Genomic DNA, 57,671 nt, shown 5'->3' on the forward strand with positions numbered 1-57,671 from the left:
AAGTTCTAAGTTCTAAGTTCTAAGTTCTAAGTTCTAAGTTCTAAGTTCTAAGTTCTAAGTTCTAAGTTCTAAGTTCTAAGTTCTAAGTTCTAAGTTCTAAGTTCTAAGTTCTAAGTTCTAAAAGGATGTTGTTCACACTCTGCCATGTCTACTATATTTCTCATAAGTTTTTACTTATCACCTATCACTAAGCGCTTAGTGCTTAGTGCTTAGTGCTTAACATTTATGACTTATCATTTTTTTTCAACAAATCGAAAAACGCATCGGCCGGTAAAGGTTTCGACCAATAATACCCCTGCCCGCACATGCAGCCTAGTTCACGCAGTTTTTCCATCGTTTCCTTATCTTCCACCCCCTCGGCAATGTTTTCCAATTTCATCACCTGGCTCATTTTAATGATCGCGTTGACGATGTGCATACTTTGTTTCGACTGCAGCATGTTACTGACAAACGTTCGGTCAATTTTTAACGTGGACGCATTAAATTTATCCAGATAATTCAAATTTGAATAGCCAGTGCCAAAATCATCAATAGCTATGCTGACGCCATGATGAACAATCTGATAAATCTGCTCTTTAATATGTTCGCTATCGTCGATAAACATCGACTCAGTGATTTCCAACTCTAAAAAATACGGTTCCAATTGTGCATTATTCAATGCTCTAAAAATAATACTGGGTAAGTTACCTCGACGAAACTGAACCGGTGATAAGTTAACCGCAACACTCATGGCTTTATGACCGGCATCATGCCAGCGTTTACAATCTTGGCAAGCGGCCTCCAAAACCCACTTACCGATTTCATAAATGATACCCGATTGTTCAGCTGCAGGCACAAATTCCTGTGGAGAAATAATGCCAAAATCCGGTTTACGCCAACGGATCAGCGCTTCCGCTCCGACGATTTTTTGCTGAGTCAAATCAATCTTGGGCTGATAAAATACTTCGAATTCACTTTTCTCCAACGCAACTCTTAATTCTCTGACCAGCTGCACGCGTTTGTTAACATAATGTTCCATTTCGAGCTCAAAAAATTTGTAATTTTGCTCCTCCTCTTCTTTGGCATGGGACAAGGCGGTATGAGAACGTTTCCGTAATGAATGATAATCGCGTCCATCAAATGGCGCTAAGGCAATTCCGAGACAGCCTGCCACTTCAATGTCATAATTTTCAATTTGAATCGGCCGGTATATATTCACCAAAATTTGATGACAAAGTTCAGCGATTTCTTCATAGTCGAGCGCTTCCATTAATACCACAAACTCATTTCCAGACGTTCGATACAAGGTTTTACGTTTATCCATGAGCCTGGATAAACGATTTGCCAACCGACAAATCACCTGATCACCAACGTCATGCCCGAGCGATGAATTCACCCATTGAAATTTTTTAATATCCAGAGTAATAAACGCAAGCATTTCTTCCTGAGCGGTCATTCTTAATAACGCGCGCAAATCGGATTCGCACACCAACTCGTTTGGCAACCCAGTCAGGCGATCCACTTGCAACATTTGTTGCGATTTTAGCTGGGTTTCATGATGTCGTTTACTCTCAGCACTCAATTGCTTGATCAGACGCTTAATGTATACAGAAATATAGGCCATACCCGCGCTAAATATGGCGAGAATAATGGTCAAGTTATTTGCCTTTTCCCACATAGAGTCGCCGGTTTGAAAGCTTTTTTCCAGCAAGCCTTCATAGTAGGCATAAGCAAAAAAGTAATAAGCAACGAGCATAAAAATGACCAAAGGAAGTACTAGTGCTCGACCGCCTAACAGCAATGCAAATATTAAAATGCAAGGAAAAGCCAAAATTGAAGTATCGTATAATCCGTCATTTTTCCATGCGAGATAGCAAGCAAAAATTAAAACAGTCCAAATCAACATTCCGGCGACAATATTAGTAGTATCACTGCTAACAAATAAATACAAAAACAACAGTACCGTCATTGTCACCGAAAGCTCTAAAAGCCAACTGTGACCGCCAAAAAATAGGTTGTTGATCAATACCAGCGTTAAAACAGAAAGAAATGCCCCTAATACGGACTTCACCTGCTTTACCCTCTTTTCAGGGTCTTGGTAAACTAACAGCGAAAAGTCGTCGGGTGTGGACTTGTCGTTCATTCGTTTATCTCGTTAAAAAATCGGAGGTATTCCTTTGGATTTTCATCTTTTATTTTCTTAACGGCATACATCGCAAGGTCGGCTTTCTGAATTAACATTTGCAATTGCTGTGCATTTTCTGGATAAAAAGCAACGCCAATGCTAGCACCAATTTCGATATGCGAATTAAAATAGTTCAAAAAATAAGGCTTTTTGATTTTAGTCATTAATTTTTTCATTAACTTTTCGATATCTCGCTGCTCTATTTTTTTGAGTACTAGAACAAACTCATCACCTCCCCAACGGCAAGCAATATCGTCCTTACGCATGGTTCTATTGAGGATGCCCGATACATGAATTAGTATTTCATCTCCTACATCGTGGCCATACACATCATTCACCTGTTTGAAATCATTCAAGTCCATTAATAACAAGGCGAAAGGCATTTTTTGAGCAATAAGCTCATGCAATTGCTTTTCTGCCGCATGTCGATTCAACAGCTGCGTTAATTGGTCAAAATCAGCAAGCTGACTGAGCCGCTCCAGTTCTTTTTTACGCTTAGAAATATCATGTAATGTCACCTGATAATATTCTTTCAAATCATCCGATATAATTGACGTAACAACAACCTGTGTCCATACACTGTTGTCATGATCATGGTGAATCAGCTCGAACTCGCCCGTTGCTATTTCATCGTTAGCGAGTGATGTTTGCACCGACTTTAACAACAGCTCTGAGTCTTCAAATAATTCACAGAGTAGTGGCCCATAGTTCTTTTTAAATTGACAGTTTATTTTTTTTAGCATTTTCTGAAACGCACTATTGAACAACAGAATGCTTCCTCGTGGTTCCATCAATACAATGGGCGATACCGAATTTTCAAATAACATACGGAAGCGTTTTTCCAACACTTCAATGTCACTTCTTAATTTGCGTTCTTCACTGAGTTGAGACTCTGTTCTTGCCAGTAACCGATTCACATCGCGTACCAAAACACCAAGCTCACTGTTTTCATGAAAGTCTGGAGTTTCTATCCGATCGGAAGAGCCGGGCGATAAATGATGCAAGCGACTGGCAATACGTATCATCGGGCGAGTGATCAGTACGTAAGCGATATAGATAGCAATTACGGTGACCAGAAAGGCCTGCGCAATTAATGCCGTTGAGTTATTTTCACCAATACTTTTCGCTCTTTGTTTAATGTACTCCAAATCGGGCGCTATCAATAATGTCCCGACCTCCTTTTCTTTTTCAAATGGCGAGTAAAGTTTAAACACCTGCGGAGAAGGTAACTCTTCTTTCATATTTGGGACAACATGATGCTCGAAACGTATTTGCGCCCCTTGAACGATATCATTTGTGTTTAAACCGTTAATCACTTCTTTAGCCAGTTCGGCATCACCGAGGTAAGCAGCAATGGATGCTGTGGATGATACCGTTTGAAAAAGCTGGCGAATTTCCTGATTGGAAACGTCCACTTCATTCAGGTAGGTCAAACGATAAAATATTTGTGCAGAAATAAAGCCAACGGCTAAAGAAGAAAAGGCGATGACGACCGCCAGTCTGACTAAAAGCCCACTTTTATTCATGAAATTGGTACACCACTTTTACCTCTTCCGTGAGTTGACTGCGAGGAACATAACCAATGGCGTTATCATTTTGTATGACAAATGTTATCACAGAGGCGTGACTATCCTGTGCAAGGGGTGGTCGAGCTCGGCCGGTAAATTTAATGCGCGACCAATAGGCATTGATACGAGCGAGCGACATACCCACCAACTTTTTGTAAAAAACGCTTTTGACACCACTCTCATCGTTATTATCCGCAGGCTTAGCATCGATACCATTTGGAAAAGCGACGTATTTTCCCATAAAAAGATCGATTAACTGTGAGCGCGTCATCGAATTTGTTGCGTTGCTTTTATTGATGATTACCACAAGATCGTCTTCTACTTCAGCGCGAGCGGGCAGAAGAAAAAGCAACAATAATATGAAGACGATTTTCAGTTTTAACATTAGAAAATAAAGCTTACGTTCATAAACACCGCATTAACCGTTTCTTTGCTGGTATCCGCTTCGCTACGATTCAGCCATAGCGTTCCTCCTCGTTCGTCAATTCGGGTGCGCTCCCATTGCAATTTCAACGCCATATTGTCGTTAAAGTTCCAACGCCAACCCATAGAATAACTGTTTTGTTCGGAGGCAAAAAAGTTACCCGCGCCATTAATTGAGGCGATAAGCGCCTCAGGTAACAAAGGGGCGACAGGATCATTGAAGGTATAATGGTCCGCTTCAGAGTAAGCATAAGTTGAATACAGTGAATGCTCATCGAACAGATAACTGAAACTGACGTAGCCATTGTTTAATGTACGAATTAACAAGCTTTCACCGCTGATACGCGACAGCTCTGCCATAAAGTTCCATTGGTCACTGGAATAGCGAGCACTGACGGACGCATAACGCGCCTTTTGATTTCCCAACGAAATCGACTCAGCATAAGCTTGCCGGTTTGGCCAGACGAACTCGGGGACCTGCAATATTCCATCGATTAACTGTTGCGACGATTGGATCTCTTCATCAATTTCGACCGTGACATAATTGGCTTTTAAGTGCCAGGTGAGCGATTCCAATTCTAAAGAGAGTGCTCTCACTTCATCGACTTTGACTTCTTCACTGATCTGATAACGCGATACATCGGATTGACTTTTACCCGCAGAAAACTTTATTCGAAAAGTAAAAGGATCCCATTGGCGGGTATAACTCACATCACCACCATCGAGATGTCGGTAAGGAATGATGCCATACACTTCGTTAGGTACTTTGGCCCAAGTATAGGCAAACCCAATGTCACGATACTCTGTTAAATGAAACAAATCGATCGCCGTTCGTCCTAACCGAATAGACCATTCAGCCGAAAATGAGTAACGCACAAATGCAAGGCTGGTCGCGGTGTTCCAATTAAGGTTATTTTGGCCTCGATACACAGCCTGATAGACCAAATCAAATGCATCGGATGCACGATAATCCAATTGCACTCCCAGCACACTGGTCGTCGATAATTCATGGTCACCCTCAAACACACCGTCTTTGTACGAAATATCGGTGCGATAACCGTAACGTTCAGAATCAACGAAAACAGTCCCCAAAGTACCGAAGCCACTTAAATTCAAGGTGTCGGCGGCAAAAAGAGGGAAACACAGGATTCCAATGATAAGTCGTTGAATTTTCACAGAGTATTGATGACCGTCTTATATTCCATCTAACTATAGAACAAAATCCTTTATCTTCAAAGTGTTACGTGCCTTTATATCACTAACACGATGCGTAAAACGTTTCATTAAAGAATCAATAAGAACGCTTCAATTGAGTTTGCTCGTTTCGCTTTTAGCGATCATAATACTCCATATAAACATCGGCGCGCCGATAATGAGACTCACCATCGGGTTTAAGTTTTTGTTGAAACCCCGCTGATTCGTAAAGTTTCAATGCCGGTTTAAGCTTGCTGTTGGACTCCAAAAATAATCGTTTCCGACCACTTTGCTGAAAAAAATTAATTGCGTGATTCAGTAATCTACGACCAATTCCTTTTCCTTGAATCGATTCAGTCACTGACATTTTCGACAATTCAAAACTCGTACTGTCGGTTGCTATAAGAGCAGCAGTTCCAATAGGGTTTCCTTTTTGAAGGGCGATAAATATTTGCCCTCCAGAGTCGAGAATGTATTTTTGTGGATTGGATAATATTTCATGATCAATGGCTTCAACGTAAAAATATTTTTCCAACCATTCTATATTTAATTGCTTAAATGCATTGGCATAGCGTGGCGCATAATCGACAATTTGAATATCGGAATCCGGTTCGGATTGCAACGCATTTAAAACGCGGTAACGAAAAGGCTGTTGATTTTGATGTTGCTCTATTTGTGCTAAATGATTTAACAGCTCGCTTCCTCGACCGTCCAATACTGCGTCCAACTGTTTACCAATTTGCCAGAATACCTTTTCCAGTTTATCAAGACATTCGTATCCTCGAGGTGTCAAACTGAGTAAACGTTTTCGTTCGTCGAGCGCGTCGGGCGCATCAAATACAAAGTCTTCGGCCAACAGCTTGCGGCTCATTTGACTCACAGCGGAATGGGTTTGACCGAGACAATCCGCCAACTGGGTGATCGACAGCTGCCCGTTATCTTTGATCAAAAGTAAAATTGGTACGGTGCGCGAAGACAGAGATAATCCCATCGTTTGGTAGATATCATCGACTTCTCTAAAGAGTTGATCGGAAATTTTCTTGCAATAGGAACCAAGTGTTAACAATCCGTAATGCGATAAATCAAACGACATATTTCAAACTGAGTTTTACGTTAGTAATTACGTAAATATTAACTTAGACGACCCAATCCCTTTGGTCAACCAACTCTTCATAAAAAAGGCGACTTTACGTCGCCTTTGATTTGTCGTTTACTCGATGCAATAAGTCATGACCGAAATAGCACGGACTCTCGGTTAAACCAAAGATTACAGAAATAAAGAAGTCCTCCGGCCAACACAGTGGTTGAAAGGAAAATAATACCAATCATCCCGTAATCGACCGTGCCTTTGACAATTTCCTTAATCGCTAACGATACATTGGTGATGGGGACCCAGGCCCAGGTGGAGTCGAGTTGAACGCCCGGCAAAATGGAAAATATAATCGGAATGAACGAGAGCATCATTATGGGCGACATATAGTTCTGCGCTTCTTTAAAGTTTTTGGCATAAATGGAAGCGCAAAGCAGCAAAGAAGCGAAGATGGCAGCCACCGGTGTTAACATTAAAAAGACCATAAAGATATCGGATAAATGAATAATCTCCGTCAGTTTTTGCAACGCTTCAACTGCAAATACGTTTAACGCGAGTAAACTCCAAAGGACCAAGCTAAACAATAACAAAAAGACTGTAATAAACCCTGTCGTAAAGATCACCAGAAACTTTGCCATGACGATCGTCGTTCTGCTGACGGGTGTTAACAACAAAGTTTCCAGTGTACCGCGCTCTTTCTCACCAACCCCCAAGTCGAGTGCAGGGTACATAGCTCCGGTTAATATTAGAATGATCAACATATAAGGCAAAATCCAGCCAATTTTTTCACCTTTATCTTCGCGATTATCAGCGGTATTAACACGTTTAATATCGATCGGCTTGGATATACCTTTCAGCTGCTCTTCACTTAAATTAAACTTGGATAGTAGATTTCCTTGATGCTTTTCACTGATGGTTTCAACGGCTGATTTTACCCGCTGATAAATCTTATTGGTGACAGTAGCATCATTAAAATGAAGCTCTAATTGCACTTGTGAACCTTGCGCCAAGGTCGATAACGCATTTTCGGGAATGACGAGCGCAAATTTGAATGCCTTATCTTTTATCGATTGCTTAATTTGTTCAGCATCATAGTGATCGATACCATCGATGCTTTTCATTTCGAAGTTGGGCTGCTTTTTTAGTTCTTCGACGATGGAAGGCATTTCACTTTGATTAAGCACAACGAATGATAAAACCTCTTTCTCCGCTTTTTTGTTGATTTTATTCATCGCAAAGCCGATACCAGCAAATATCAAAGGTAATATAACGGTAGGAAGTAAAACGGCAAAAATCAGAGTTCGACGATCACGAGCCAGTTCCAAAAATTCTTTTTTATATATTTCCCACATAATTATCCCTCCACCACAACTGCAGTTTCATTTGATACGGCTTGCTCTTTACCTGGAAACTTTTCATCATCGGCGACAAGGTTTAAAAACGACGAGTAGAGATCTCGTCCGTTACCTTTAGCCCGAAATTCTTCTAATGAACCGGAAAACTGTGTAATCCCCTTATCAATTAACGTGACCTGATCACAAACAGACTCCACCTCATGCAAATGATGCGTGGAAAAAATTACCGAGACATTACTGCCTCGATAAGAGGCAATAAAATCGACAATGGTTTTGGCAGAAATCACATCCAAGCCAGTGGTTGGTTCATCGAGTATCAGAACTTTAGGACTGTGGATCACGGTGCGGGCAATATTGGCTCGTTGTTCCATACCGGTAGAAAGGTCTTCCGCTTTTTTATCTTGGAACGAGTGAATATTAAGCATATCGAACACGTCATCAATTTTTTGCTCAAGCGCTTCACCGGACATGCCGTGCAGCTTACCGAAATAGCGAACATTTTCCCGAACCGTTAACCGACGGTATAAACTGGTTTTACCCGACAAAAAGCCAATTTGCTTACGCATCAGCAGCGGATGGTCGACCACATTTTCACCATCGATGAATATCTTACCCTGGGTTGGACTTAAAGCGGTTGAGAGCATTCGCAAAGTAGTGGTCTTACCAGCTCCATTTGGCCCTAATAAGCCGAGTACCTTACCGGGTTCACAGCGAAAGCTGACTTCTCTAACAGCATGAAAGTGGTGTGCATCTTCACGTGGATCTTTAACAAAAGCTTTCTTTTTCTTGCGTTCCTTTAATGCTACTTTATCGTAGCGAAACGACTTGGCTAAGTTTTGAACTTCAATCATTGCTTTCTCCCCAATTGTGGAATATTTGCCTCAGTCGTGCGTTTTAGATTTAACTTACATAAATAGACTCTAAATTTGTGTAATAAATTACTGTCGGTCATTACTAAACGAGCAAATTAATAACATTTTTGGGGATTAATATGAGTGAAGAAGCAACAATCGACACAAACAAAGACGATAACTTAACCATTGCAACAAACATCGTAATGACACCGGTAAAAGCTTTTGAGTCTTTAAAGTCCAACACTAAATTTTGGTTTCCGTTACTCGCCATTGTGATTACAACGGCTTTGGCATGGGTTCTTTATTACCAGGTAGTGGATTTTTCCTGGATGGTAGAGCAAATGGTTGAAACACAATCTAAAGATGTCTCTCCTGCCCAAAAGGAGCAAGCCATCAATATGTATCAGTCTATGGGCGCTAATGTCATGATGGCGTTTTCAATAGGCGGCGCAATTATTGGGGTACCCATCATCTTTTGTATATACGCGGTTTATTACCTTATCGTGTCGAACATTCGAAATAATGATTTAACGTTTGGTCAATGCTTTAGTCTTACCTGTTGGAGTAATTTGGTTGGGTTGGCATCGGCTTTGGTTGGGCTATTGATCATCGCATTTTCCAGTTCGAATCAGATTCCTCAGTCTGCACTCAGAGGACTGAACTTGAACGACTTAATGTTCAACTTGCAACCTTCAAGTGATTGGTTTGGATTCGCGAGTAACTTCGACTTAACGATAATCTGGACTTCCGCGCTCGCTGCAATTGGCTATAAAGTGTGGACCCATTCTTCAACTTTTGCCTCAGTAATTATTGGGTTTCTACCGATGGCATTAATTTATGGAATATGGGCAATAATGATATTGCTTTAAATTTCATTTAAAAAGGTCATTATTCGTAGTTAAGTGTGCTAAAAAACGATTGAATGTACAAACCCTCAAACACACCGTCATTCAGACGATTGAAAGGTTTTCTGAATGACGTTTATGCTTTGTTCACATGCTTGTTCAAAATATAAAATGTGATAATCGCCGTCATTCTTTACTTAAATTCAGTAACCGCTCTTTCACCTGGCCAATTATCTCTCCGCGTAACGATGATATTTTTAGCTTTTTATCATCTTGAAGCAATAAAGGTCGACAATGTTCAATGGCTTTAATGCCAATTCTCAAGGAAATTAAACCGGCTCCGATACCTTGCGCAGCCCTCGCAGAAAGTTTAGTACCTAAACTGACGCCTAAAGACTCAAAGCTAGCATCCATGACCAATTCTTGCGCGCCCACTAACATCATATTCTTAAGCACTGCTTTTAAAATACGCAGCTTAGCAAATGGTGCTTGCGGAACACCGTATAATTCACTTATTTCTTGAAGCATCTTTAAATTACGCCAAAGAACAAGCAACATATCTATCGCCGCAAACGGGCTCAATGCAACCATTAATGAACAGTCTGTTGAATGTTTAATTATGATGGACTTCGCCTTCTCATCCAGCGGATGCAGTACATCTCGGTTGTAGAGATAAATGACTTCCGAGTCGTCTTGACAAATATGACTCTGACTCATAAACGCCTGGTAATTCGGTTGATTCAGTCCAAAACGATGTTGTTGAACCAGCTCAAGCAATGGCAATGCATTACCATGACTTTGTGTCAACTCTGTACTCTGCACTTTCGACCGCAATTCCATTTGCTTTTCAAAATTAGCATTTTGTTTAAAGAGTTTTGCTATTTGATAGGCGATATATCCAGATACTCCAGCTACAGCAGCGGTTAAACCGGTGCCCAAAATTTGATTGACTTCGAAAGCTGAAATTATCGCGCTAATAATTTGCAATATCGCCAGAACACTTATGATAATTACGACTATTCGAGTCACTTTGGAAGGTTTAAAGTCAACGTTTAAAGGCTCATTGTTAGCTATGTTTGCTTCAACCGCTTGAAGCTGTTTCTCGCTGTTGTCTGTCGTCTCAACTTTAAGCTTCACTTCGGAAGGCTTTAGGCGTACGGGTTTCATAAAAATAAATCTCCCAACAAAAACTCCATTAATTTACCCATTCGGATATGCGGTATTTCATCACCTTTCATTGGCGGTGGTAAATAGTCGGGTAAATCAAACTCAGCATCGACCAAATCATCCAATTTTTCGGGTAACAATCCAGGATAAACCACCATAGATTCCCCGTTTTCTTTCAGCTGCCCCTTAATACAATGAGTAAGCTTGCCATCAATTTCTGCGACAACAGGCTGCGTACATCGAATAGAAGAAAGCGTTAAATAGTCGACCTGAGAATTTAAAAATTTAAGCCGACTGTCGGTCCGATAGAAAAGGCTCTCAATACAAGACTGCAATCGGTACTGCTGATCGGATGGTATTTGGTCTGCTTTGGTTGCAGCAAAAAGAATCTTATCTATTTTGGGTTTCCACAAGCGAGTTACCCAAGAGGCGTTTCCATAACTGAACACTTTCACAAGCGCTTCAATCGCCTGTTGCATAATTCGGGTATTTGACGTTGTGCGATTTACCAAGTCGATGCAGTCTACGAGAATTAACTGACGATCCATCTTTTTGAAATACTCATCAAAAAATGGCTGCACTACTTGTTGCTTATATTGTTCAAATCGATCACTTAACACTTTATAGAGGTGAGAATTTTTTTGCTTTTCTCCCTCCAGCAAAAATGGGGGTAATGGAAAAAACTCTAGAATAGGCGTATCTCTCAATTCTCCTGGCATAATAAATCGCCCAGGTGTCAATAACGCATTTTCTCGTTTCAAAAGAAGTAAAGATTGAGTATAAAACTGCGCAAACTCGGCCAGGTCGACTTTCTCCAACGCTAAGCTTTCGAAATGTTCTAACCATCGCTCTGAAACTTCATTATTTTCTTCGAGCAGTTGATGGGCATAATGACACCACTGTTCAAAGTTTTGATTCAGCATGATGAGATCCAGTAACCATTCACCTGGGTAATCATAAATATTAACTTTTAGTGTATAACTGTCCTTTATCGCAGCAGCTAATCGATTCCGAGGCAAATATTTCAAAAGAACAGAAATACCCGATATAGAGTTTGTGGAGTTTGGCCATTGTTGCTGTTTGACTTTTTGGATATTGCCTGGGTAATCAAAACGCTTCACTTTTAAATCGGGTAGTTCACTGACTTCTGCAGCAATCAAACGGCCTTGTTCCTTAAGCTGAAAGAAGGGCAAATTGTTTAACTTATTCACAAACAAGCATTGATGAACTAACGACGTGATAAAGCTGGACTTACCCGCCTCACTGAATCCGGTGACACAAAGGTTAATATTTTGATGAAGTATTCGATCAGTAACTTCTTGTGAGCGCTGACTGAATCGATGTAACTTGGAAGAAATGTCCATAGTACCGATAAAATTAATTTTGCAATAATCAATGTAATTTGAAAATGCAGCGAAATGCAATTGGTATAAAGTAAGAAAATATATAAATGTTAAGCGGTATATTAAACAAGCCTTACCTGTTGCAAAGTGCAATTCAACGTTTAATTTGCACTAAAAAGGCCGCTAATGCGGCCTTAATCTTATTACTTCGAAGTAAACACAGGCTAGTTTGCAGCTAACTCTTCTAAGGTTTGTTTACGACGTTCAATATGGCCGCTCCATTGAGTCGCGCGTTTACGAACACTATCAAACTTTTTGGCTTTTTCTAGCGTTGCAATAGCCTCATCGAACTGGTTCGCATAGTACTGAGCAATACCTTTGTCGTACATGACTTTGCCTGTATCGTCTAACTTACCGCGACTGAGAGCTTTATCGTAAGCACGAACAGCATTTTGCCACTCATCTAAGAATGCGTACAATTGCCCCTGCTTGGCCTCGTACTCGCCAGAGTCAACGTGCTTAGCAGCTTCACCATAGGCATCAATGGCTTTTTTCAGCTCATTGGAGGCATGGTAATTCTGCCCGATGATTTGCCAAACTCTTTCGTTCGACTCATTTAAACCTTTCGTTACGCCTTCTTTTAACACTTCAGCTGCAAGAAATGGAACACCAGTCGTTGCATATAAAGACGAGAGTTGCTCATAATCATCTTTCTTGTCGAACAACTTTTGACGGTGCATTAGAGCCATAACAGCCAAAGACTTGGTGTAATTTTCAGATCCAGCGTAAAGAGCCCCTAACATACGCCAATTTGCGGGTTCTTTTGGCCAAACCTCAACCATTGCCGTTGCAACTTTAATCGTTCCTGGTTTGTCTTTCAGTTCATTATGGGCATTCAGTAAAAGGGAGTACAAATTCTTTTTGTGTTCATCGGACTTTTGTATCGCGATGTAAGCCGGACAAATCGACTCTCGTAGTTGTCCTTTTTGAGAGTAAATGCCCGCTAAAAACGTATAACCAATTTCTTGAGGATCGGTTTCCAAAGAAAACCACTCATTGATCAATTTAAGCGCCTTATCTAAATTCCCTTCGGAATACTGGTAACTTGCCAAATTCAATCGAATGGATTGCTCTTGCTCTAACTGTAAACTTTTTTCATTCAATGCAATTTCAAAGTAACGCATAGCCTGCGCGCTTTGGTTTAGATTGATATATACCAGGCCTAAATTATACGCAAGCGTAGCCTTTAAATAGGCGTTGGACTTATTTCGCTCGTACAATCCTTTTAAGATTTCAAGAGCGCCATTCATGTCTTCTTTGGCCATAAGCTCCTGAGCTTTCGACATTCTTTTATAAACGCCTTCAGGAGTCGACTTAAAGGGTCGCTTTTCGGGTTCTTTTGTAGCTCCCAACGTCTTACAATTTCGAGTGTATTTCGTAGAAAGATCCACCTGCTTTTTTGGTGGTTTTGCAGGTGCTTCTTTCTTCTCTGCAGCTTCAACACTGATAGAAAGAAAACAGGCCGTTAAAGAAGCAGTAACAATTAATTTCAATGATCTATTCATTCACCTGACCCAATTATGCATTCTTTTATTGCGTAAGTTTAAATTCCATCGTGTAGTACAAGTTCGGTTGCTCTACAGGTTTACCATCGACCACTTTCGGTTTAAAGCGCCATTTGTAAATGGCACGTCGGGCATCTCTGTCAAAAACACGTCTTGGATTCGCATCAACGATTTCGATATCTTTGGCATAGCCATCCGCTTTCACAGTAAACCGGAATTTTACATACCCTTCTATACCTTCCATTGCCGCTTTTCGAGGGTATTGAGGCTGAATGATAACCAGTGGAATCGCTTCTCCATCCTGACTCATCATTTGTTCCATACTGCCAATAAACATTCCAGAGTTACCAACATTCACATCCAACTTGGAAAGCTTAATATTCATTTGTTGAATATTTGGGTTAGTTACCTTAGACACCTTTTGAGTTTCCGGTGGTGGGGGTTCTTTAGGTGGTGGTGGCTTTTTGGGAACACGACGTTCTTTACGCTTTACCTGCTCTTCTACTTTCACTGAACCATAGTCAATAGCAGGGTATTCTTTCTTTTTATATTCACCTTCGCCACCTTTAACCAGGTACGACATCAGCACAAAGAGACCAAACGTAATGCCAGCACCCAATAACAATCCAATAAGTACTCGTTGCATAGTTAGTTCCTCGTTGCGGCGACCGAAACAGCCCTAACACCAGCACCTTTTGCGGCGTCCAACACCTTCATAACCACCCCTGCTTTGGAGTCTTTATCGGCCTGGATAACAATTGTACCTTCTGGTGTTTCTGCTTTGATTCGCATAATTTCAACTTTCAAACGATCCACATCGATGTTTTTATTATCGATGTAAACTTCACCTTCTTTAGTCACAGCAATAAAAACGTTAGCATCCGGGCGAGCGGTAGCAGTAATGGCGCCCGGGTTCGTAACTTTAACGCCAGCTTCTTTGACGAAAGACGCAGTGACAATAAAGAAGATAAGCATGATAAACACGATGTCGAGCATCGGTGTCATATCAATTTCGGCTTCTTCTTCTCTTCTCTTAGCAACTTGTCTTGGCATAAATCAAACTACCTTAATGTTGTGGCATTTTGTCTGCGAGCTGTTCGGCTTTCACTTTCGCGGTAAACTCTAATCGAGAAGCGATAAATAACCCGGACAATGCCGCCACCATTCCAGACATTGTAGGAATGGTTGCCTGGGTGATGCCCGAAGCCATGTCACGTGGATCGCCCGTACCAAACAAAGCCATCAATTCGAATACCGTGATCATACCCGTCACCGTTCCAAGTAGACCAATCATCGGGCAAATCGCGACCAATGTTTTAATAAACATCACCCCAGTATTCAATTTTTCCGACATTTGCGATATCCATGCATCACGAATTTTTCTCGCTTGCCATGACGTTGTATCACTTCGGTTATCCCACTCAGCAATCATTAATCGTGCTTCTTTGGGAAATACCAATGAAAAGTACCAAATGCGCTCGAAGATCATGGCCCACATTACGAACAAGACCGCTGCGACCGCGTAAAGTACGGGGCCGCCTGCGTCTATAAATTCCTGAACCAGGTCAAACATGTCTATTTGCCTTCTACGTGTTGCGCAATTAAACCTGCAGATTGCTCTTCAAGCATGTGTACCAGAGACTTTGATTTTCCAGCAACAAACGCATGAGCCAGAATCAATGGGATTGCCGCGACGATACCTAATACGGTTGTAATCAATGCCGAAGATATACCACCAGCCATGACGCTGGTATCACCTGCACCATAAAGAGTAATGCCTTGGAAGGTATCGATCATACCCGTTACCGTACCTAAAAGACCCATAAGTGGTGAAACGGCGGCAAAAATCTTGATGATTCCGATACGCGTTTCCAAACGAGGAAGCTCTTTCAGTACCGCTTCATCCAGTTTTAACTCTAGATTTTCAAAACTGTCGTCTTTATTGGCCATGTAAACCGACATCACTCGACCTAACGGATTATTGCCAGGTGTTGAGTCATTTGCTTGTTTTCGCATTTTAGAGCCAGTCGCACTTAAAACACCCAGTCGTTCAAGCGAAATAATTAAACCAACAATCAATACGCCGATAATGGAGAAACCAACAATGCCCGCATAATTTTGTACACGCTCAGGCCATGTTTCACGATCTTTCTCTGTATTCACAATTGCCCCAGAAGATGGGTCTAGAGGAAAGAGGGCAACCGCTCCAGAAGCCGTTTCATAATTCGACAACATGCCACTGAAACCACTTGGCTGCTTAGAAATTTCTTCCACATTCAAGGTTTGTCGGTTGTAGTTGATGTATTCACCATTCGCAACCAAGTTGAAGGTTCCCACTCGAATAATGGGCTTCGTTACCGCTTGACCACTTTTGTCTAACAGGTTGGCGTCAAAACGAACGATTTTGCCTTGTTCCGTCATTTCTGTTTGAAGCTCAACCCACAAACGACGTAACTCAGGAATTCTAGGAATTTCTTTTCGACCAGCCAGTTCCGTCAATATTTCATGACGTCCTGGGAATTGTGCACTGACAATCGAGTTGGCAATGGTTGCGGCTGCATCAGCAGATACTTGACGTACCACTCCAACCGCTTCTCCAAGGTTACCCAGTTTAATTCGTAACTGCTCGGTCATTTCTGCTAAAGACACTTCATTTTGATCGAACTGACTTTTTAATTCATCACTTCGCTTTTCTTCACGTGCCAGCTCGTCTTTAGCTTCATTTAATAAACGTTGTTGTTGATTACGTTCTGAACGAAAACGCTGTAACCGTTGCTGATTTTCACGCGACTCAACTTTTTCTGCATTTTTGACCAATTTCAATAATTGATCGAGCGAGTCTGCTTGCTGAACTTCTGCAGCTTGAGAGAATGAAAATGCCGCAGTTAACAATGTTGTTAAGATGACTTTATTCATTTTCATTACGCCTTCTCCGGAGTCGCTACAGGTAGTTCAATTAACTTCTTAGATTTCATACGAACATCTTTGATGGCTTTAATAACCGCTTCAACTTTTGAACCGTCAAGCCATTCGTAATTTTTCTTTGAAGGTACCCAGATTGCGGCCTGACGATTCGCACCACGTGTTGCGAAAACCAAAGCCGTGCGGCCAAACATCAAAAAGTCGACTTGTTTTTTCACACCATCAATGTCCATTTCATCTTCATAGACTTCAACTGAATTGCCGTAAGCAATTTCGGTGGTGTATGCAGTTAGAATACGGCGATACTTCTCAGATGTAGAAACATCGGCTCTTAGCATGGTATCTCGCAAACTGTCGATGCGATTCATGCGTTCTTCTTTTTTGAAAGGAACGTCAAGCTCAACAAATTTAGCCAATGCTTCAATCATTTCTTCCATTAATGGCATTAGACCACGTTCGGTTTCATCGACGGTATTCATTTGCTCTTGCAAAGAAGCCATCTCTTTTTCCTGTTCCTTTATAGAAAGTTCCAGGCGGCGATTATAGGCCTTGAATTGTTCGATTCGAGACAGAGTTGACTTGTACTCTGCATTCATATCGAGTGTTTGTTCAGCAAGACGGTCAATCTGCTTTTGAGTTGTTGCAGCATTTTTGTCGATTCGAGTTTCAACTTGAATCGATGGTTCCAGTTTACCGGCTGCGAAAGATGTCCCCGAGACAAAACTCAATAGAGTTGCTAGGCAGACTGTGAAAAGACGAGAAAATTGTTTATATAGCATGTGACTTCCTGAGTTTGCTTTGAAAGTTATGCTGGATATTACAGTTTGCTATGCACTCAAACTGCCCCATGGTCGCCTAACTACCAATCAAACTTTTGCTAAATGACTAATAATTAGACTGTTTTATTTGTTGTAAAAACAAAATAGCGCTACTCGACGAAAAACCGAGTTACGCGAATCGAACCGAATATAAACACTATTCCGCGTAGAGTCAATGCACCTAATGTTGATTAACTTGCTGATACTACGAAAAAAACGGCTTTTTTTTAACCAACGTTGAAGGGATGATTTTGGGGTTTTGGATCGAGGTCTGACCAGAGAAAGATTATCGCTTAATCAAATGCGGTTAATCTTTCATCTGTTGAAATTGCTTTTCCAATTGATATTTTCCTGAAGTAACATAAGCCTCCATACTCTCAACTCGTTGTCTTGCCTGACTTAACTTAGATTCAAGCTCTTTTAACGATACCGAAGTTGTGTCTTGTTTTTTTCGAAAGGTTTGCTTGACTTCATCCACTCGATCATAGAAGCGAGAGCATTTAACACTCGATTTTTCACTGGTTTTACCAGCAGGTGCAGGATCAAGAATAAAAAAAGCGACCAGGTAAGCTAAAATGACCAGGCCAAACCCGGTAAGAAAACCCACGACCAGCGTAATCGCTCGTACTTGCCATGCATCCCATCCAAATGCACGTGCAATTCCCGCACAAACCCCAAAAATTTTGCCCTGTTGAGGTAACCGGTACAAAGGTTGCTTAAACAACGAGCTATTCATATTTTTTTCTCCAATCCGGAGTTTCCGTATCCAGAATAGCTTCAAGATTTTTTATTCTCTGTTGTAAATCTTCCGCTACGTGATTTAAATGGTTTAACTGTTCGCTATCAACACTCTTACTCGCCGACGATTTATTCTGCTTCGATGATTTTTTTTCTGGCTCTCCGTAGTGGAGTTTTAACCATTTAGGAATTACCACCACAATAAACATGGCGCCCAATAAAAAAATGACCCAATCTTCCATCGATTTCACCCTTTACAATTCATTTTGACCATTGAATGTTTACTCAGACTTGAGCTTTGCCTTGAGTTCAGCCAATTCTTCATCCACTTTTTCCGACGATTCCAGTTTTTCAAATTCGGCACGTAAATCACTTTTACGACCGACTTGTAAACTATCGGCTTCGGCTTCTAGCTCATCGAGCTTACGCTCAAACTGTTCAAATTTTTCAACCACGTTAGTTGACTCGGAATCGTAAAGTTTACGGTTGACTTTTACGCGTGAAGATTGCGTTGAAAAACGCATACTAATGACTTGTTGGCGAGAGCGAGCGTCAACCAGTTTGTCTTGAAGCTGAGAAATCTCTGCGGTTAATTTAGCAATCGATTCATCTAAAACGGCTATCTGTCGATTCAACTCGCGGATATCCGTATCCAGTTTATGCTTTTCATTTAACGCTGCTTTCGCGAGATCTTCCCGTCCTTTAGTGACCGCTAACTCAGCTTTTTGCTGCCAATCTTGAGCTTCTGAATATAACCAATCGGCTTTGCGTTGCAACTCTTTGCGGTCGGCCAACGATTTAGCAGATACCGTGCGGACTTCGACCAAAGTATCTTCCATCTCCTGAATGATCATCCGAATCAGTTTTTGCGGATCTTCGGCTTTATCCAGCAATGCATTGATATTGGAGTTTATAATATCGGCAAAGCGCGAAAAAATACTCATGAACCTACTCTCCAGTTTTGCTCCTGTTGACTAACAGGCTGCGGTTCGATCACCACGTTTAACGGGTTAAATATATATTTGACTGCGTTTGAATGTTGTTGATTCTCGAACAACAAGCTCATCATGAAAAATAAGATGCCCAACAACGCCAATAATAACTGAGCCCAAATGCGAATTTTACGGATTGTTGTCGTTGATGTCTTCATTTCAATGCCAGGCTTCATGTGTTTTCTCCCTATTCAACCCGGTTAGATGCTGTTAATACTGAACCTAAAATCAAGATGTGTGCCAACCTTCAAGAACTACTAACATCATGTAATTAAAAGATTTTTTTAACTTTTTCTGGCAATCTGTTCATAACTCAGGTTAAATTAACTAAATTTTCGTCTTTTTAACCATAAACCGCCCATGCTGAATCGTCGCGAGCCGGACAATTTAATCGGTGAATCATCCAGCTTCCTTGAATGTTTGGAAAAAGTGTCACGCGTTGCCAGTCTTAACCGTCCGGTACTGATCGTTGGGGAACGAGGCACGGGCAAAGAGTTAATAGCGGCGCGACTGCATTACTTGTCCAGTCGCTGGGAACAACCTTTGATAAAACTCAATTGCGCAGCTATTAATGAAAACCTGCTGGAGTCTGAACTCTTCGGCCATGAAGCGGGATCATTTACAGGCGCCAAAGGCCGACACGCTGGTCGTTTTGAGTTAGCCGATCGAGGCACCTTGTTTCTGGACGAGCTTGCGACTTCTTCGCCATTAATCCAAGAAAAACTTCTCCGTGTGATCGAATATGGCGAGTTTGAACGGGTTGGTGGCAGCAAAACCCTTTCTGTCGATGTTCGATTAATTGCAGCGACCAACGAAGATCTACCTACTTTAGCTGAGCAGGGTCATTTCCGACACGATTTGCTCGACCGACTGGCGTTTGATGTCATAACCCTGCCGCCGCTTCGTCACCGAAAAGAAGATTTATTATTATTGGCGCATCATTTTGCAATGAAGATGACCATTGAAATGGGCCTTCCCATGTTTAAAGGATTTTCAGAAGCCGCAGAACAGCAGCTTTGTGACTATCACTGGCCGGGAAATATTCGTGAGCTAAAAAATGTTATCGAGCGCAGCGTTTACCTTTCCAATCATGAAGAACCCATTGAACAATTGACTCTCGACCCTTTTGAGTCGCCCTATCGTCCACAGATTAACCGCAAGGACAATAACAACAGAGAGGGTGGCTCACAGACATTAAACGCTGACTTTCCACTCGATTTAAAACAATTAATGCAAGATACCGAAGTCAAACTGATCCAGGACGCACTCGCGTATTCACAGTTTAATCAGAAAAAAACGGCGGAAGTGTTAGGCTTAACCTACCACCAATTACGCGGCTACTTGAAAAAATACAAACTGCTAGATGGCGCATGAAGATAGCTCAGCAACTTCCCTTATCGATAAACAAAAGCAAAAATTGGTTGCTGTGCGGGCTGATGTTGCTCGGTGGTTGTGAACCCGGTAGCATCGACTTAAAAGCGTACAACTCAACGTTGGTATATTGCTCCGAAGGCAGTCCGGACAGTTTTGATCCTCATACAGTAACCTTTGGCACTGCTTTTGATGCTTCTGCACGTCAACTTTACAACCGCTTGGTTGAGTTTAAGCCGGGCACGGTTGAGATCACGCCTTCGCTCGCCCGACGCTGGCGAATCAGTGAGCAAGGCACCCGTTATACGTTTTATCTGCGCGACGACGTAGAGTTTCATAAAACGGCCTACTTTACGCCAACACGTACTATGAACGCTGATGATGTCATTTTTAGTTTTAACCGTCAGCGACTGCGCGATCATCCTTTTCATCGTGTTGGTAATCGAGACTACTCCTATTTTGAGTTTCAAGGGTTAAATGCGTTGATCCGTGATATACATAAGCTCGATGACCATACCGTTCAGTTTGAACTTAACCGCCCTTCTGCACCGTTTCTCTCGGTATTGGCCATGGAGTTTACGTCGATCATGTCAGCGGAATACGCTGAGCAATTAAAAGCGGATTCGAAACTGGATCAAATTATTCATTATCCGGTGGGTACCGGTCCGTTTAAGTTTATTCGCTATCAGGCCGATGCTTATATTCGCTATCAGGCACACGAACGCTACTTTAAAGGCAAAGAAGCGATTGAGCATATTGTATTTGCCATTACGCCAGACCCCTCATTAAGATTTGCTCGAGTGACCGCAGGCGAGTGCGATGTAATGAGCAACCCACTGCCCATTCACTTGCAAAATCTCGATGAAAGTCGGCAAGTAAAATTGGTTAGCCAACGTGGACTCAATATCGCTTACTGGAGTTTTAATACGCGCAAAAAGCCACTCAACGATCCATTGGTGCGCAAAGCGTTAAATCATGCTGTTAATCGAGCCGCCATTATGAATGCCGTCTTTTATAATTCTGCCGAAATAGCGAAAAATCCAATTCCACCCGATATGTGGTCGTATAACGAAGAAATTGAAGACTTCGAATACAATCCTCAATTGGCTCGTAATCTTTTGTACAAAGCGGGTTATGCAGATGGTTTTGAAATTGATATCTGGGCGTTTCCAGAACAACGCAGTTATAACCCAAACTCGGTGAAAACGGCGGAACTGATCCAGCAGGATCTAAAACAGATCGGCGTTAAAGCGAAAATCATCACCTACGAAGTGGGGGCATTTTTACAAAAAGTAAAGTTTGGAGAGCATCAAACTGCGCTACAAGGCTGGATCGCAGACAATGGCGATCCCGATAACTTTTTGAGTTCACTGTTAAGTTGTGAAGCTGCACAAGTCGGGCAAAATTCAGCATTTTGGTGCAACGAAGAGTTCGACGCCATTATTCGAGATGCCAAAACCATTTCGAATAAAAAACAAAGAACACAGCTTTACCGACGTGCTCAACAAATTTTTAAACAAGAAGCGCCTTGGTTAACGCTGGCTCACACTCGGCAAAATATGCTCATCAATCAACGCGTTAAAAACTTAAAATTATCCTTGACCGGAGGCGTCTTTTTTAGCGGTGTTTCATTGGAGCCAAAATCGTTGCACAAGGTGGATCCGTGATCACTGTATTGTTGAGGCAAATATTTATTTTGATACTGAGTTTTTTTGGTATCACGCTGATTTTCTTTACTTTGACACAACTGGTTCCTGGCGATCCTGTGGTGATTCAATTTGGTAACCTACCCGTTGACAGCCAGGAATATCAACAAGCCGCACAGCAACTCGGGCTAGACCAACCTCTGGCAAAGCGCTACTTCATCTATATCAACCAGATATTTGCAGGTGACCTAGGGCGCTCGACCGTAACTAATCATCAGGTTTTGGATGAGTTTTTAACTTTTTTTCCTGCGACTTTAGAGCTGGGCATTTTCGCTTCATTTATCGCATTAGTGGTCGGAATACCCGCGGGTGTATTAGCAGCGGTTAGAAAAAACACCTGGATCGACAGCTTGGTCATGAGCACTTCTTTAGTCGGTTACTCTATGCCTGTGTTTTGGTGGGGTATGTTGCTGATTCTACTCTTTTCGTTAGGACTTGGTGTTACGCCAGTAGCCGGGCGCATCAGCTACATTTTCGATATAGAACCCATCAGCGGTTTTATGTTGATTGATACATTGCTGGCTTACCCTAAATACGAACTCGCGGCCTTTTATGATGCATTAAGACACCTCATTCTTCCTTCCTTTGTTTTAGCCACTGTACCCATGGCGGCCATTTCACGCATGACACGTTCAGCCATGATCGAAGTATTGTCTGCCGAATACATACTCACCGCTAAAGCAAAGGGGGTGAGCGACTGGAAAATCATCTGGGTACACGCCTTACGCAACGCCATGATCCCGTTAGCAACCGTCGTAGGATTGCAGTCGAGCGTCCTCCTAACCGGCGCTATCTTAACGGAAACTATTTTCGCTTGGCCCGGTGTTGGTAAATGGATGGTCGAAGCTATTTTTCGACGCGATATTCCCAGCATTCAAGGTGCCGTATTACTGGTCGCCAGTTTTGTCATTCTGATTAACGCCAGTGTCGACTTGTTGTATTCGGTTATTAATCCGCGCCTTAGGAAGCCCAAATGAATGAGATAAAAATTTATCGCGATATTCCCATTCCCGGGCGTTGGCAATCGTTTTGGAAACGCTATCGCCGCCATCGCGCGGCTATGTTTGGTTTAATATTTTTGCTGATTATCCTGTTGTTAGCCTTATTCAGCCCATTGTTTGCCCCTTATGATCCGGCCTTACAGTTCAGCGATGCTCTTCGTTTACCGCCGGCGTGGATGCCACAAGGCAATAACGACTTTTTGCTGGGTACCGACGATTTGGGCCGAGATTTGCTCTCGCGTATTATTTACGGTTCCCGGTTATCACTAGGGTTGTCTGCGATCGTTGTATTGATCGCGACGTTAGCCGGAGTCATTTTAGGTGCTATCGCCGGACTTAGCCGCGGTGTGATTGAGTTTGTTATTTTGCGTTTGATGGATATTATTCTTGCCGTTCCCTCACTGCTTCTGGCCATTGTTATCGTGGCGATTATTGGCCCTGGTCTGCCAAATGCCATTTATGCGGTAGCCATTGTATTGATACCGCATTTTGTTCGTATTGTTCGTGCGGCAATAAAAGAAGAAATGGCGAAAGATTACGTTATTGCCGCCCGACTCGATGGCGCTCACCCCATTCGACTGTTCAGTCATTCCATTTTGCCCAATATTTTGCCGCCGCTGATCGTACAAATCAGCTTGGCCTTTTCTACAGCGATTATCGATATTGCAGCACTGGGTTTTCTCGGACTAGGCGCACAGCCGCCTAATCCAGAATGGGGGACCATCCTTTCACAATCGCGAGATTTAATTCAACTTGCCCCATGGACCGTCACCATTCCCGGTCTTGCCATTTTGATTACCGTACTTAGCATCAATCTGGTAGGCGATGGTTTACGAGACGCGCTTGATCCTCGGGAGAATCAAACGTGAACCTGTTGCATGTCGAAAACCTCAGTGTCGAATTTCAAACCCATAAAGGTTGGGTACGCGTACTCGATAAAGTGTCAATGCGAATGAGCCGTGGCGAGGTAATGGGGATTGTCGGCGAGTCGGGCTCTGGTAAAAGTATGTTTGCGTTGGCCGTTATGGGCCTGCTTTCTCCAAACGCAAGAATGACCGCCGACTTCATCAGCCTCAATGGTCAGGATCTGATGAAATTCAACAACGATCAACGGCGTCAATTTATCGCTCAAAACGCGAGTATTATTTTTCAGGAACCTCAAACCAGTTTAAATCCCTGCTTTACCATTGGCAGCCAACTAACAGAAACCATCGAGTTACATGGGATCCGCCGCCGCTCAAAGCAAATTGAACGAGCTCTGGAGCTGTTAAACGCGGTTGGCATCAATGAGCCAGAAACTCGTATGAAGCAATACCCTCACCAACTTTCGGGAGGTATGAATCAACGGGTGATGATCGCAATGGCGATTGCCGCCGAGCCACAGCTATTGATAGCCGATGAGCCCACCACTGCACTGGATGTTACTATTCAAGCACAAATTATCGAACTGCTGTTAGAGCTCAATCGAACACGTGAAATGGGACTGATCCTAATCACCCACGACTTCGCACTGCTGGCCGAATCCACACAACGTGTGTGTGTGATGTACAGTGGTCAAATCATGGAAAATGCGGAAACGCGCAATATTTTGGAGCATCCTCGCCACCCCTACACGCGCGCACTGCTCGACAGTATTCCGCACATCGGAGAAAGGCATAGAACCGGACAACGACTGTATTCACTTAAAGGAACCATCCCCGCCATATATCATTTACCGGTAGGGTGCCGACTTGGCCCAAGGTGCCCAAGAGCGGCCAAAGAATGTGTAAAAACACCGCGTCTGGAAAATATCGATCAACACGGCCTGGTACGTTGTCACTTTCCGTTACCGATCACAACGAACACTGACAACAAGGACGATGTTGATCATGACTAAGCCGGTACTCGCAGTTGAAAACTTGAGTAAACATTACTTAATCAATCATTGGCGTCAAGGTGGTCCGGTTTTAAAAGCCATCGATAACATCAGTTTCGAACTTCAGCAAGGAAAAACCCTCGCCATTGTTGGTGAATCAGGATCCGGTAAATCGTCATTGGCCCGGCAGTTAGTCGGGATTGACTCTCCAACTCATGGCCAAATCCTTATCGACGATAAAGACATTTACCAATTGAGTCGGTTCGAACAAAAAAAACAGTTTAAAAAGATTCGAATGGTCTTTCAAAATCCAGCAAGCTCACTTAACCCCCACTCACGCATAGGGAAAACACTCGAGGAACCGCTTAAAATAAACACCAAGCTCGACGGTCATCAACGCAAACAAGCGGTTATAGAGGCGCTGCTTCGCGTTGGCTTGCGTGAAGAACACATGAACCGGTTTCCACATATGTTTTCTGGTGGACAACAACAACGCATCGCCATCGCCCGGGCACTGATGCTATCACCTAAAGTCATTGTTGCAGATGAGCCTTTAAGCGCACTGGATGTCTCTGTTCAAGCACAAATCATTAATCTGTTAATGGATTTGCAGGAAGAGTTAAAATTGTCTTATGTGTTTATTTCGCATGACTTAGGCGTGGTTGAACACATCAGTGATCAAGTACTGGTCATGTACCGAGGACAAATGATGGAGTACGGCGATGTGGATCAGATTTTTGATTCGCCAAAACACCCCTACACTCGGCGATTACTGGCTAGTACCCCGGTTTATAGACACAGTGTTTCAGTTAAGCCGCAAACCCTTTCCGAGGAATTTCGAGGTAAAGCCGCCCTAGCTCAAGGCTGCGTCTTTGCATCGCGCTGCCCTTATGCGCAAGCACAATGTTTAGAACAAGTACCACGTACCCGCAACATCAAAGGTCAACGGGTAACGTGTCATTGGCCGCTGGATTAAGTTACTCCCAATTTACCACAGGGTTAACATCGGCATCGTAATCCACATTTTCGAAACCAAACCCAAATAATTTCAAAAAGTCTTGATGATACCCTTCGTAATCACCGAGTTCTGGAAAGTTTTCAGTGGTAACTTTTTCCCAAATAGCCTTAATCTTACTCTGAATTTCGTCATTCGTTTCTACAGTATCCATGCGAAGTCGTTTCGCTTCGTCAACAGGAGGGTTTTCTGCAAATAAAAGATGTTTAAATAAACCATATATCTGCTCGATTACGCCTTCGTGACACCCTTCATCTTTCATGACTTGAAACATCAAGGAAATATACAAAGGCATTACCGGAATGGCTGAACTGGCTTGAGTAACAACCGCCTTGAGGGAAGAGACATAAGCACGCAAGTTAAGCGACTGATACTGTTGGTTCAGAGCCGCTGCCGCTCTATCTAAATCTTCTTTCGCTTTACCTATCGTCGCGTGCCCGTAAATAGGCCAAGTTAACTCTTTACCAATGTAAGTATAAGCGGTGGTCCGACAGTTAGGCGCAAGCACTCCGGCTTCATTTAGCGCTTTAATCCAAAGCTCCCAGTCTTCGCCCCCCATAACTTTAATCGTATTATCGATATCGTCTTGAGTGGCAGGCTCAAGCGCAATTTCATGGACAATTTTTTTAGTGGTATCGAATGTTTTGGTTGTGTAACGATCACCAATGGGTTTCAGTGACGAGTTATAGGTATGGCCTGTATCGGGATCGGTGCGACGAGGAGACGCCAAACTGTAGACAATTAAATCCACCTGCCCCATGTCTTCTTTGATCTGTTCGATCACTTGTTTTTTGCACTCATGTGAAAAAGCATCGCCATTGAGCGTTTTGCAATACAACCCTTCTGCTTTTGCTGCTTTATGAAACGCTGCAGTATTGTACCAACCAGCGGTTGCTGTTTTTGTTTCGGTGGGCTCTTTCTCAAAGCAAACACCCAGTGTTTTAGCACCAGCGCCAAAAGCGGCCGTGATTCGTGAAGCCAAGCCATAACCCGTCGAACAACCAATGACCAGAACGTTTTTTGGACAATCTACTTGGCCTTGAGATTTTACATAGGCAATTTGTTCATTAACCGAAGCTTCACATCCAACTGGATGAGCATTAATACAAATAAAACCACGAATTTTTGGTTTGATAACCATAAGCGATTTGTTCCTCTACGAATTTATGGCGCAATAGTAACCTGACTCATTATGAATGAAAAGTGCTGTGCAACAGGTCGGTTAAGTTACGAACCTTAAATGGGGTTTCAAACTTTTAAGTTTTGATTTGGTTAGTGCATACTCCGGTTTCAAACCATTGCTTAATGTTGCATAAAGTAATGTCAGCTATATTGGTTAAGGCTTTTTGCGTGAAAAAACCTTGATGCCCCGTAATTAACACATTTGGAAATGTGGTTAATCGCATAAACAAATCATCCATTACAATTTCTGTCGATAAATCTTCAAAGAATAAATTACTTTCTTCTTCATAAACATCAATTGCGAGATAACCCACCTTCTTTTTCTTTAACGCCACGTATACATCGTGTGTGTTTAACAAGCCACCACGGCCCGTATTGATTATTGTCACCCCTTGCTTCATTTTACTCATTGCAGACTGATCAATCATGTGTTTCGTTACCTCGGTCAATGGACAGTGTAACGTTATAATGTCCGACGCCTTTAATAGCTCGTCATAACTGACATAATTTACATTCTCAAACTTTTGAAGCGCTTTATCCGGGTTAGGATCATTGGCTAAAATACGACAACCAAATCCACTAAACAATTGACAAACAACTTTACCAATATTTCCCGTGCCAATGACGCCTACGGTTTTCCCAGCCACTTCGTGACCAGTCATTCCGACCAATGAAAAATTACCCTCTCGCACACGATTATACGCCTTGTGTGTTGAGCGATATAATGTTAGCAATAATGCTATAACATGTTCTGCAACAGAATGTGGAGAGTACGCGGGTACACGTAATACGGGCAGGTTAAAACCATTTGCAGCAGGCAAATCCACATTGTTATAACCCGCGCAACGCAAAGCAATGCAACTCACACCAAAGTCTTTAAGTTGCTTTAATACATCACTATCTAGTCGATCATTGACAAAAGCACATATCGCATCATACCCACTGGCTAACTGAACATTAGTCTCATTGATCTTGGTATCAAAAAAATCCATTTGAAAACCGAATGCCTTATTGGCTTGCTCAAAAAACGCTTCGTCATAGGATTTACTGCTAAAGAATGCAATTTTAACCATGCGTTTTACTTCACCTTTTAATTTCTTAATCGCTCAATCAAGATCAAACATTTATAGTTTAAGACTACCCTTTTCAACATTCATTCTTTTGAGTGTTTTGACTTAACGATCTCCTGCCCCATACCGTATTCCAATTGAAGTTCGCTTTTCCCTTCTTGATCGCTTCCTCCTTTGATTTTATTTCGTTCCATTGTAATCATCTCAAACGCTTGTTTTGCTTGCACGAGTAACTCAACAAAACGTCGACTGAAACTTGCAGCTTGTAACGCTACATCAATCGCATTTAAGCTCATTTGTTTTGCAATACTCGCTTGCAATAAATTTTCTTTAACTGACTTATAGTTGTCTTTAAACCGTTGTAGCTCTATCTCAAATTCATCAGGCAATAAGTTCTTTATTTCTATATTGAATCGATTAACTTCCGAAAACCAATCATCTAATTGCTTAGGAAGTAGTGTGTGATTATCTAAACTTTCATCGACACGCTCGATAATATCGATAAACGTTTGCGATGCGTAGTTTAAATGGTGGCATACTGCTAATCCCGCACTTAACGCCTCCCCTTGTTGTTGTGTGAGGTTGGATTTAAAACTGACTTCGATTAACTCTCGCATTCGAGCGAGTCGCTCAATGGATTGCATACATTCATCTTTTCGAGTAATCAACTCTTGGTTGGTCGATAAACGAAATTTTTGCACATGATCACTTAATTCTCTTAAGTCCAAAATCATAGCTCGAATCGCTAAATCTGGAACGCTGGCAACATTTGAATCCAAATGATGCAGCCTGAGTAAATCAATATCCATAGAGCGATACGTGTGCGATAAAAATTGGATCAATTTCGGCTCAATGGGCCACATCAGCACAACGCCCAAAATATTAAAACAGGTATGAAAAATAGCGAGTGTCAGTACTGGGTTGGTATCAAGTTGAACCACTCGCGCAATCGACTCAACAAACCACCAAAATAATGGCAGTATTAATAGCGCGACGAGACCCGTTAATAAATTAAATATCACATGCGCAAGCGCTAACCGTTTCGCATTAACAGTCGCCCCAATTCCGGCAATTAAAGCCGTTGAGGTTGTGCCTATATTAGCGCCAATCACCGCTGCCGCTGCGGTTTCCATACTAACAACTTGGCTCGCGACCGCAGTCAAAATGATTGCAATTGCAGCACTCGATGACTGACTGATTAAAGTAAGCATTAATCCGATGATCAATGCCCACAAGGTAACAAAGCTTCCACCGGCCAGCAATGCGCCTGGCTCGATCACTTGAGCGTAATCAATAAAAGTCCCTTTTAAGGCATCGATCCCCATAAACAGTAGACCAAATCCGGCAATAGCCATACCCAGCGCTTGCCCTCGCTCTTTGGGATAGAACATACGCATCATGGCACCGATGCCCAATAAAGGAAGAACAAACGTATCGATTTTAAAGCTAAAGCCAAATAAAGTGACTATCCAAGCTGTGAATGTGGATCCTATGTTGCTTCCGAACACAACCCACAAGGCACGTTGAAAATTTAACAGTCCTGCGTTTACAAACCCCAAAGTTGCGATGGTGACAGCACTCGATGATTGCACTAATGAAGTGATAAAAATGCCTGCGAATAACCCCCGAATTTTTCCAGAAGTCCAATGACCTAAGAGTTTTTGTAAGGCGCGGCCTCCTGCCATTTTTAATCCCTCAGTCATCATCCACATACCGAGTAGAAACAGCCCTAGAGATCCCAGCAATTGAAATAACATTGATACGGTTTTATTGTCGCTTAGAAGTTAAATAGAACGATAACCTGCTTTATCAAAGCCAATTGTTACTAAACCACTTGTTTACCTATTTTAGGGAAACCGAACAGAGTCTATAAATTAAATATAGCTGCTTAAACAGAAAGTGAAGGGTTTATGCCGCAGAAAAGACTATGTTTGTAGGACTACCAGCAATAGTAAGAAGATGAGAAAAAATTGAATGCCGCAAATCCAGCTCAGCGTATCTCTCTTTAAGTAAGGCAAAAAGGTGCGGTTGGGTTGTTCGACAGGATGTTGTAATGCATGAATAAACTCACTTGCTTCCTGATAGCGCTCCTTTGCATCTAAGGCTAAGCCCTTCGCGATTACACGGTCAACCCACGCTGGCACATTCGGGTTGATTTCGCAAATAGGCTGGTATTTGAGTCGATACAGCTGTGAAGACTTGCGGCAACTCTGAAGCTTTCCATGGTAAGGTTTGCGGCGAGTAAGCATTTCATAAAGAATCACAGCAATTGAGAAAAGATCGCTAGCAAAGTCAGGCTCGCCTTTTAGTATAATCTCAGGCGCTGAATATCCCAAAGTACCGAAGGCTTTATCGCGCACAAACGGCACGGAAACTTCGTGTACACCCTTTACCAGACAAGAACCAAAATCGATGATGGTAATGACGCCACAATGAGTCACCATAATATTGTCCGGCTTTAAATCTTGATGTAGAGTTTCCTTGCGATGCAATGCCTGCACCCCTTTCAACATTTGAGTCGCGAGATAAATCACCTCTTCTAACGGCAAAACGGAATGCTCAGCCATCCAGTTACCTAGCGTTTGACCATTAACTTCTTCCATTAAATAATACAGCGATTGACGAGCCTTGCCGGCATTTTTAATTTTAACAATATGCGCACTTTGCAGTCGCATGCCAATCCAGGGTTCCACTAAAAAATTTTCAATGTAGGCTGGGTCATCTATAAAATGAATGGAAGGTGCTTTTAAAATACAGTGACCATTCGCATCACTCACCCGATAGATATGACTACGCTTGCCATGGTAAATTTCGGCATCAATACGATACCCATCGATTACGTCGCCCTTTCTCATAACCGGTGGAAACGGCAACTTAGATAAATGACGGTAAAGCTCATCCGCACTAATGGAAGGCAATGTATTCAGTTTTATTAACTGACAACTCAAATTATCTTGACTTCCCCGCTGACCGCTTTTTTTTATTAATTGTTCACAACGCCAATCAAGACTGTGTTTATGTTGATTGATAATGGAAAACATTTCACTGTCAGTCAACGTATCGTGAACACCATCCGTAGTGAGTAAATAATAATCGTTGGGCTGCAATTGAAATGTGAAGTAATCCACTTTTAAATCTGGCTCTAAGCCCATTGCACGCGATAAATATTTTTTCCCTGGAGCTACCTCTCTCGCATGATCACGAGACAGCTGCAATAGCTTTTGATTACGCATCTGATAAATTCGAGAGTCACCAACATGGAAGCAATAGGCCGTTTGTGATTTGATAATTAAAATACTTAACGTGCAAAGATAACCTTTATGCTGATCGTTTAAATGCCTTCCTTGCCAGAATAGCCATCGATTCAGCGCAGTAAGTACTTTTTGCGACGAGTGCTTTACACTCCAACTTTCGGGCGTGGCGAAATAGTCCTGAATAAAATTAACCACACAGGTTTCCGCTGCTTCTTTGCCACCTGCTGCGGCGGATACACCATCTGCAATAACCGCAACCATCCCCTTTGTTGCCAAGAGACGTCCTTCAGGAACGCGTATTCCGATACTGTCTTCATTGACTGACTTTATACCCGCAAACGATAGTTGTGCCAACTCCACATCAACCGTGTATTGCAAATGTTCCAGTTGCGATAGCCCCATACTTCTTCTTATGTCCGTGTTTTAACTCACTTCTATCAATTCAACACTGCCATCCTGACGCACTTCGGCAATGTGTCCTTTGGGCTCATCCATGAACTGCACGAAAACAATTGTAACTGCCGCAAACACTGCAATGATCATAAAAAACGTTGAAGCTTCAACAAACGTCAATAGCGTTAAAAAAATCACAGCCCCCACGTTACCGTAGGCGCCGACCATGCCAGCAATTTGACCAGTCAGTCGACGTTTGATTAAAGGTACCGTAGCAAATACAGCGCCTTCTCCCGCTTGAACGAAGAAAGAACAACACATGGTCGCTACTACCGCAAGTGCCAATGGCCAGCCACTGTCAATTTGGCTCATGATCAAATAGCCAAAGGTTAAACCGACCAGTAATAACGTTAATAAACTTTTTCGACCGAATTTATCAGACAACCATCCACCACCAGGACGCGCCACTAAGTTCATAAATGCATAACCCGATGCGAGTAAACCGGCTTTTACTGGATCCAGATCGAATGTCTCCATAAAAAACAAAGGCAACATCGAAACCACGGCCAGTTCAGAACCAAACGTTACCAAGTAAGCTAAATCGAGAACCGCTACCTGCTTGAAAGCGTAACGATCAAATTCCGGTAACGGCTTGTTAAATCGTTCTTTATTCACACGAATGATCTGAAAAACTTGAAACGTGGCCATCAACACAACCAAAACGTACAAAACATAAATACCGACTTCGGGTATCAAAGCCAAATTGCCTGGCCCTAACTTCCAAATCAGCACCAATAAAGTTAGCGACATAGGTATGGTCATCATCAAGTACAAAATCAGATCGTTTCTAGTGGACACTTCGAGGCCTCCGGAACGATGCGGTTTAAAATATTCCGAACCTACGGGTGTATCTCTTACACGCCAAAAAAAGAAAAGCCCGTAACACAAGGCAATCAAACCCGTGCAGCCAATCGCGTAACGCCACCCATCTTGTCCGCCAAAAATTAAAGCAACCGTAGGCAAGGACATTGCTGCTGCAGCTGAGCCAAAGTTCCCCCAACCACCGTAGATACCCTCAGCCAATCCGATATCACGTGCAGAAAACCACTCACTGACCAAACGTATACCAATAACAAATCCGGCACCCACGAAGCCCAATAGGAAACGTGTAATGGCCAGTTGTTCAAAACTTTGCGCCAACGCAAAAGCAAAGCAAATAAAAGAAGACGTTATTAATAATGCTGAATAAATAACCCTGGGCCCCCACCGATCTACCAGCATACCCACGACCATACGTGCAGGAATAGTGAGGGCGACATTGAGTATCAATAACGCTTTGATCTGATCCGACGTTAAATTAAATGCCTCTTTAATATGTGCTAAAAGTGGCGCATGAGAAAACCACACAACAAAAGAAATAAAAAATGCAATCCAGCTAAGGTGCAATAAACGAATCCGAGCTTGCGAAAGATCCAACACGTTAAATTTTTTTATGCTCATAAAAGTGCCCCAGTTTTGTTCCTGTTAATGGGTTGGTTCAAAGCTCTGAGGCAATTGATGTGCCATGAGAAAATGGCGCAATGTTCATGGTGCAAGGAATGCCCTTGGTAGCCGAGAAAGCGCGAAACCGTTCCTGGGGAATAACCATCACTAAAAATAGCACGTGAGTGGTTAAGATCTTCATGAACTTCGTTCCACCATGAAAAATCAAGTACCAATTGAGTGCAACACATATCGCTTTAAAGTTCGGTTGCGCCAAAAAAGAACATCATTCAATCAAGAGCAAAATAAAATTAAGCGCTAAATTACTATTCCCTGATTTGTAATACGCATCATCTTCCAATTCTCGCACTTCGTTCCCTCATCCTTTCATGTATGGCACAGCAATTGCCTTTACTAAATTCAATACGGGATAACGTTAAAAACAAACAATGACGAAACAGAAAATAGTGGTAATCGGTCATGGCATGGTCGGCCATAAATTTGTTGAAGAGATGGTGAACGCTCCAATTATAAACGAGGTCGAGATCACCGTACTTTGCGAAGAAGCTTATCCGGCTTACGATCGGGTAGGACTTAGCCGCTATTTCGAAGGAAAAACCAAAGATCAGTTATCGCTTGTAGAGAAAGACTTTTTTCAACGTCCTAATCTGCAACTGAAGCTCAAAGAGAAAGTGCTGAACATTGATTGCAGTAAGCGAGTCGTTAGTACCGATCGAGAGAGTCAATACAATTACGACTTTTTAATTCTTGCCACAGGCTCCTTTCCGTTTGTACCACCTATCGACGGTAATAATCGTGAACATTGTCATGTGTATCGAACATTAAATGACTTGGATGCGATTAAGCAATCCGCGCAAAGATCCAATAGCGGTGTCGTGATTGGCGGTGGCCTGCTAGGACTGGAAGCAGCGAACGCCTTGAAAAACTTGCAACTGAAAACATCGGTGGTTGAGTTTGCTCCCGGTTTAATGGCGAATCAGTTAGATTCAACCGCCAGTAGCACCTTAAAATCTTTGATCGAACAGTTATCCATTCAAGTATTCACCAATAAAGCAACAACAAAAATTGTTAACGGAAAACGTGCACGATACTGTTTGCACTTTACTGATGGAGATACACTGGAAACCGATATGGTGGTATTTTCTGCAGGAATTCGACCGAATGATCGCATTGCAAAACAAGCTCGCTTACAACTCGGTGAACGCGGCGGTGTAAACATTAATGAGTACTGTCAGACTTCGGATGAGCGTATTTACGCTATCGGCGAAGTGGCGGCGTGGCAAAATAAAACGTTTGGCCTGGTAGCACCTGGCTATCGAATGGCTCGTATTGCCGCAAAACATTTATCCTATCGAGTGACGCAAAACACCTCGATTATCGATAACAACAAGGTTGAAAAATTTCAGGGCGCTGACATGAGCACCAAACTGAAATTGCTGGGCATCGATGTCGCCAGTATCGGACAGGTGCATAACCATAATGACAATGTTTCGGCTTTTATCTATCACAATGAGGATAAAGGCTTCTATAAAAAGCTTTTTCTTAATAAAAGAACAAACACCTTGGTCGGTGCAATATTAGTGGGTGATGCCAAGGAATATTCGGGATTGCACCAATTGTATTTGAATAACACAAAGTTAAATAACGACCCGGGTGCCTTGATCGCACCACAAATGGACGGTCAAAGTAACGCGATGGGTGTGGACGCGTTGCCAGAATCCGCACCTATCTGTTCTTGTAACAATGTCACCAAGTCGACAATTTGTCAGGTAATCGATAAAGGCATTATCGATTTGGCCGAACTGAAACAATCAACTAAAGCGGCAACCAGTTGTGGTGGATGTGCTCCATTACTCAAGCAGTTGCTGGACCATCAGTTGGAAAAATCGGGGATCGAAATAGACCATTCCATTTGCGAGCACTTCAATTACAGTCGACAAGAACTGTACCATTTGATCCGCGTCGAAAACATAAAATCCTTTCAACAATTGATCACCGAATATGGGCAAGGAGACGGTTGTGATATTTGCAAACCGGCTGTCGCTTCAATTCTTGCGTCCTGCTGGAACGATTTTATTTTGAACCAGCAACACGCCGGATTACAAGATACAAACGATTATTATCTTGCCAATTTACAGCGTGATGGCAGTTATTCGGTAGTGCCCAGAATTCCCGGAGGGGAAATCACGCCCGATAAACTGATCGTCATTGGCGAAGTAGCCAAAAAATACGACCTTTACACCAAAATCACCGGTGGGCAACGCATCGATTTGTTTGGTGCACGTGTTGATCAACTTCCCGATATTTGGCGAGATTTAATCGATGCTGGCTTCGAGTCCGGTCACGCCTACGGAAAATCGTTACGCACGGTAAAATCTTGCGTTGGGTCAACTTGGTGTCGTTTCGGTGTACAGGACAGCGTCGGTCAAGCGATCGACATTGAAAAACGTTATCGTGGTTTACGCTCGCCACACAAAATAAAAATGGCCGTATCGGGTTGCACACGGGAGTGCGCTGAATCACAAAGCAAAGATGTTGGTGTGATTGCTACGGAAAAAGGTTGGAACCTTTACGTTTGTGGCAATGGCGGTATGAAGCCTCGTCACGCGGATTTATTAGCGAGCGACCTGAATACAGAAACATTAATTAAAACCATCGATCGCTTTCTCATGTTTTACATTCGAACGGCTGACCGATTACAGCGAACATCGAACTGGCTGGAAAATCTGGAGGGCGGTCTCGATTATTTGAAACAAGTGATTATTGAGGACAGTTTAGGCATCGCAGAAGAACTGGAAAAGCAGATGCAACACAATATTACTAATTACCAGTGTGAATGGAAGACAACCATCGAAAACCCACAAGTCGTTAAGCGCTTTAAGCAATTCGTCAACAGTGACGACATTGACGACAGCTTGCAATACGTGCGCGAGCGCGATCAAAAAAGACCACTGTACGTCAATGAAAAACCAACGTCAGTATCATTGAAAGGCAATTCGATCCCGGTCGCGGAAGTTTAGGAGTTAAGTGATGAATTCGAATACAAAACTTAAATGGCACCCTATTTGTGAAGTTGAAAGTATTATTCCGGAAACGGGCGTTTGCGCCAAAATAGGTCAACAACAAGTTGCACTGTTTCGTACTCGAAACGATCAGGTGTATGCGTTAGATAACCGAGATCCATTCAGCCACGCCTATGTACTTTATCGCGGCATTGTGGGCTCAGTAAAAGGAAAAAGAGTCGTTGCTTCTCCTGTTTTCAAACAACATTTTACATTGGACACAGGGGAATGCTTACAAGACAAAAACGTTAAACTGACAACGTTTCCAGTACGTGTTAAAGAAGGTCGAATTGAATTGGGTTTAGTTCAATGACAAAGCAAAGTAAAACCAAACTGCTGGTTATTGGTAATGGCGTTGCTGGAAACCGGGTGATTGAAGAGTTGATTCAACTGGCTCCTCAGCAATATCAAATAACGCTCATTGGTAATGAAATCGACAGCTATTACAATCGCATTTTATTATCACCTGTACTGAGTGGCGAAAAATCCGGAAGCGACATAACGGTTCACAATGCCGACTGGTATCACCAAAACAATATTGAGTTAATCACCGGAGAACACATCCAATTCATCGATCGTGCCCATCGTAAAGCCATCGGTAAAAGTGGACGGCACTATGGTTACGACAAATTGATACTGGCCACGGGCTCCAATCCTTTTATCTTACCGATAGAAGGCCATCAACTGGATGGAGTGATTGCGTTTCGAACATTGCATGACACCCGCGAAATGATTCGCCGTTGCAAAACCATAGAAAACGCCGTGGTTATTGGTGGAGGACTGCTCGGTTTAGAGGCTGCTTATGGATTGGTTCAACGAGGCATTAACGTAACTTTGCTGCATAATTTGTCCTGGTTATTGAATCAACAATTGGATCAACCCGCCGCCATGCTATTACAACAACAGCTGGAAGCGCGAGGCGTCCATTTTATTCTCAATGCCAACACCAAAGCGATATTAAGCAAAAACGGCAAACAAGTTTCTGCGGTTGCGTTAGACGATGGTACGCAAATAATGGCTGATATGGTGGTGTTCGCTGTTGGCGTAAAACCCAACATAGATTTGGCGCAAGTCAGTGGCATTTATTGCCAACGCGGCATACAGGTGGATGACGTTATGCAAACGTTTGACCCATCAATTTACGCCGTAGGTGAATGTGTGGAGCACCGTAAACAAACTTTCGGAATGGTATTACCCGTCGTTGAACAAGCCAAAGTGTGTGCCAATCATCTGGCGCATCAGGGATACCAACACTACCGTTTTAAGCCTTCACCAACACAACTGAAAGTTTCCGGAATACACTTGTATTCTGCGGGTGTCATTCAATCCGACAGCCATTACGAAAGGATGCATTTTTTCGCCCCTGATCAATCCATATCACAAAGTATTTTTATTGCTGACAACAAAATCAAAGGCATTTGTTTATTGGGCGATGTGTCAGCGGGTCCTTGGTTGTATCAAATAATGCAGCAAGAAAAAGAGATAAGTGATATTCGACAACGCTTATTTTTGGGAGCCATGCGCCAAGAAAAGGATTCTCTTTCGGTCGCTGCGTAAATTCATTCTTCAACAATACGGTTAAGTTATTTGAAACGATGCAGAAAAACGCTTATTCATCAATCAATACAACCTGCGCTTACTGCGGTGTTGGCTGTGGCATTACCATACGCTCCGAGCAATCAAAACTCAAACTCAGTGGTGATCCAAACCATCCTGCCAATCACGGGCAATTGTGTATTAAAGGTCACAACTTATTGCAAACCATTGACACGACACCTCGTTTAAAGAAACCTCGCGTTTTTGGTAAAGATGTTGATTGGCAAACAGCGATTAATGCAACTGCGTCCGGCCTAAGAAAAGTCATTGAACGCTACGGTCCAAATGCCGTTGCTTTCTATGTCTCTGGGCAATTGCTGACAGAAGATTATTACGTCGCTAATAAATTAATGAAAGGCTTTATTGGTAGCGCGAATATCGATACCAACTCTCGACTGTGCATGTCTTCTGCAGTCGCCGCACATAAACGCGCCTTTGGAGAAGATCTGGTGCCTGTTTGTTACGACGACATCGAGCAAGCTGAATTAATTCTCTTAACCGGTTCGAATATGGCCTGGACTCATCCCATTATTTTTCAACGCATTCAGAAAGCAAAACAAAATAATCCAAAATTGAAAGTAGCGGTCATCGACCCTCGTAAAACCGCAACTTGTGATATTGCCGATTGGCATTTACCGATAAAACCGGGTAGCGACGGCTTTCTTTTCTCCGGACTTTTATATTATCTCTCGAAAAATAATCACTTGGATACTGGCTACATTCAACGGCACACTCAAGGTTTTCAAGACGCCGTTGATGCCTGCCCTACATCCGTTAAAACATTGACGTCACTGGCTGACATTTGCCAGCTTTCTGAAGTGACGATCGCCCGACTCTTTCAATCGTTTGCCAGTACGCAAAAAATCATTACTGTATTTTCCCAAGGAATTAATCAATCGTGTAGCGGGGTCGATAAAGGAAACGCAATCATCAATTGTCATTTGGCGCGCGGTGCCATTGGTAAACCCGGTGCAGGCCCCTTTTCCATTACCGGACAACCCAATGCAATGGGTGGACGTGAAGTTGGCGGACTTGCCAATCAATTGGCGGCTCATATGGACATTGAAAATCCGTTACACCACCACATTGTTAAAGAGTTTTGGCAGGCACCAAAACTTGCCAAGAAAACAGGGTTTAAAGCCATTGAAATGTTTGATGCTATCGCCAACAATAAAATAAAAGCCATTTGGGTCATGGCGACCAATCCTCTTTTCAGTTTACCCAATCGTAATAAAGTGGAAGCGGCGTTGAAACAATGTGAATTGGTCATCGTTTCAGATTGTGTCGCTCAAACTGACACCAGTAAGCTAGCGCATATTCAATTACCTGCGTTAGCCTGGGGTGAAAAAGACGGGACAGTCACTAATTCCGAACGACGAATTTCTCGTCAACGCGCTTTTTTAACACCCGACGCTAATGCTCGACCCGACTGGTGGATCATAGCTCAGACGGCGCAAGCCATGGGATTTACAAAAGCGTTTCATTACGAATCACCGGCCCAAATTTTTCGAGAGCACGCTCGACTGTCAGGTTATGAAAACTCAGGAGATCGTGTTTTCGATATCAGTGCTTTGAAAAATATATCCGATGACGAATACACACACTTGCAGCCATTTCAATGGCCTAAGCCCGAAAGCAAAAGTGATTCAATAGCACAGAAAACGAATCGACTTTTTGCTCAAGGTCGTTTTCCAACAGCGAACGGTCGTGCGCGATTTATAGCGATAAATCCACAACTACCCAAACAGTCAACGAATAAAAGCTTTCCACTCCTCCTCAATACAGGTCGCCTGCGCGATCATTGGCACAGTATGAGTCGCACCGGTCATACATCCATTTTGTTTCATCATGATGCCGAGCCATTCCTTCGAATTCACCCCGTTGATGCAGCGAAATACCGGTTGAGAGAAAAAGACTGGGTCGTGGTTAGCAGTCGTCAAGGTCGGTGTTGTGTTCCAGTTATAACGGACACTCAGCAAAGTCTTGGTCACGTTTTTCTGCCCATTCACTGGAACCAACAATTTGCAACGCATGCCAACGTATCCCATTTAACGGCTGAAGTTTGCGACCCAATTTCGGGACAACCTGCTTTTAAACACACCCCCGTTACATTAAAAAAAATTCCGATTGCTTTTCAGGGCACGATTTGCAGTCGCCAACCATTAAAACATCTGGATGTTGAGTACTGGCATTTTTGGCCGTTAGAAAGCGGCTATCAATATCGAGTAGCGACCAATAACAACGCCTTGGACTTCAATCGACTGCTCTCATCGCTCGAAGTAACCGACGGACACTGGTTGACTTATCAAGACCCGGTGGTCGGAGAATATCGAGCAGCCTACTTTCGCCAGGAAAGCTTGCAATACTGGCTTCACTTCAGCCCCAAAGCGAGCCAAGTTTCCGCCCACTGGTTAAATCAGCAATTGCTTGAACCTCATAAAACCACAACAGAAAAAAAGTGGATTCTTTTTGGGCAATCGGCAAGAGCCCAAGTCGATTTAGGGCCATTGGTGTGCAGTTGCTTTAATGTGTTTCAAAAGACCATTGAAAACGCAATATCGACAGGAAGCTGTACTACCGAAGCCATCGGTCAACGCTTTAAGGCCGGAACCAACTGCGGTTCTTGCCTTTCAACCATCCAAGCATTATTGGATTAAGGTCAAGTCCAATAGAATTATCCTCTGATATCGCCCTTTTTTAACAACGATTTGTTCTATACTGGATTACAAGCAAACCAAGAAAAAGGCTATTAAAGCGAGTAATCTTTGAAGTTAGCAAACGCTCACAGAAAGCGGTTTAATATGGCGTCAATCCGCTCAGCAACGGTCCCGTTACTGTGCATGGGTTTGCTTACGCCTAATATTTATGCCACTGAAGAAGACATTTGGAACATGTCTATCGATGAGCTGCTCAACGTTAAAGTGAAAGTAGCCAGTAAAATAGACACAAAAATTTCACGAGCGCCTGCTATCACCACTGTCCACAATCAACATCAACTGCAAGATTACGGATTTGAGGTACTGAACGACTTACTCTATTCGTTACCTGGTTTTGGCCCAGCGCAAGACTATGATCGCCCCACTGTCGCCTTTCGAGGCAACTTTGACAGTTGGAGCAATAACCACATTTTGCATCTCATTGACGGCATCCCTTTTAACGACAACCTATACGGCAGTGCTTACACCTGGATGATGCCAATGTTTTTTAGTCGAAACGTGGAAGTGATACGAGGACCTGGATCGGCACTTTATGGCAGTAATGCAACCAATGGTGTCGTTCAAATGAATACCATGAATGCAGAAGATCTTGATTCCATGGTATCGACGCGCCTGTCCTTGCCAGCCGGTTACGGAAACCGACGCTATCAATTCATATCGGGTACCTATGATAATAACTGGGATTTTATTGTCGCCTATCACCTCGATCGCACACAGGGTCAAAATTATCTCAGTTACGATGGTTCAGGTAGATTAGCGACCGACTCAGACCCCATCACCAACCGGCCACGTGCGGCTCAATTCAATATTAATACCGAATCGAGCAATCAATATTTTTGGAGTAAGCTGACAATTACAGACAAGTGGCAAATTCAATATCACCACCAGCAATGGCAATTCCATACCGGTCATGGTTGGGTTTTCTGGGCACCCGACTTTAAAGAGTCTATGGCGGAATCACGCGATCTGATTTCATTACGCTATCAAAAACAAAGTCGAAATATCGAACGCGAATACACAATCCGCTACCAAAAGCACAACATCGATTGGAATCAACGATATTACCCCAACGGCGCTTTTGATGACTATTACCCAGCAGGTATGTGGGAATATTTAGACACACATGCAGAAGACATCTTTATGCGTGCCCAGCTCACGTTTTACCTCAATGAACAAGCTTCCTTTTTAACCGGGTTTGAATCGGATTATTTCATTTACGAAGGTGACAACGAACATTACAGTAACATTAATGTCGACTCGCCTGCTTTTGAGCCCTTTCCCGATAATCGCAATCAATCTTTAGGTCCATGGCTCGACTACCTTCTCGACCAACCCGTCATCAACAGTGCTATTTTTATGCAACTTACGAGTGGTGCTTGGATCCACAGTAACTTCGAACTGACTTTGGGGTTACGTTGGGATGAGTTTAATGTGGATTACCGAGACATCAATCAAAATCCGATAACCAAAGTAAAAAAGCATTGGTCTCAAGTTAGCCCTCGCATAGCCAGCGTGTGGCAACTCACACCCAATTACACTATGAAACTGCTTTGGAGCAAAGCTTTTCGCGCGCCGACGCCGACTGAAATGGGTGGTGCCCATACTTTTTCGTTGGCATCCAATATCGCACAACTCGAACCAGAAAAACTCAATTCATTAGAGTTAGGAGGCGACTGGCAAATCGACTTAAACCATCAATTACGATGGAACCTTTTTGTCACCGAATTTGAAAACCAAATTGCTTACTCAACGGTAAACTTTAATCTGAGTACGAATATTTTTTCCACGAAAAATGCGGGCATCGAAATGGAGCTCAATGGCCGTTATCGCGACTGGCATTGGTACGGAAATGTTTCTCTGACACGTCGTCTGGATGAGGAAATTCTCGCATTCGATGAACAAGGCACTCCAGAATTCAGCGCCCACAATCGTGACTTAAAGTGGGAACCTGAAACAAAAGTGAACGCAGGTCTCGCTTATCATATTAATAACGACTTACGCGTAAGCTTTAACTTGCATTACCAAGATGAAGTGGAAAGGCGCGATAGCGAACTCGGTAACCCTCAAGGTGAATTACCGCTTGGCGTCACGGTACCCGACGATTTTAACTTAGACGATCACAGGCCAACAAAACTCAGCTCCTGGACCAACATCGATTTCAACAGCGAGTATTACCTAAGTTCTCGAATGTCGTTTCAGATTAAAATCGTTAACCTGCTGGATAAACAACGTTACCTATTAAAAACCGGTCCATTTCCTTTTGATTACCAAATGCCGGAACGACAAGTGATGATTTATTTTAATAGCGCTTTTTAAAGCGAACTATTTATGATTAGCTCGCTTTAAGGTCAGTCATTTTTACGGCACAACCAACCACGCTTCTTGCCAATGACTCCCCACACCCGGCTCATAATGATTCGCGGTTGGTGAGTAAATCGTGCACCAACCGTTGTAAGGATAAGGTTTGCATTGATAAATTTTTCCATCACTAGCCAATACTTTTGTTCCTGCCTGATAATGACTGACATTGTTGGGGTAAACGTAGTCATAATCTCCTGTAGATTCAGCAACTAATTCAAAAGCGAATGATTGTTGCTGTGTCCAACCATCGGATGCCGTTGCGGTAACCAGCAAACGATGGTTTCCTGTTTGCGGAGTCGCAATAGAAACAGAAAAACTTTGCGTACCGATGATTTGTGCCGAATTTGCACCTACTTGCTGATTCGAATGATTGAAAATAGTCGCCTCGATTAACAGAGATTCGAACGTAGTAACTGAAAAGTCAACATTGGCGTTATCGTTAACAATGGGGTAAGTGTTTTTTAAATCATTCACATAAAACTCAGGGTCGGTCGACGGTTGTTCAATTTCAATTTCCACCCGCTGCAGATGACTTTGCGCATGAACAAACACATCATTTTTACCCAACTGCGGTACAATATTACCTTGCGCATTCATCACACCGGCTTTTAATTGCGAATGCTCCTGATTGATTTTTTGAGCCAACCGTTGAGGCCAGGTATTTCGTTGTCCATTCGAAATAGAATCAATCGTAAGCACGGTTTGCAAACCCGGTAATTCTCCGTTGGCATCGAAGACGCGTGTTTTAACTTTATCTCCAACATTCAAGTCCATTGATGGATTGATGTCACCAACGTCACTCCATTGCGGAGGCTCTCCACCTTCAAACTGCACGTCGATGACCTGATAAAATGACATAACGGTATCACCAACATCCCATACGCCTAAAATGACGTGATAACCCTGACGCTCTGGAACATAACAATTGTGTGTGGTATCAATGGGTGGTCGTTGATTATTGCCATCCGCAACACAAAAGGGTGCGAGATCGAATGAATCGCGCGTTAACGGTTGATTCGTATTCCAATCTGGCTTGGTAATAAAGTAACGCCAATCTCGCGTGGCGTGGTTGGCGGTAAAATGCCAAGTAATCGTATTCCAACCGGATTGCATATTTGTTTTATGCCAACGCGTGGCGCTTTGTTCGTTGAGTTCCGAAAATTGAGGTAAACCCGCCGCGGCAAGCGTTCCATCTTCCGGTCCGGTTTCTGGAAAACGATCCGGCCCCTCTACGCTTTGTGGTTCCCACTGTACAGCGCCACAATTGGTATTCGTGCGCTGCTTACAAAGGTAAGAACGTGATTCCGGTGCGCTGATATATCCATGCGCTTGCGCTTTATGTACGAAGCATGAAAGTAACAATGCACTGGCATACCCAATTGACAATAATGTTTTATTCATAGTTTTTCTCCAGAATGAATTCCGATGAAAAAAGGAGCCTTGCGGCTCCAAACAACTTTCAGGAGTAAAAGATTAAATATTGAGATCTTGAAAATTAAATGTTAATCCGATCATGACAATCAACTTTCTGTCGATTGCCATAGTTACTGAAACAACTTAACCAGTTTTTTCAACTGCTAAAGCCATCAGTCGAGTCCATTACTGATCGCCGAAATGAGTTCGCCATTGCTGGTATCTCCGCTCAGCTCCCAGAAAAAGGCGCCACCCAATCCTTGTTGTTTAACGTAATTCATTTTTCCATTAATGGTGTTGGGCGTATCGTAACTCCACCAATTACTGCCACAATGTGCATAGGCAGTTCCAGCGATCACACCATTTGCTGGACAAGTGTTTTTCAGTACTTTGTAATCTTCAATTCCAGCTTCATAGGTGCCTTGTGCGGCCCCCGTTGCAGACCCACCAGGTTCGGCTTGCGAAACACCCGTCCAACCACGACCGTAAAAACCAATGCCCAATAAAATCTTGCTGGCAGGTACGCCTTTACTCATTAAGGTTTGTATGCCGTGATCAGAATTGAATCCGGCGATTGGTATTCCATCATAACCGTATAAAGGCGAGTGAGGTGCGGTTGGCCCATTTTTCGCCCAAGCACCAAAAAAGTCATACGTCATAATCATATAAAAGTCGACGAATTGAGCAGCACCTCCGTAGTTAGCCGCATTTAATTTGGCTTCGCCTGCGCCAATTGCAGAAGTCACAAGTTTATTACCAAAGCGAGTGCGTAAAGCTTGCATCAAATTGCGGTAGGCATCAAAGCCACTGTTGTCACACGTTAATCCACATTCATTAGGGTACTCCCAATCGATGTCGATACCGTCAAACACATCGGCCCACCTTGGATCAAATACCAAGTCATAACACGAATCAGCAAAGTGCGTCGCATTTTGTGACGCTTCACCAAATCCGCCCGACCATGTCCAACCTCCAAATGACCAAACCACTTTGATATTCGGGTACATTTGTTTCAGTCGACGAAGTTGTCCAAAATTACCGCGCAATGCACCGGCATCCCACGTATCAGCAACACCATCCACACTGTCTGCTGCAGAATAAGCTTTATCGTAAGCGGCGTATGAATCGCCAATTTTACACTCGCCATTTTGTACATTTCCGAAAGCGTACATTATGTGTGTGAGCTTATTCGCCGAGCCACTGGTGTGAATATTTTTTACATGATAGTTGCGACCGTAAACGCCCCATTCCGCAAAATAACCGATGACTTTACTTCCGTGACTGCCACTATCACTGGTAATGTTCGCAGTTGTCGTTGCAGAGCTTTTCGCACCTTCGTTATCACCTACGGTTAAAGTAATTGTGTAATTGCCCGCACTGGCATAAACATGCGAAGGATTCGCTTGATCGCTGGTTGAGCCGTCTCCAAAATTCCAGAGAAAACTCGTAATGGAGCCATCTGGATCATTGGAACCAGCACTGGAAAATGAAACACTGCTGCCTACCGTTCCGGAATAGGGTCCATTGGCATTGGCTACCGGAGATTGATTTCCATCACTGTCCGTTATCGTTGCCGTGGTGTTTGTTCGGTCTGTCGCCCCTTGATCATCGGTGACCGTTAACGTGATCGAATAAGTGCCTGCACTGCTAAAACGGTGTGTTGGGTTCGCTTCTGTACTCGAAGCGCCATCACCGAAATCCCAGTTGTAATTTGCAATACTTCCGTCGGGATCGTTTGAGCCATCACTACTGAACGAAATGGATTCGTTTGTGATACCGGAATAAGGTCCGTTAGCGTTGGCAATCGGTGATTGATTGCCATCGTCATCACAAGCGCCTACATCTGTCCACGCTTGTTGCCAATGCGCACCAACACCAGGTTCGTAAGCCCAGGCTGCAGAAGATGAACACCAACCTGCAATATCACATCGAAATTTACGACCCACATTTCGTACTACATCACCGGCGTTGTATTGGGTTCCGGCCCTGTATTGAGGCGCGCTGCAGGAGCCACCGTTATCGTCACCGGAAATGGTCACTCCAGATGAAGATGACGCGGTCGCACCTTGGTTATCGGTTACGGTTAAAGAAACGCTGTAAGTACCTGCGGCAGCATAAGAGTGCGATGGGTTTGCTTGAGAACTGGACGCACCATCACCAAAGCTCCAGTGATAACTTGCAATGTGACCATCGGGATCATTCGAACCATCGCTGCTAAAAGCAATTGATGCATTTACATTTCCAGAATAGGGACCATTCGCATTGGCAATGGGAGACTGATTGTTATTACCGCCATCGCAAGCCCCCAAAAGCGACCATTCCTGCCACTGACCTGAATGCGTTTCCGGATCCTGATTTTGCGTCCACCATTTGGCCTCATAAGCTTTTGCGTTATGCTGAACTTGATCACCGCCGTGATACACATCACTGCTTTGCCAAATAACCAACTCACTACAGTCGTATGCCTGTACCGAATGCATTAATAGCAAAGCCACCACGGAAAAAAATAGTTTTTTAAAAGTGTTCATGGGCTTTCCTTTGTTGCTGAAGCCCCCGAAAAACCACAACCCATTTCAATCAGAAAGTACGGTGATTAAGTTAGCCTGAATACCGTTTATTGCACTGGATTGACTGAGGTTTAACTGACGCTTCTGATAATTGAGTCAACTACCCAACAACAAAGCACATTCGGCTTTAGGTAGACGTACCGCGCTGAATGGCATACTCCAATGAAATGAGCCAACCCAAAACATGACAGCGCTGTCTATTCTTTTACCAAAACATGACAACGCTGTCAAAACCTACACTGAGAGCCGCACTAAAAAATAAACAAGAATGTGATGACGTTTAAAAAAAGACAAGTGGCGTCATTCAAAGACGCTTCTCATACTGCGTTATCTATAGTGAAAAGTTGAAGTATGCCGCAATAACGTTTACCTTTTCGCACCAAAATAAAGCATCTTCAAAATGCAATTTAAGTTTGTGAATTTGTTGCGGTGAAACAATTTGCCATCCGCTAAAACCTAAAAAATAACGACGCTTACAAGAAGCTTTTTCAAAAGTGCTACGAAAAAGGCGTAGCCTTACAAAAGATTATGGCGAGCCGCAAAACGTACCACATCGACCGTATTTTTTGCGGACAGCTTTTCCAGAACTTTACCTCGATGATTTTCTGCGGTTTTATTACTGATATTAAGCTGTTGCGCCACTTTTTTCGTTGTGTGCCCCTCTATCATCAATTGAAAGACCTGTCGTTCTCGTTCGGTTAATACATTAAGCGGATTAGCGGCTTCATTTAAGTTAACATGCGCTTGCGCATTTGGCTCCAGTTGCCCGGTTAAAACTTGAGTCGCAAAATGCCCATAAAAGTTCTTCCCTGAATTAACTTGGCGAACAGCAAATATTAACTCTTCTGCAGCGCTGTCTTTTAACAGAAAACCATTTACACCCAACTTGGCAAAGTGTCGAACATACTCTGGTTCTTGATGCATGGTTAACATTAATAACCGAGTATCTGTCGCTAATGACTTTAATTCTCGCGCAACTTCCAGTCCAGTCATCTCTGGCATGGATATATCCAAAATAGCCACATCCGGTTGCAATGATTGTATTTGCCGTAGCGCTTGTAGACCGTTATCCGCTTCTGCCACGATCTGAATATCGGACGCCTTTTGTAGCAAAGAAATCAGCCCTTGCCGCATAAGTTGATGGTCATCTGCGATTAATAGTCTAATGGTCATACGTTTCCTTCAAAAGAATGGCCGCTGATAAGCAACACCCTTGGTTTGGTTGTGATTGAACATTTAGCTTTGCATCATAGAGAGAAAGTCGGTCTGCTATCCCTACTAGACCGATACCTTCAATTAAATCCGGTGAATACACAAACCCAATGCCATCATCGCTCACTTTCCAGTTTAATACCGCTCCCACCTGCACCACTTCAATTGCAACGTTCTTCGCATTAGCGTGTTTTAACATATTTTGTATTGCTTCTTGAGTAATGCGAAACAGAGTGGTTTGTAATAGGTCCGGTAATGATGATTGGAGCTGATACGTAAAGCCAAAATGCGCGGATGTACTTTCTTCACATAGTCGAATAAGCCAGTTTATTGCCGCTTCCAGTCCAAAGTCATCCAAAACTTTGGGTCTTAGTTGCTTAGATAACCGTCTTACATCCTGTAATAACCCCTCCGTAAGCTCATTGATAAACGCAAAGTTAGAGTTATCACCATTCTCATTTAAATGATTTCGCATTACCGAAAGCACTTGGCCAATACCGTCGTGCAAATCACTTGCTAGCCTTCGTTGCTGCTGTTCCTGAAACGACATATGTCGAAAAGCAAGTCGTTTCAACTCATCTTGTTGCATCATCAAAGAGCGATTCAGAGCTTTTTGTTCCGCAATCACCTCCTGAATGATTTCAGTCGGTCGACCGCTTCGAGTGTTCAGTATTTTATTCATCAACTCCACCTTATAAATCCTTAAGTGATAAGTTGCCCATTAACTTATGATATCGTTTTTGCTGATGTAGAGTCATGCTGGAATGATATTGGTGCTTTAATCGTTGAGTTAAAGACCTAACAAACTTTGGTTGCAATACGAGTATATGCTTTTCCAAAAGTGCGAGAAGGGTTTCTATTTGGTAGTAATTTGGAAGCATCTGAATTTGAGTTAACGGCAAACAGTTTTCTAAAAATGTCGGAATGTTTTTGGATTGAATTTGCTTGGCCCAATAAGTCAGTAAATACCCTTTTAATTCTGGCTCATGCTTTTGCTGACAAATGCTTTCATCATGCAAAACTTGAGAGTCAGAACTGATAATATTTGACACCACTTTATAAAAAAGTTTTTGGGAAGCCGACGCTTGCGTTTGTAAAGATTGTATTTCATCTCCAAGTTTACTAATTTTTTCGTACTCGGCTTGTTGTAAATATATTTTAAGCTTAAGTACCAGCGACTCATTCATTCCACGAACATCATTCATGGTTTCAAAGGACTGATATAAAGCATCGAGTATGGCTAGAGCACTTTGATATTGTTCCTGTAACGTCATATAGTGTGCGAGTGAAAGATTAAGCGCTAACAGATCCGCCGTCAGTTCATTCTTCTTCGCAGCAACAATATTCGACTCAATCAGCTTTAATGCTTCCACGTACTTGCCTTGTGCTAAGCGCAACTGAGCGATTAAAGATTCAATACGTATAACACCAGCACTGTCTTTAACCTGTTGCATTCCCGTTAACGCTTGTTCTAAGTAGGTTTCTGCGTGATCGTATTCCATTAACAACAGGTACATGTATCCAATATTCGAAGTCGTTAGCGCTTGCATGTATTCATCTTGCAGCAAAGTGCTTTGCTTAAGAGACGCTCGGTATTGAGCCAAAGCTTCTCGAAAATGCCCTTGCTCTTCGGCAAGAACCCCTAATTCATTCAAAACACTTATCGTAGACTTTAGATCTTGTTCTGCTCGCACAATCTCCAACGCTTTTTCAAGCAATTGTTTTGCCACTTCCCAGTGGCCTCGCGACAGTTTTAGGTTGGCAATGTTTCGATAAGAAGTTGCCATTCCTTTGGTATCATTGAGCGACTCGCGAATAATCAATGCTTGTTGATAGTAGCGCTCGGCTTCTTCAATACGTCCTAGACGTTGGTAAGCAACACCAAAGGCATTATTAACATCAGAAATTCCTTTTTGATTTCGATGACGACTGTGGATCACCAAAGCTCGCACTAAATAGTCTTCCAATGCGCGTTTAATGTCACCAAGAATAATCGAATTCTTCGCAAGTTGATACCAGGCATCAACTTGCTGTGACTCAAGTTTCACAACTTCTTTTAATACTTCGTTGGCATCAGAAAACTTGCCTTGGCTGCTGAGCAGATCCGCTAACAACATTCTCGGCTCAAGGTCATGCTTCCAATGTTGCGCAATGTTTCTTAACTCTTTTTCTGCAAACGCATAGTTGCCTTGACGCTCTGCATATTGTACATACAAAAGCTGTTGGTGATAGTCATCCACTGAGGGCGAGCTAGAATTATCCTGTTGAATTGACTCCAACAAAGCATGCAATTTTTCTTCTTCGTTTAATTTTCTATAGCAAGCGCTTAAATAATATGCGGCTTCGAAATCCGAGCTGTTTGATATCAAGCGTTCAAACATTGGAATAGCCAGTTCATACTCGCCTCTACTGTAATGCGCTAGCGCGTTCACAAAAAGGGAAGATGGTGCGCGCTCTAGTTTGGTTGCTAACGTCTGCTCTAGTGCATTGGCAAGCAATTCACCGTGCTTTAACAGCTGTACCGTTAACATGTCACGACGAATCACTTGATTCATTAAAACCTGGTTAAAGCGTGTGCGTTCCTGACTCATTAATTGACTGGTAAGGTGAATATCCATTTCATTTTCAACCACTTGAATCATCAACACACGTTCGGCAGAAAACAAAGATCTTAATTGTTCAATTTCGAAAGCGGATAAACTTCGGTTGAGCCAACCAAAATTTTCCATTGCGCTAAATACACGCTCAACTTCAACAAATTGTAATTTAGGGAGACGGTAGCGTTGGTTATAAATAAGTTGAGCAAGTGCAAGGTTTGCGGTGGTTTGATTGTTTTTATTAACGTATACCGGTAATATCAAAACTCGATTGCCTACCTGCGATTGTGCGCTCACTTCTGGCGAGGGAGTGCTTTGTTGCCAAATCACAAATCCGGTCAAACACAAAAGTAAAATCGCTGTTAGCGTACGTAACCATAGTCGCCAGGATAACGAGCGCTTATATCCATAAAGTAGCTCGCCTTGTTGTGGCGTAACGCACCTTTTTAGGGGGTTGGGCTGCAACAATGACAGCAACCATTGACGTTTTCTTTTTTCGATTGTTAAAAGCGTTATACGCTTTTGAATATCGGCAATATTTCGTTGCTGAGTCTGCAATGCGATGATATCGTTCGCGGTAAATAAAGGTTCACGCGCGTATAACTCATAAATCACACAACCGAGCGCATAACAGTCGCTTGCCTTTGTGTACTGTGCCGTCGCTAACGATTCAGGAGCCATATAACGAGCGGAACCACGAAACAAAGACGTTTGATGATTGGTTGCTGACTGCGAAATACCGAAATCAGTAATCACAACACGTCCCTGCTTATCGAGTAAAATATTACTCAGCTTAATGTCACCGTGAATGATTTGTGCCTGATGAATAGCGGCCACGCCACGTAATAGTTGTCGAACAATGGAGTGCTTTATCAGCTCGGGTAGTTTTTTGTCGTATAATTGTCGCGATAATGGTTCACCATCAATATACTCCATAGTAATAAAGCAAAGCTTTTCAACTAGGTAACAATCGTAAAGCCGTATCACGTTCGCATGTGTAACCTGACGTGCCGTTAAAATTTCCTGACGGAACTGTTGAACCAAACGAGGTTCAACTTTATCTTGTCGAATGGTTTTAATAGCGACTAGTGTATCGAGTTGTAAATCCTTTGCCTTATAGACCACTCCCATACCACCGACACCGATGAGTTCCAATAATTGAAACCGTTCCAGCAATATACTACCCACCGATAGCAGAGTGTCTTCGGATCCTAGGGTTTTAGTTGCATCATCCAATGTGCTTCTCGCTTTTATCGTCTATTCCGGCTTATTCCCGTTACACACCGTTTAAAAATACCTAAACGGTTTCCAACTCCGCAATCATTTGCTCCACGTTGCGACTCAACAATGCTGTACATACTTGCTGACAATAACGCCAAGCTAAGTCCAGGTTGTCATCATTAACGAGCGCACCGCCCTTATCTGAACGAGCAAATACAACACCTAACAGCACCTCTTCAAAATACAGTGGTATCGCCATAAGTTGCTCAACGGAATGATCTTCATTTGTCTGCTGACTTAGCTTGACGGATTGTGAAGCAATTGCAGATTTCACCAAAGAGTAATCAATTAAGTTTGAAGAGTATTTCAAGTGGTGTTGCCATCCGCGATGGCACAAATAGCACAATCGTTGTCGTCGTTTACACCAAAGCAAAATTGCGCCAGCCTGATGTTGAAAAAGCTTCAACAATTGTTGCAAACACTCGTCGAAAATTTGATTGAGATTCGAGAACGGACTGATAATTTGCGTATGCTCATTATCGAGCCAGTTTTGCATCGTTTGCTGCTCATGATGTAAGGCAGTTATGTTAGCGTCCGATGATTGGAACGCAACAGGACATTGCCCCAAAACGATCCAGTGTCGATCGGTGAGCGAGGTTTCCGTAATTCTTCTGCCATCCACCCAGGTACCATTTTTACTGCGTTTATCAATCAGCTGCCAATTTTGTTGGCATCGCGATAAAGAGGCATGAAATCGTGACACGCTATCATCGAGAATCAAGATATCATTACTGGCATCCCGCCCTAATTGCCAATGGTCTTTTTCGGACAGCTGAAAGAGTTGTGTTTGTCCTGTTGGTGTATAGGCGATCAGACACGCACTCATTTATTGAATAAGCAAGCGCAAACTGAACCTGAGAGTCATCGCCCGACTGCGTAGCTCGCCAGCAATGTTTTCTATGTCACGACTCGACCGCCAGACATCCGGGATATCATTACCTTGATGACTTTTCACTACCTGAACGAATTGATTTGTGATCGATTGAGCCTGAGCATAATTGTGTTCGCTCATCGCGTCATCCAACTGAACGGATAGCTGGTTCAGCTGACTGAAAACAGAAGGAGATATGTTGAGTTGTTGCGCTTGCAAATAATCGTTCAATCGTTGGTATTTTCCAGAAGCAACGGTTGATGGTAAACGCACATCGGCCAAAATTAAAAACTGGGAAAAGCCGCCTATAGAACCTCGTGCTCGATAACTTCCGGCGCCAACTGTTTCGGTGATATCGTAAAAGGTTTCACCTAAGGATGCTTTAAACAAACGTAATGGTGTAAGTGCGGTATATTCCAGTTGGTGGGTATGTATATCCACTTTGGCTGCACCGGAAAAACTTAAACCCAGTGCGCTGTCAGGCTCTACAGTGATTAACATGGGAAAAGCTGTCGGAATACTGGTAAGTAAAGTGTCAGGGAGACGAGACAGAAGCTCGGGATCCAATAGGTTGACCAGTTCAGCACTGAGCCCAACGCTGCTTTCCGTTAGTCCTACACTGTTTTCAAAAGTAATGGTAAAGTCAGCCTCAATTCCACCAGGTAGCTCAATGACAGACTCTAGTTTATTCCCGTGTACAGTGACATCCACCTGGGCTTCAGCGCCAATGGGTACAATAATCATGGTGAGGGAAAAAAATACGGATAGTAATTTGTACTGCTTCATTATTGTTATTCCTCCTACTGCGATCTACGTCGCTTACTAACCTTCTACCTTAAACAAATCCTTAAGGAAAATAAAGATGAATAGATCCGAGCTGTTATAAAGTAAACGCGAGAAATAATCTCAGCACGACATATCTCATCAATTCCGATGGTATTTTTGTATACAAAAAATAGAAAATTATATTGAACGGATTTTAATACCCAGAGCGTTTAAAAATGTTTCGATCTTTAAAATGAAAAAAGCCAGACCGAAGCCTGGCAAAGTTTAGACAGAAATACCTCCTTGTAAGGCGGTTTCCTTAATCGGTTTTTTGACGTGTCAATCGATTCTCGACGGTGTAATTGGTTAACGCAGAAATGTACCCTGTTACCCGTAATTGGTAAGTCCCACTTTCAGTCACCCAGAAAGATAACACCTCAGGGTTTTCAAGCGATGCACTTGAGGCAACTTCATTGCCCTGTGGGTCGACCAAATAAAAATCCAAGTCAGCAACACTGTCCCAGCTTAAAGAAGCATTAATGGCTACTGTGTTTTCATCAACAATAAACTCGATCGTGTGAATCGATTGGTTTTCTGCCGAAGGGCCCATGGTTCCATTAGATGTTAACAAAATATCTTCGTATTCAATCGTATGATCCACCAACTGACCGTCCACCGAAACTGCATCGAGTAACGTTTTGCCGTACAGAGTTTTTAGCTCAACCTTATGTACGTCTCTGCTCAACCCTTTAATAGCAAACACTTTATCAAACTCGGTACCATTGGAATAAAAACTGATCGTTCCGTAACTCTGGCCATCGACGAAAACTTCTGCAACACCGCCCCGACGACTGGTCAAGTAATGAATTTTCAAACGATCGCCGTTGATGTAAAAAGTGACCCCATTGGCGCCCCAACTGCTTTCGGTATATTGACCACCTTGAGCATTACTTTGCGATTGGGTATACCAGCGACCAGAATACTCGAGTAATGCATGATCTTCATTCGCCACAAACCACTCACCTTGCGCAGCCCAGTCGGTATCACCCGCTAAAAACTGCAGTCGTTCACCACTCATTGAGCCCGCCATATCGACAGCTGCTTTTACATCAACGTACCCGGCGCCGACTTCATGCTCAGCGTATCCCGGCATGGATTCGGCCGTTGCTTTTATGATTTGTTCCACTTGATCGGGTGATAAATTAGGATTAACGCTCAATAGCAAGGCAGCGGTACCCGCAATAAATGGCGTGGCCATACTGGTCCCACTGATTGTGTGATAACGCAGTGTGTACTCTGGATGATTCGGATCGTTCACAGGCCCCATAGCACCGATAACGGTATTGGGCGCTCGAGTAGAGGTAATTTGATTACCTGGAGCGGTAATGTCTGGCTTTTTCCATTGATGTCCGGCAACGCCACGCGAAGAAAAGCCCGCTAATTCTTTATCAACGGTTCCGGCAGCAACATTGATGACCCAGGGAGCAATGGCATACTTGTTTAATGTATCTTCGTCTGGCCCTGAGTTCGATGCTGCAAATGAAACGATCATACCTTTTTTATAAGCAATAAAAGAGGCGACATTAATGGGATCATGAGGATCAAACTCACTGCCATCACCACTACCCCAACTGTTAGTAATGATGTCGATATCAAGTCGCTCTTGGTTTGCGATGGCATATTCGAAGCCAAGCAACGCATATAAAATCGAAATTCCTTCACCGGCCCCCAAACCTACGATTTTGGCTTTTGGTGCAATTCCTGCCATGTAATAGGGGCGTCGCTCATCAGATGCAGATGCAGCGCCCGAGCCTCCCACGGTTCCTGCGACATGAGTACCGTGCCCAGAAGTCGTATCACTATTTAAAACGCCTTCAATGAAAAAGTTTATACCGCCCGCAAGCCCTAAATCGCCAAGAATTTTTACGTTCTCTACCGTTTTATCTCCCAGTGCAAGATCCGGATGTGATGCGTCAACACCAGAATCTAAAACCGCAATAGTGACACCTTCTCCGGTAACCCCATAGTTGTCATGAACGAAATGACCGCCAGTAATTTGTCCTGAGTTATAGTTAGAGTATTGCAACGGTTTATTCGCATAAACACTCACAACATCCGATTGCTGCAACAACAATAGAATTTGAGCAACATTCAGTTTTGCAGCAGCCATAGGGAGCTCATTAAAATACAGAGTATCAACTGCCAGCGTCGACATGATGGAGCTAGAGTTTGCGTCGGACTTAAAAGTAACGATCACTTCTTCGCTCGCTAATGGATTACTGAGAATGGCCTGTATGGCCGGATCAACAATTGCGGCATGTACCCAGCCGCAAACTAAAATCGCCAACAGCGACACACTTCGAATAGCGCGCTTCATATTGTTATTCTCCACTTTGTAATTGGTGGCAATAACATGACAAATTGCAAACGATATGACTATCCGGTAGAACCCCTGAAAGTGAATAAAAGCGCAGGGGTTTTCCCTTATGCTTGCGACACAGGCTCTATAAATTGAATTAACTTTGAAACAATTTTGCGATTTGCGGCGGGAAAGTTCAAGTTCGCTATCTCACTCAAAGCAAACCATTGAACGTCTTGTCCTTCCATTCCTTTTGGATCGCCAGAAAACTTTTCCGTTTTAAAAAAATGCAAACACACACGCTTGTCACCGTAGTCGAACTCGACTTTTTCAAATAACCTTGGCGCTTCAATGATGATGTCGAGCTCTTCTTTACACTCTCTGATCAGAGCATCTTCAGCGGTTTCACCAAGATCAATTTTACCGCCTGGAAACTCCCACTTTCCGCCTTGATGTTTTTCAACAGGGCGTTTAGCGAGTAAAACGCGATTATTATGCGTAATAATGGCTGCAGCAACCTGGATCATAGCGATACTGAAAAGCCCGGTAAACGTTTCATATTTTCCGGGCGAGTGCCATCTTCTTGTATTGTAACAAGCAACTTTAATTCAACTTTCCGTGGCACTGTTTGTACTTTTTGCCGGAACCACAAGGGCAAGGATCGTTACGGCCTACTTTAGCCCCTTCACGTACAAAAGGTGTGTGCGCTTTCGCATCATCTTGTTGCGCACCTTCCGGTATCATCGCACTGGTCTGTTGATGCTGAAACTGCATTCTAGCCGCTTCGGCTTCACGACGTCGCTGTTCTTCAACGGCTGCGGCATCTTCCTCAGAACGTACTTGAACTTTCGACAATATGCTGACCACTTCGTGCTTCAACGACATTAGCATCTCAGTAAACAATTCAAACGCTTCTCGCTTATACTCTTGCTTTGGATTTTTTTGTGCGTATCCGCGTAAATGAATTCCCTGGCGCAAGTGATCCATCGCCGCTAAATGTTCTCGCCAATGGGAGTCTAATGTTTGTAGCATGACGGACTTTTCAAAATGGCGTAAAACCGGAGCGCCAACCGCTTCTTCTTTTGCTTTATAGTTCGCAACAACCGCGTTAATAATTTTTTCGCGCAACTTATCTTCGTGCAACTCGTCGTCTTCTTCGAGCCATTTCTTAATTGGCAGCTCGGTCAAGTAATCTTTACGCAAGTGATCTTCAAGTCCTGCGATATCCCACATACTGTCAATGCTCTGTGGAGGAATATACCCACTGATCTCATCGTTCAACACATCGTAACGAATCGCATCAATAGTTTCCGAAATATCATCGGTCGACATTAATTCATGGCGCTGCTCGTAAATAACCTGTCGTTGATCGTTCGCAACATCATCATACTCCAGCAACTGTTTTCGAATTTCAAAGTTACGCGCTTCTACTTTACGTTGCGCATTTTCAATGGCGCGGTTAACCATTTTATGTTCAATGGC

At 43.0% G+C, this 57,671-nt stretch carries 46 protein-coding genes (1 of these 46 running past the window's edge); 12 read left to right on the forward strand and 34 right to left on the reverse strand.

All coding sequences use genetic code 11. The annotated features are described in order from the left end of the window. Positions 1-223 precede the first annotated feature (223 nt). The 7 genes from ACTUJY_RS16380 to ACTUJY_RS16410 form a co-directional block, all read right to left on the reverse strand. Positions 224-2,122 carry a putative bifunctional diguanylate cyclase/phosphodiesterase gene (locus ACTUJY_RS16380; protein WP_463617199.1) on the reverse strand — a complete coding sequence of 633 codons (1,899 nt, stop codon included), beginning with the start codon at positions 2,120-2,122 and terminating at the stop codon, positions 224-226. Further along, a complete protein-coding gene (locus ACTUJY_RS16385; protein ID WP_463617200.1) occupies positions 2,119-3,690 on the reverse strand; it encodes a sensor domain-containing diguanylate cyclase in 1,572 nt (523 codons plus the stop codon). The genes ACTUJY_RS16380 and ACTUJY_RS16385 overlap by 4 nt, the downstream gene beginning before the upstream one ends. After that, complete coding sequence (locus ACTUJY_RS16390) at positions 3,683-4,117, reverse strand: hypothetical protein (protein WP_463617201.1); 435 nt, start codon at positions 4,115-4,117, stop codon at positions 3,683-3,685. Before ACTUJY_RS16390 ends, ACTUJY_RS16385 begins: the two co-directional genes overlap by 8 nt. Then, complete coding sequence (locus ACTUJY_RS16395) at positions 4,117-5,331, reverse strand: hypothetical protein (protein WP_463617202.1); 1,215 nt, start codon at positions 5,329-5,331, stop codon at positions 4,117-4,119. The genes ACTUJY_RS16390 and ACTUJY_RS16395 overlap by 1 nt, the downstream gene beginning before the upstream one ends. 154 nt (positions 5,332-5,485) lie before the next feature. Continuing rightward, on the reverse strand, positions 5,486-6,442 hold the full coding sequence (locus tag ACTUJY_RS16400; protein ID WP_463617203.1) for a bifunctional helix-turn-helix transcriptional regulator/GNAT family N-acetyltransferase: 957 nt from the start codon (positions 6,440-6,442) through the stop codon (positions 5,486-5,488). 134 nt (positions 6,443-6,576) lie between these two features. Then, positions 6,577-7,791, reverse strand: a complete 1,215-nt coding sequence (locus tag ACTUJY_RS16405; protein ID WP_463617204.1) for an ABC transporter permease — start codon at positions 7,789-7,791, stop codon at positions 6,577-6,579. 2 nt (positions 7,792-7,793) lie between these two features. Then, on the reverse strand, positions 7,794-8,645 hold the full coding sequence (locus ACTUJY_RS16410) for an ABC transporter ATP-binding protein (RefSeq protein ID WP_463617205.1): 852 nt from the start codon (positions 8,643-8,645) through the stop codon (positions 7,794-7,796). Between the two features lie 140 nt (positions 8,646-8,785). Between ACTUJY_RS16410 and ACTUJY_RS16415 the strand changes: the two genes are divergently transcribed. Further along, positions 8,786-9,517, forward strand: a complete 732-nt coding sequence (locus ACTUJY_RS16415) for a YIP1 family protein (protein ID WP_463617206.1) — start codon at positions 8,786-8,788, stop codon at positions 9,515-9,517. A 162-nt stretch (positions 9,518-9,679) separates the two neighbouring features. Here the strand turns inward: ACTUJY_RS16415 and ACTUJY_RS16420 are convergent, their stop codons facing one another. The 12 genes from ACTUJY_RS16420 to ACTUJY_RS16475 all read right to left on the reverse strand — a co-directional run bounded on the left by ACTUJY_RS16420 (position 9,680) and on the right by ACTUJY_RS16475 (position 19,214). Continuing rightward, positions 9,680-10,660, reverse strand: a complete 981-nt coding sequence (locus tag ACTUJY_RS16420) for a TIGR01620 family protein (RefSeq protein WP_463617207.1) — start codon at positions 10,658-10,660, stop codon at positions 9,680-9,682. Beyond that, a complete protein-coding gene (locus tag ACTUJY_RS16425) occupies positions 10,657-12,024 on the reverse strand; it encodes a YcjX family protein (RefSeq protein ID WP_463617208.1) in 1,368 nt (455 codons plus the stop codon). The genes ACTUJY_RS16420 and ACTUJY_RS16425 overlap by 4 nt, the downstream gene beginning before the upstream one ends. Before the next feature lie 203 nt (positions 12,025-12,227). Beyond that, a complete protein-coding gene (locus ACTUJY_RS16430; RefSeq protein ID WP_463617209.1) occupies positions 12,228-13,568 on the reverse strand; it encodes a tetratricopeptide repeat protein in 1,341 nt (446 codons plus the stop codon). Positions 13,569-13,593: 25 nt separating this feature from the next. Then, the gene (locus tag ACTUJY_RS16435) at positions 13,594-14,214 is read right to left on the reverse strand and encodes an energy transducer TonB (RefSeq protein ID WP_463617210.1); all 621 of its coding nucleotides are present in this window, start codon (positions 14,212-14,214) and stop codon (positions 13,594-13,596) included. A 2-nt stretch (positions 14,215-14,216) separates the two neighbouring features. Next, positions 14,217-14,621 carry an ExbD/TolR family protein gene (locus ACTUJY_RS16440; RefSeq protein WP_463617211.1) on the reverse strand — a complete coding sequence of 135 codons (405 nt, stop codon included), beginning with the start codon at positions 14,619-14,621 and terminating at the stop codon, positions 14,217-14,219. 13 nt (positions 14,622-14,634) lie between these two features. Beyond that, positions 14,635-15,141, reverse strand: coding sequence for a MotA/TolQ/ExbB proton channel family protein (locus ACTUJY_RS16445; protein WP_463617212.1), 507 nt, complete (start codon positions 15,139-15,141; stop codon positions 14,635-14,637). Positions 15,142-15,143: 2 nt separating this feature from the next. Next, positions 15,144-16,484, reverse strand: a complete 1,341-nt coding sequence (locus ACTUJY_RS16450) for a MotA/TolQ/ExbB proton channel family protein (protein WP_463617213.1) — start codon at positions 16,482-16,484, stop codon at positions 15,144-15,146. Between the two features lie 5 nt (positions 16,485-16,489). Beyond that, entirely contained in the window at positions 16,490-17,269 is a 780-nt protein-coding gene (locus tag ACTUJY_RS16455; RefSeq protein ID WP_463617214.1) for a DUF3450 domain-containing protein, read from the reverse strand. Between the two features lie 346 nt (positions 17,270-17,615). Beyond that, complete coding sequence (gene pspC / locus ACTUJY_RS16460) at positions 17,616-18,044, reverse strand: envelope stress response membrane protein PspC (RefSeq protein ID WP_463617215.1); 429 nt, start codon at positions 18,042-18,044, stop codon at positions 17,616-17,618. Continuing rightward, positions 18,037-18,288: an envelope stress response membrane protein PspB gene (gene pspB / locus ACTUJY_RS16465; RefSeq protein WP_463617216.1), complete on the reverse strand. Its 252-nt coding sequence runs from the start codon at positions 18,286-18,288 to the stop codon at positions 18,037-18,039. Before pspB ends, pspC begins: the two co-directional genes overlap by 8 nt. Before the next feature lie 39 nt (positions 18,289-18,327). Then, positions 18,328-18,990 carry a phage shock protein PspA gene (gene pspA, locus ACTUJY_RS16470; protein ID WP_463617217.1) on the reverse strand — a complete coding sequence of 221 codons (663 nt, stop codon included), beginning with the start codon at positions 18,988-18,990 and terminating at the stop codon, positions 18,328-18,330. Further along, positions 18,987-19,214: a hypothetical protein gene (locus ACTUJY_RS16475; RefSeq protein WP_463617218.1), complete on the reverse strand. Its 228-nt coding sequence runs from the start codon at positions 19,212-19,214 to the stop codon at positions 18,987-18,989. The genes pspA and ACTUJY_RS16475 overlap by 4 nt, the downstream gene beginning before the upstream one ends. Before the next feature lie 184 nt (positions 19,215-19,398). Here ACTUJY_RS16475 and pspF point away from each other — a divergent pair, with 184 nt between their 5' ends. The 6 genes from pspF to ACTUJY_RS16505 are packed head-to-tail and all read left to right on the forward strand — an operon-like array spanning position 19,399 to position 25,947. Beyond that, the gene (pspF, locus tag ACTUJY_RS16480; protein ID WP_463617219.1) at positions 19,399-20,412 is read left to right on the forward strand and encodes a phage shock protein operon transcriptional activator; all 1,014 of its coding nucleotides are present in this window, start codon (positions 19,399-19,401) and stop codon (positions 20,410-20,412) included. Continuing rightward, a complete protein-coding gene (locus ACTUJY_RS16485; RefSeq protein WP_463617220.1) occupies positions 20,409-22,076 on the forward strand; it encodes an ABC transporter substrate-binding protein in 1,668 nt (555 codons plus the stop codon). Before pspF ends, ACTUJY_RS16485 begins: the two co-directional genes overlap by 4 nt. Continuing rightward, entirely contained in the window at positions 22,073-23,092 is a 1,020-nt protein-coding gene (locus tag ACTUJY_RS16490; protein WP_463617221.1) for an ABC transporter permease, read from the forward strand. The genes ACTUJY_RS16485 and ACTUJY_RS16490 overlap by 4 nt, the downstream gene beginning before the upstream one ends. After that, positions 23,089-23,985, forward strand: coding sequence for an ABC transporter permease subunit (locus ACTUJY_RS16495; protein WP_463617222.1), 897 nt, complete (start codon positions 23,089-23,091; stop codon positions 23,983-23,985). Before ACTUJY_RS16490 ends, ACTUJY_RS16495 begins: the two co-directional genes overlap by 4 nt. After that, on the forward strand, positions 23,982-24,992 hold the full coding sequence (locus tag ACTUJY_RS16500; RefSeq protein WP_463617223.1) for an ABC transporter ATP-binding protein: 1,011 nt from the start codon (positions 23,982-23,984) through the stop codon (positions 24,990-24,992). Before ACTUJY_RS16495 ends, ACTUJY_RS16500 begins: the two co-directional genes overlap by 4 nt. Further along, complete coding sequence (locus tag ACTUJY_RS16505) at positions 24,985-25,947, forward strand: ABC transporter ATP-binding protein (protein ID WP_463617224.1); 963 nt, start codon at positions 24,985-24,987, stop codon at positions 25,945-25,947. Before ACTUJY_RS16500 ends, ACTUJY_RS16505 begins: the two co-directional genes overlap by 8 nt. 1 nt (position 25,948) lies before the next feature. Here ACTUJY_RS16505 and fabV read toward each other — a convergent pair whose 3' ends face one another. From fabV to ACTUJY_RS16530, 5 genes are all read right to left on the reverse strand, one after another. Further along, on the reverse strand, positions 25,949-27,127 hold the full coding sequence (fabV, locus tag ACTUJY_RS16510) for an enoyl-ACP reductase FabV (RefSeq protein ID WP_463617225.1): 1,179 nt from the start codon (positions 27,125-27,127) through the stop codon (positions 25,949-25,951). Between the two features lie 115 nt (positions 27,128-27,242). Beyond that, positions 27,243-28,241: a 2-hydroxyacid dehydrogenase gene (locus ACTUJY_RS16515; protein WP_463617226.1), complete on the reverse strand. Its 999-nt coding sequence runs from the start codon at positions 28,239-28,241 to the stop codon at positions 27,243-27,245. 80 nt (positions 28,242-28,321) lie between these two features. Continuing rightward, on the reverse strand, positions 28,322-29,995 hold the full coding sequence (locus ACTUJY_RS16520) for a Na/Pi cotransporter family protein (RefSeq protein ID WP_463617227.1): 1,674 nt from the start codon (positions 29,993-29,995) through the stop codon (positions 28,322-28,324). 168 nt (positions 29,996-30,163) lie between these two features. Continuing rightward, a complete protein-coding gene (locus ACTUJY_RS16525; RefSeq protein ID WP_463617228.1) occupies positions 30,164-31,894 on the reverse strand; it encodes a protein kinase domain-containing protein in 1,731 nt (576 codons plus the stop codon). A gap of 21 nt (positions 31,895-31,915) precedes the next feature. Beyond that, positions 31,916-33,385: a NarK family nitrate/nitrite MFS transporter gene (locus ACTUJY_RS16530; RefSeq protein WP_463617229.1), complete on the reverse strand. Its 1,470-nt coding sequence runs from the start codon at positions 33,383-33,385 to the stop codon at positions 31,916-31,918. 431 nt (positions 33,386-33,816) lie between these two features. Here ACTUJY_RS16530 and nirB point away from each other — a divergent pair, with 431 nt between their 5' ends. The 5 genes from nirB to ACTUJY_RS16555 all read left to right on the forward strand — a co-directional run bounded on the left by nirB (position 33,817) and on the right by ACTUJY_RS16555 (position 43,079). Then, positions 33,817-36,408, forward strand: coding sequence for a nitrite reductase large subunit NirB (gene nirB, locus ACTUJY_RS16535; RefSeq protein ID WP_463617230.1), 2,592 nt, complete (start codon positions 33,817-33,819; stop codon positions 36,406-36,408). Between the two features lie 10 nt (positions 36,409-36,418). Continuing rightward, a complete protein-coding gene (gene nirD, locus ACTUJY_RS16540; protein WP_463617231.1) occupies positions 36,419-36,763 on the forward strand; it encodes a nitrite reductase small subunit NirD in 345 nt (114 codons plus the stop codon). Next, positions 36,760-38,007: an NAD(P)/FAD-dependent oxidoreductase gene (locus ACTUJY_RS16545; RefSeq protein WP_463617232.1), complete on the forward strand. Its 1,248-nt coding sequence runs from the start codon at positions 36,760-36,762 to the stop codon at positions 38,005-38,007. Before nirD ends, ACTUJY_RS16545 begins: the two co-directional genes overlap by 4 nt. Positions 38,008-38,045: 38 nt before the next feature. Next, entirely contained in the window at positions 38,046-40,703 is a 2,658-nt protein-coding gene (locus ACTUJY_RS16550) for a nitrate reductase (protein WP_463617233.1), read from the forward strand. 144 nt (positions 40,704-40,847) lie between these two features. Further along, positions 40,848-43,079 (forward strand): TonB-dependent receptor, encoded by a 2,232-nt coding sequence (locus ACTUJY_RS16555; RefSeq protein ID WP_463617234.1) that lies wholly within the window; start codon positions 40,848-40,850, stop codon positions 43,077-43,079. Positions 43,080-43,121: 42 nt separating this feature from the next. Here the strand turns inward: ACTUJY_RS16555 and gbpA are convergent, their stop codons facing one another. The 10 genes from gbpA to secA all read right to left on the reverse strand — a co-directional run. Further along, positions 43,122-44,525: an N-acetylglucosamine-binding protein GbpA gene (gene gbpA / locus ACTUJY_RS16560; RefSeq protein WP_463617235.1), complete on the reverse strand. Its 1,404-nt coding sequence runs from the start codon at positions 44,523-44,525 to the stop codon at positions 43,122-43,124. Between the two features lie 185 nt (positions 44,526-44,710). After that, positions 44,711-47,065 carry a glycosyl hydrolase family 18 protein gene (locus ACTUJY_RS16565; RefSeq protein WP_463617236.1) on the reverse strand — a complete coding sequence of 785 codons (2,355 nt, stop codon included), beginning with the start codon at positions 47,063-47,065 and terminating at the stop codon, positions 44,711-44,713. Positions 47,066-47,620: 555 nt separating this feature from the next. Further along, entirely contained in the window at positions 47,621-48,277 is a 657-nt protein-coding gene (locus ACTUJY_RS16570; protein WP_463617237.1) for a response regulator, read from the reverse strand. Next, positions 48,267-48,998: a sensor histidine kinase gene (locus ACTUJY_RS16575; protein WP_463617238.1), complete on the reverse strand. Its 732-nt coding sequence runs from the start codon at positions 48,996-48,998 to the stop codon at positions 48,267-48,269. The genes ACTUJY_RS16570 and ACTUJY_RS16575 overlap by 11 nt, the downstream gene beginning before the upstream one ends. Positions 48,999-49,008: 10 nt before the next feature. Next, positions 49,009-52,149: a protein kinase domain-containing protein gene (locus ACTUJY_RS16580; RefSeq protein ID WP_463617239.1), complete on the reverse strand. Its 3,141-nt coding sequence runs from the start codon at positions 52,147-52,149 to the stop codon at positions 49,009-49,011. Positions 52,150-52,210: 61 nt separating this feature from the next. Continuing rightward, positions 52,211-53,020, reverse strand: coding sequence for an FHA domain-containing protein (locus ACTUJY_RS16585; protein ID WP_463617240.1), 810 nt, complete (start codon positions 53,018-53,020; stop codon positions 52,211-52,213). Further along, positions 53,021-53,851, reverse strand: coding sequence for a DUF6689 family protein (locus ACTUJY_RS16590; protein WP_463617241.1), 831 nt, complete (start codon positions 53,849-53,851; stop codon positions 53,021-53,023). A gap of 298 nt (positions 53,852-54,149) precedes the next feature. Beyond that, positions 54,150-56,207, reverse strand: coding sequence for a S8 family serine peptidase (locus ACTUJY_RS16595; protein WP_463617242.1), 2,058 nt, complete (start codon positions 56,205-56,207; stop codon positions 54,150-54,152). A gap of 107 nt (positions 56,208-56,314) precedes the next feature. Further along, positions 56,315-56,716 carry an 8-oxo-dGTP diphosphatase MutT gene (mutT, locus tag ACTUJY_RS16600; protein ID WP_463617243.1) on the reverse strand — a complete coding sequence of 134 codons (402 nt, stop codon included), beginning with the start codon at positions 56,714-56,716 and terminating at the stop codon, positions 56,315-56,317. A gap of 76 nt (positions 56,717-56,792) precedes the next feature. Continuing rightward, positions 56,793-57,671: the final stretch of a preprotein translocase subunit SecA gene (gene secA / locus ACTUJY_RS16605; RefSeq protein WP_463617244.1), read on the reverse strand. Its footprint extends 1,881 nt past the window's final position; only the last 879 of its 2,760 coding nucleotides appear in the window; its start codon lies beyond the right edge, outside the window; the stop codon is at positions 56,793-56,795.

This window comes from Pleionea sp. WD8-19 (assembly GCF_055326765.1).

Bases quoted from the DNA above. Each gene is read 5' to 3' on its own strand.
- ACTUJY_RS16380 (WP_463617199.1), bottom strand. From the start codon at position 2,122: ATGAACGACAAGTCCACACCCGACGACTTTTCGCTGTTAGTTTACCAA.
- ACTUJY_RS16385 (WP_463617200.1), bottom strand. From the start codon at position 3,690: ATGAATAAAAGTGGGCTTTTAGTCAGACTGGCGGTCGTCATCGCCTTT.
- ACTUJY_RS16390 (WP_463617201.1), bottom strand. From the start codon at position 4,117: ATGTTAAAACTGAAAATCGTCTTCATATTATTGTTGCTTTTTCTTCTG.
- ACTUJY_RS16400 (WP_463617203.1), bottom strand. From the start codon at position 6,442: ATGTCGTTTGATTTATCGCATTACGGATTGTTAACACTTGGTTCCTAT.
- ACTUJY_RS16405 (WP_463617204.1), bottom strand. From the start codon at position 7,791: ATGTGGGAAATATATAAAAAAGAATTTTTGGAACTGGCTCGTGATCGT.
- ACTUJY_RS16410 (WP_463617205.1), bottom strand. From the start codon at position 8,645: ATGATTGAAGTTCAAAACTTAGCCAAGTCGTTTCGCTACGATAAAGTA.
- ACTUJY_RS16415 (WP_463617206.1), top strand. From the start codon at position 8,786: ATGAGTGAAGAAGCAACAATCGACACAAACAAAGACGATAACTTAACC.
- ACTUJY_RS16420 (WP_463617207.1), bottom strand. From the start codon at position 10,660: ATGAAACCCGTACGCCTAAAGCCTTCCGAAGTGAAGCTTAAAGTTGAG.
- ACTUJY_RS16425 (WP_463617208.1), bottom strand. From the start codon at position 12,024: ATGGACATTTCTTCCAAGTTACATCGATTCAGTCAGCGCTCACAAGAA.
- ACTUJY_RS16430 (WP_463617209.1), bottom strand. From the start codon at position 13,568: ATGAATAGATCATTGAAATTAATTGTTACTGCTTCTTTAACGGCCTGT.
- ACTUJY_RS16435 (WP_463617210.1), bottom strand. From the start codon at position 14,214: ATGCAACGAGTACTTATTGGATTGTTATTGGGTGCTGGCATTACGTTT.
- ACTUJY_RS16440 (WP_463617211.1), bottom strand. From the start codon at position 14,621: ATGCCAAGACAAGTTGCTAAGAGAAGAGAAGAAGAAGCCGAAATTGAT.
- ACTUJY_RS16445 (WP_463617212.1), bottom strand. From the start codon at position 15,141: ATGTTTGACCTGGTTCAGGAATTTATAGACGCAGGCGGCCCCGTACTT.
- ACTUJY_RS16450 (WP_463617213.1), bottom strand. From the start codon at position 16,484: ATGAATAAAGTCATCTTAACAACATTGTTAACTGCGGCATTTTCATTC.
- ACTUJY_RS16455 (WP_463617214.1), bottom strand. From the start codon at position 17,269: ATGCTATATAAACAATTTTCTCGTCTTTTCACAGTCTGCCTAGCAACT.
- pspC (WP_463617215.1), bottom strand. From the start codon at position 18,044: ATGAATAGCTCGTTGTTTAAGCAACCTTTGTACCGGTTACCTCAACAG.
- pspB (WP_463617216.1), bottom strand. From the start codon at position 18,288: ATGGAAGATTGGGTCATTTTTTTATTGGGCGCCATGTTTATTGTGGTG.
- pspA (WP_463617217.1), bottom strand. From the start codon at position 18,990: ATGAGTATTTTTTCGCGCTTTGCCGATATTATAAACTCCAATATCAAT.
- ACTUJY_RS16475 (WP_463617218.1), bottom strand. From the start codon at position 19,214: ATGAAGCCTGGCATTGAAATGAAGACATCAACGACAACAATCCGTAAA.
- pspF (WP_463617219.1), top strand. From the start codon at position 19,399: ATGCTGAATCGTCGCGAGCCGGACAATTTAATCGGTGAATCATCCAGC.
- ACTUJY_RS16485 (WP_463617220.1), top strand. From the start codon at position 20,409: ATGAAGATAGCTCAGCAACTTCCCTTATCGATAAACAAAAGCAAAAAT.
- ACTUJY_RS16495 (WP_463617222.1), top strand. From the start codon at position 23,089: ATGAATGAGATAAAAATTTATCGCGATATTCCCATTCCCGGGCGTTGG.
- ACTUJY_RS16505 (WP_463617224.1), top strand. From the start codon at position 24,985: ATGACTAAGCCGGTACTCGCAGTTGAAAACTTGAGTAAACATTACTTA.
- fabV (WP_463617225.1), bottom strand. From the start codon at position 27,127: ATGGTTATCAAACCAAAAATTCGTGGTTTTATTTGTATTAATGCTCAT.
- ACTUJY_RS16515 (WP_463617226.1), bottom strand. From the start codon at position 28,241: ATGGTTAAAATTGCATTCTTTAGCAGTAAATCCTATGACGAAGCGTTT.
- ACTUJY_RS16520 (WP_463617227.1), bottom strand. From the start codon at position 29,995: ATGTTATTTCAATTGCTGGGATCTCTAGGGCTGTTTCTACTCGGTATG.
- ACTUJY_RS16525 (WP_463617228.1), bottom strand. From the start codon at position 31,894: ATGGGGCTATCGCAACTGGAACATTTGCAATACACGGTTGATGTGGAG.
- ACTUJY_RS16530 (WP_463617229.1), bottom strand. From the start codon at position 33,385: ATGAGCATAAAAAAATTTAACGTGTTGGATCTTTCGCAAGCTCGGATT.
- nirB (WP_463617230.1), top strand. From the start codon at position 33,817: ATGACGAAACAGAAAATAGTGGTAATCGGTCATGGCATGGTCGGCCAT.
- nirD (WP_463617231.1), top strand. From the start codon at position 36,419: ATGAATTCGAATACAAAACTTAAATGGCACCCTATTTGTGAAGTTGAA.
- ACTUJY_RS16545 (WP_463617232.1), top strand. From the start codon at position 36,760: ATGACAAAGCAAAGTAAAACCAAACTGCTGGTTATTGGTAATGGCGTT.
- ACTUJY_RS16550 (WP_463617233.1), top strand. From the start codon at position 38,046: ATGCAGAAAAACGCTTATTCATCAATCAATACAACCTGCGCTTACTGC.
- ACTUJY_RS16555 (WP_463617234.1), top strand. From the start codon at position 40,848: ATGGCGTCAATCCGCTCAGCAACGGTCCCGTTACTGTGCATGGGTTTG.
- gbpA (WP_463617235.1), bottom strand. From the start codon at position 44,525: ATGAATAAAACATTATTGTCAATTGGGTATGCCAGTGCATTGTTACTT.
- ACTUJY_RS16565 (WP_463617236.1), bottom strand. From the start codon at position 47,065: ATGAACACTTTTAAAAAACTATTTTTTTCCGTGGTGGCTTTGCTATTA.
- ACTUJY_RS16570 (WP_463617237.1), bottom strand. From the start codon at position 48,277: ATGACCATTAGACTATTAATCGCAGATGACCATCAACTTATGCGGCAA.
- ACTUJY_RS16575 (WP_463617238.1), bottom strand. From the start codon at position 48,998: ATGAATAAAATACTGAACACTCGAAGCGGTCGACCGACTGAAATCATT.
- ACTUJY_RS16585 (WP_463617240.1), bottom strand. From the start codon at position 53,020: ATGAGTGCGTGTCTGATCGCCTATACACCAACAGGACAAACACAACTC.
- ACTUJY_RS16590 (WP_463617241.1), bottom strand. From the start codon at position 53,851: ATGAAGCAGTACAAATTACTATCCGTATTTTTTTCCCTCACCATGATT.
- ACTUJY_RS16595 (WP_463617242.1), bottom strand. From the start codon at position 56,207: ATGAAGCGCGCTATTCGAAGTGTGTCGCTGTTGGCGATTTTAGTTTGC.
- mutT (WP_463617243.1), bottom strand. From the start codon at position 56,716: ATGATCCAGGTTGCTGCAGCCATTATTACGCATAATAATCGCGTTTTA.